A 56836-nucleotide genomic window follows, 5' to 3' on the forward strand; every position below is an offset into this window, starting at 1 on the left:
ACACAGCAGCCCGGCGTTGATACTGAAGAACAGCGCCAGCGGCAACTTCGCCGAGCCGCGCAGGATCACCCAGGCCAGACCGACCAGCAGCACCAGCGCCGTGGCGCCACCGGCCAGCACCGCGTCATGCCCGGCCGGACCTGCCTGCAGCCACAGGGTTTCGTAGAACAGGATCACTTCGAACAGCTCGCGATACACCGAGAAAAACGCGAGGATCGCGAAACCGAAACGCCCGCCACCGCCCACCAGACTTTGCTTGATGTAGTCTTGCCAGGCCGCCGCGTGACGCCGGTCGTGCATCCACACCCCGAGCCACAGCACCATGACACTGGCGAACAGCGCCGTCGCGCCTTCGAGCAATTCACGCTGCGAGCCGCTGACGTCGATCACGTACGCCGCCAGCGCCCAGGTGCCGAGACCGGCCAATAGCGCAAGACCCCAACCGATGTTGACGCTGCGCACCGCCGACTGCTGACCGGTGTTACGCAGAAAGGCGAGGATCGCCGCCAACACCAGAATCGCTTCCAGACCTTCGCGCAACAGGATCAGCAGCCCGGAAATGAAGCTCAGCGACCAGCTCAGGCCATCGCTGCCGAGCAGTTCGGCAGACGCTTTCAGTTTTTCCTTTGCCGCATCCAGACGCTGCTCGGCCTGCGCCACTGGCAGACCGTCCTGCAGCGATTGACGGTAGGCCATCAGCGATTTTTCAGTGTCCTTGCGCACGTTGGCGTCAACGTTGTCCAGCGAGCTTTCGACCAGTTCAAAGCCTTCCAGATAAGCCGCCACCGACAGGTCATAGGCCTGATCACGATCACCGGCGCGGTACGCGGCCAGGCTCTTGTCCAGCGTGGCAGCGGTGTAATCGAGCAACTGCGCCGGGCCACGCTTGACCTGCGGCGGCTGCGCGCGCTGGGCGCGGAAGGTCGCGGCGGCTTGTGGACCTTCGGCGGCCTGCACTTCGGCCGGGGTCTGGCGGGCCAGATCGGCAATGTTGTAGACCTTGTCGGACCTGGCCGCTGCCGGGTCGGCACTGAAGCCGGCGATGTAGGTCGCCAGGTCCCAGCGCTGACGGTCATCCAATTGATCGGCAAACGCCGGCATGTCGGTGCCTTCGACACCCTGGCCGAGGGTGCTGTAGATCGCGTACAGACTCAGGTGGTCCATCCGTGCGGCAGCGCGCAGGTTGGCCGGCGCCGGGTTCATGCCGAGGCCCGCCGGACCATCGCCAACACCTGTGTCGCCATGACAGACCGAGCAGTTCTGCGCATAGAGCGGCGCGCCCCGGGTCGGATCCGGCGTGATGATCGGTGCCTGGCTGACTTCATACGCCACCGCCAGCTTCGCGCCCAGTTGCCGGGCCTGCCGGGCGACTTCAGCGCCGTCCTGCTTCGCGCTGATGGCGACGCGCAAAGCCTCGACGCCCTGCTCCAGTGCGGCCTTCTCTGGCTTGGCCGGCATGCCGGCGATCAAACCTTGCAGCACCTGGGTGAATTCCAGTTGTTCGCGGTACTCGCCGTCGTCGACGACCTTGCCCGCCGCGACCGTCGGCGGGTAGTCGGCGCTGATGTAATCGAGCAGGTGCAGCGCCTGCGGGGCGCCTTCCACGGTGTCGGCCAGCAGGTTGAAACTGCTCAGGGCAAACAAAGGGAACACCAGCCAGGCCAGGAATCGGGACGAGGCAGTCATGAATGAGTCTCAAATGGAAATGCGAAGTTACATATTGTTCACTTCGAAGGCCTTTCCCTCAAGCTTTGTCGACGACTCGTGGCGTTTTAGCGCAGCGCTGCGGGGGTGTTGCGGTAATGCTCGCGCATGAACTCGACGAAAACCTGCACCTTCAGCGCGACATGCCGGGCATGCGGATAGAGCGCGTAATAGTGGCGCTGACCGAGGCTGCAATGGGGCAGGATGTGCACCAGCCGGCCACTGAGCAGATCGTCCTGCACCGTGGCGCGGGTGAACGCGGCAATGCCGACCCCGGCCAGCGCTGCGGCGTGCAACGAGCTGATCGAGTCGGCCTTGAACCGGCCTTGCGCACGCACGCCGCTGGTAACCCCGCGCGCGTCAGTCAGCACCCAGTCGCTGGCACCGGCGAACGCCAGCAACTGCTGCCCGGCGAGCTCGCGCACCTGACGCACCAGACCGTGGCGGGCAACGTAGGCCGGCGACGCCACCAGCAGCATGTCCGAGACGGTCAGCAGGCGCGCCACCAGTGACGAGTCGGCCAATGGCCCGCAGATGCGCAGCGTCACGTCGAAGCCCTCGGCAATCAGATCGACGAAACGATCATCGCAGGACAGCTCCACGTCGATGTCGGGATAGCGCTGTTGAAACGCTGGCAGCCAGCTCGCCAGTTCCAGCGTACCGATCACCATCGGCGCGCTGATGCGCAACACACCGCTGGGGCTTTCATGGGCCTGCCCCACCGCCAGCGCGGCTTGATCGAGGCGTTCGAGGATGTCCACGCACGCGGCGTAATACTGCTGCCCCGCCGTGGTCAGGTTGAAACGCCGGGTGTTGCGGTTGATCAGGCGCGTGCCGAGTTCATTTTCCAGCTGCTGCAACTGCCGGGAAATGGTCGAGTGCGTGGTGTCGAGCCGCTCGGCGGCGGCGCTGAAGCCGCGACATTCGACGATGCAACGAAATGCGCGCATGGCTTGCAGTTGATTCATTAAAGTCCCGCAATTCGTTTATGCGTCAGGCCAGCAAGGCTAGCTCAATCCCGTGCGCCATCCCACCGGAAAGTCCGCTGAGCGCCACACATGAGCGGTGCAATGGGCCACCAAAAACGACGGATCACTTAGCCACTATCGCCCCCTATAATGCGCCACTTCGTTGCATTTCCCGTCCAAGGATGACCCCTCCTCATGCGCCATCGCTTGCTCCTGCCCCTGTTGATCACCGCCGTTGTCCAACTGAGCGGCTGCGCGGCGTATCGCAATTACGATCTGGAACTGCAACAGACCACCGATCAGTTCAAGGCCGGCAACATCGACGGCGCTCTGTCCGTGATCGAAGCGCACAACCCGGACCCGGAAAAAGACCTGCTCTACTATTTCGAAAAGGGCGCCGTCCTCAGTGCCGGCGGCGAGTTCGCGCAGAGTCAGACAACCTGGCGCAGCGCCGAGCAGATGATCATCGAGCGTCAGGACACGATCGAAACCACTGGCGACAAGTTGCTCGCCGCGATGGGCGATCACTGGGGCAGCATCATCAACGACAAGCTGCGCCGCTACGATGGCTACGACTATGAAAAGGTCATGCTGACCACGCAAATGGCCCTCAATCAGTTAGCGCAAAATGACTTCGATGGCGCCCGCGCCGACATCAGGAAAACCCATGAACGCGAAGCGCTGATAGCGCGGCAACGGGAGCTGGAATACGAAAAAATCGAGGAAACCGCCAAGGCCCAGGGCGCACGCGTGCATTACAAGGATTTGCAGGGTTATCCGGTGGTGATGCTCGAATCGCCTGCGGTGATTGCCCTGAAAAACGGTTACCAAAGTGCGTTCAGTCACTATCTCGCCGGCTTCACGTATGAAGCACTGGGTGAAAAGGACCTCGCCGCGCCCGGCTATCGGCAAGCCATTGAATTGCGCCCGGACATGGCGTTTTTCCAACAGGCATTGCGTGACCTCGACAGCCCCGGGCTCAAGGCCGACGAAAGCGATGTGCTGATCATTGTGCAAAGTGGCCTGGCGCCCGCCCGCAGTTCGGTACGCGTGCCTTACCCGGTGAAACTGGCGGACGGGCAAGTCATCGTCGCCAACATCTCGTTTCCGGTGATGGTGCCGGACACCTCAACCCCGCCGATCAGTCAGGTCAGTATCGATGGTCGACAAAAACAGCTGATCGCGGTCAACAGCATCACCGACATGTCCTTGCGCACGCTGCGCGACGACATGCCCGGGATTATCCAGCGCACGACCTACCGGGCATTTCTTGCAGCGGACGTGCAAGGCACGGACAACCGACGTAACCCGAGCAAAGCGTCCTACGTGACCCACTGGGACGGTTTCGAGCAGGCGGACACCCGCACGTGGCGCACCCTGCCCAACCTGACGCAGGTTGTGCGCCTGCGCCTGAAAAAGGGCGAACATCTGATTAGCCTGCCGAATGCGGGTGCACCGCTGAAAATCCGTATCGACCAGAACCGTCAGATGATCGGTCTGCGTGTGCTGGGCGAGCGGATTTACGCGAATGGCAGCGCTTTTCAGGCCATCCCTGCGCTGGAAACCCGCGTATCCGGCCTGAAATAAGTAATGGCACCAAACTAACAAGTGCGATTAAAAAGCTATTACATGGCCAGCATCGCCTGCTTATAATGCCGCGCCCGCGCTATCGCGATGCGGCATAAAAGCTCCTCTGGTTATGAGGAATTGGCAGGAGGCCAGCGCCACTGTCGATGGGTCACATCAGCCCGACCAGCACAGGTGGCTGCTGCAGTTTCAAGCTCAGGGAAGAAGTACCCCCATGGCATTCCGCGCTCCCACCTTGATCGCGCTCAGCGCTGTCACTCTGCTGTCCGGCTGTTCGGCGTTTCGCAACTACGATTCGGAACTGGCCCAGACCAACCAGCAACTGGCCACCGGCAACGTCGACGCCGCATTGACCCTGCTGGAAAAGAACAACACCGGCCCGGACAAAGACCTGCTCTATTACTTCGAGAAGGGGGAGTTGCTGCGCGCCAAGGGCGACCTGTCCGGCAGCCAGAACGCCTGGACCAGCGCCGATCAGGTGGTCGGTCAGTGGGAAGACGCGGTCAAGCTTGATTCCGGCAAATACCTGGCTCAGTTCGGTAGCTTCATCGTCAACGACAAGGTTCGTCGCTACGAAGGCTACGACTACGAAAAAGTCATGCTGACCACGCAGATGGCCCTCAACCTGCTGGCGGTCAATGACTTCGACGGCGCCCGCACCGCGATCAAGAAGACTCACGAACGTGAAGCCGTGATCGCCGACCTGCGTGACAAGGAATACCTCAAGAGCGAGGAAGAGGCCGAGAAAGAAGGGATCAAGACCCAATACAAGGATCTGCAGGGTTACCCGGTCGCCAGCCTTGATGCGCCGGAAGTGGTCAGCCTGAAAAACAGCTACCAGAGTGCGTTCAGCCATTACCTGGCCGGTTTCGTCTACGAAGCCCTGGGCGAGAAAGACCTGGCTGCACCGGGCTACCGCAAGGCTGCCGAACTGCGTCCGAACACCCCACTGCTGGAACAGGCGCTGGTCAATCTCGACAAGCCAAGCAAATCCGACGACAGCGACATCCTGATCGTGGTGCAAAGCGGTCTGGCGCCATCACGCGACTCGATCCGCGTACCGCTGCCATTGCCGATCTCCAACAACGTGGTGATCACCCCGCTGTCGTTCCCGATCATCAAGCCTGACACCTCCACCGCGCCGTTTGCGCAGATTGGCGTCGATGGCCAGCAGGTCAACCTGACTGCCCTCAACAGCACCACTGCCATGTCGCGCCGCGCCCTGCGCGATGACATGCCGGGGATTATCGTGCGCACCACCGTGCGCGCAATCACCAAAGGCGTGGCGCAGAAGAAGATCAACGAAACCAATCCGCTGGCCGGTCTGGCCGTCGGTATCTCTTCAGCTGTGCTCGAAGGTGCCGATACCCGTACGTGGCGCACCCTGCCGGACAACACCCAGGTGGTACGTCTGCGCTTGAAGAAAGGCGAGCACCAAGTCAGTTTGCCGAGCGCCATCGGTGGCTCGGTGGTCAAGGTCACCGTCGATCAGCGTTATCAGGTGATCAGCCTGCGCGCCGTGGGCAATCAGGTGTTCGCTGCGGGCCTCGCCGCCCACGTCATTCCGAGCGCCGGTGCGACCAACGTCGCCAGCCTCAAACAACCTTAAGAACGGAGTCTTTGCATGCGCTTCAAACTCATCGCCGTTGCCGCCCTCGCCGTCCTGGCGAGCGGCTGCGCCACCCCGCCACCACCTGAGCCGGGCAGCGCCGCGAGCAAGGTCGTGGCCATGGGCCCGCAGAAACACATCGCAGTCGGCGCCATGCGCGTGGCACGCGAGAACGGCTTCATGACCGTCAATGTGCAGTTGACCAACACCCTCAACAGCAACAAGACGTTCTACTACCGCTTCGCCTGGCTCGGCCCGGAAGGTTTCCCGATTGCCGAGGAAGAAGTCTGGAAAAGCCAAATGATGTACGGCGCCCAGACCAGCATCATTCAGGGCATCGCCCCGACCCCCAAAGCCGTGGATTTCCGTCTGGAACTCAAGACGCCTTAAGTCCGCCACCCTATTCCTGTTTTAGAGAGCACTCCCATGTTTGCACGCTTTTCCTTGATCGCTGTCCTCGCCCTGCTGGCTTCCGGTTGCGCCAACACTTCGCCGACCCTGGGCAGCAAGAACATCAGCTACGGCGACACCAAAGCGGTTGAAACCGTGACCAATGAATTCGGTTCGACCGATCTGCAAATGATCGCCGAGTCGATGACCCGCTCGCTGGCCCAGTCCGGCATTCTGCAGGGCCGTCCGGTGGTGCAGGTCTACGACGTGAAGAACAAGACCAGCGAGTACATCGATACCCGCGAAATCACCACCAGCATCAAGACCCAACTGATGAAGTCCGGCACCGCCCGCTTCGCCAGCGACAACACCGCGATGCAGAGCCAGGTTGATCAGCTCAAGCTGCAAAACCAGAGCGGCCTGTACAAGAAGAGCAGCGTGGCCAAGACCGGCAACATGATCGCCGCCAAGTACCGCCTGGAAGGTTCGATCAGCTCGATCGTCAAGCGCAGCAGCGACTACAAGGACGTCTTCTACAAATTCAGCCTGCAACTGATCGACGTTGAAAGCGGTCTGGCCGAGTGGATGGACGAAAAAGAGATCCGCAAAACCACGGAGCGTTAAGCAATGCGCGCATGGATTGGCATGATGGCCCTGGCTTGCGCGTTCAGCGTGCAAGCGGCCCCCAAAGTCGCGGTGACGGATCTGGCGTATCAGGAGCGTGTGGAGCAATACATCCACATCGTTTCGGCGCAGAACAATTACCGCGAGGGTTACTACAGCTCCAGTGGCTCATCGAGCTATAACGAGCTGGAAGCGACCACCAGCTATATCGAGCAGGGTGAGCTGCGTAAATTCACCGGCGACATCAAGGGTGAAATCCTGCGTACCGGCATGTTCCAGCTGGTGCAGGGCACGCCGTACACCGCGTCGTCCAAGGGTGACGTCTATGACGTTATCAAACGCATCAAGGCCGGCAGCTTCAAAGGCGCCGACTATGTGCTGTTCGGCACGGTGTCCGACATCGACTTCACCCAGGACATGAACGAGCTGGCGCACACCGACAGCTATTCGGCGGTACTGGGCCTGACGCTGGTGGCGGATTTCAGTCTGATCAACACCAAGACCTACGAGATCACTTCAGCCTTCACGGCGATGGGTGAAGCGCAGGACACCAAACTGGTGAACGGGCGCGACATCAAGATCTCGCTGAACCGCCCTCGGGTGGTGCGTGAGGTGTCCAAGGCACTGGGCGAGGACGTCGCCGGGCAATTGAGCCAACAGCTCGGTGGCGGCGGTTACGAGCAGCCGCGTGAGCCGCAGCAACGCAACAACCTGCCGCGCGATACGGCGCCGGTGATTCTTCACTGATTCGACAGCCGTAAACGAAAAAGGCGACCTGAGAGGGTCGCCTTTTTTGTGCCTGTTGCTTCACGCGACGGCTTTGCGCAACGTCGCCATAAACGCCGCCGCGCCGATGAACAGCCCGGCAAACGTGCGGTTCATGCGCTTCTGCTGTTTCGGCGTGCGCAACAGGCGCAGCACCTTCGATGCCAGCCCGGTGTAGCCGGCCATGACGATCAGATCAACGCAGATCATGGTCACGCCGATCACCAGGTACTGCATCAGCAGCGGAGCATGCGGATTGATGAACTGCGGCAGCACCGCCAGCATGAACACCAGCGCCTTGGGGTTGCTGATGTTCACCAGAAAACCGCGGAACACCAGCGCCAACGGTTTGCCGATCGGCCGTACCGCCGCGTCATCGCTCATGTCCATGGGCAGCGCACGCCATTGCTTGACCGCCAGATAGACCAGATAGGCCACACCGAACCATTTGATCGCATAGAACGCGGTGGCCGAAGCGGTGAGGATCGCGCCCACACCGGCGCCGACGATCGCAATCTGTACCGCGAGGCCGATCTGCAGACCGAGGGCGTTCCAGTAACCACGCCAGAAACCGTATTGCAGACCGCTGGACATCGACGCAATGGCGCCGGCGCCCGGGGACAGACTGATCACCCAGCAGGCGGCGAAAAACGCCAGCCATGTTTGTAGCTCCATCGCACACCTCGGCTCATGTTCGTGACAAATGCCTAAGCTAATCCGGGTTTGAATGGATGACTACCGATTTTTTGCTGAATGTTGTGGGGCTACCGGGGGCACCTTCGCGAGCAAGCCCGCTCCCACAAGGATCTTTGGTGTTCACACATTGTGTGTTCCACTCAGGACACTGTGGGAGCGGGCCTGCTCGCGAAGGCGTCAGATCAGACGCCCGGGCAATCTACTTTTCGAAACCGCCGGAAGGAAACACATCGCTGCCGCGCCAGCGCCGCACCGAGCGCTGGAAGAACAGACTGTTCGGCACTTGCACCATGGCGCTGCCGGTGCCCAGTTCCTCAGCCTCGATCAACGTGGTGTAGAGCAGATTGATCGCCACCACCCGGCCTTTGACACCCGGCTTGTCGGTGGTGTCGACCAGTTCGACCACATCACCCAGACGGAACGGGCCGACGGTGAAGATCAGGATCGCGCAGAGCAGGTTCGACAGCACACTCCACATGGCGAAGAACGCCACCGCCGCCACCGCGACGAAACCCGACAGCGCCGTCCACAGCACCGTGGCCGACACGCCGAGGCGTTCCAGCACAAAGATCAGCGCACTGCCCATGATCAGCCAGCGCAGCCCGCCGCGCAGCGGCATCAGCAACTGCGGCGGGAACGGGTAGCGCTCCCCCAGACGAGTCAGGCCTTTGGCAACGAAACGCTGAGCCAGATAACCGGCCAGCAGGATCAGCAGAATCTGCACGCCGAGCCAGATCGGCTCGACCCACACTGCCGGCAAAGGAAGCTTGAACGCGTCCATCAGGACAGCGCCTCCAGCTCCGCCTGCATGCTTTCCAGGGTTTCGAGCGCTGCCATCCAGGCTTCTTCCAGCTCGCCTTCGCGAACCTTCAGTCTGGCCTGTTCGGCCAGCAGATCACGCAGCTCATTCTTGCGCGCAGGCTCGTAAATGTCGCTGTCACCGAGACTGGCATCGACCTTGGCGAGTTTCTCGTGGAGCTTGCCCAGCTCAGCTTCGAGCTTGTCGGCTTCACGCTTGTGCGGCGCCAATTGCTGACGCAACGCAGCGGCAGCCTGACGCTGAGCTTTCTTGTCGGTCTTGTCCGGATTGACCGGCGTGTTGCTGACCGGGGCGTTGCGCTGACGGTATTCCACCAGCCAGCGCGCGTAGTCTTCGAGATCGCCATCGAACTCTTCGACCTTGCCATCAGCGACCAGGTAGAAGTTGTCGGTGGTGCTCTTGAGCAAGTGACGATCGTGAGACACCACCAACACCGCGCCGCTGAATTCCTGCAGCGCCATGGTCAGCGCCAGGCGCATTTCCAGATCGAGGTGGTTGGTCGGTTCGTCGAGCAGCAGCAGGTTCGGCCGTTCCCAGGCGATCAACGCCAGGGCCAGACGCGCCTTTTCGCCACCGGAGAAATTCAGCACCGGTTCGTCGATGCGCGCGCCACGGAAGTCGAAACCGCCGAGGAAGTCACGCAGGGTCTGCTCGCGCTCGGTCGGCGCCAGTCGCTGCAAGTGCAGCAACGGGCTGGCCTTGGCATCCAGCGAGTCGAGCTGATGCTGGGCAAAGTAGCCGACGACGGTGTTTTCGCCACGGGTCAGACGCCCGCCCAGCGGCTCGAGCTCACCGGCGAGGTTCTTGATCAGGGTCGATTTACCGGCACCGTTCGGCCCGAGAAGGCCGATCCGCGCCCCTGGGGTCAGTTGCAGCTTGACCTTCTCCAGGATGGTTTTATCGCCATAACCCAGACGTGCATCGGACAGGTCGATCAGCGGGCTGGAGATCTTGGTCGACTCGCGGAACACGAAATCGAACGGCGAATCGACGTGGGCCGCCGACAGCTCTTCCATGCGCTCCAGGGCCTTGATTCGGCTCTGCGCCTGACGGGCCTTGGTGGCCTGGGCCTTGAAGCGAGCGATGTAGCTTTCCATGTGCGCACGTTGCGCCTGCTGCTTCTCGTAAGCCTGCTGTTGCTGGGCCAGACGTTCGGCACGGGCACGTTCAAACGCGGTATAGCCGCCCCGGTACAGGGTCAGTTTGCGCTGATCGACATGGGCCACGTGATCGACCACTTCATCGAGGAAGTCGCGGTCGTGGGAAATCAGCAGCAAAGTGCCCGGGTAGCTTTTCAGCCACTCTTCGAGCCAGATGATTGCGTCGAGGTCCAGGTGGTTGGTCGGTTCGTCGAGCAGCAACAGGTCCGATGGACACATCAAGGCCTGCGCCAGGTTCAGACGCATCCGCCAGCCACCGGAGAAATCTCCTACCTGACGATCCATCTGCTCGTTGGTGAAACCAAGACCGGCCAGCAATTTGCGCGCACGTGCATCGGCGGTATAGCCGTCAGCGCTGTCGAGTTCGGCGTGCAAACGGGCCAGTGCCGTGCCATCGTGGGCCGCTTCGGCGGCGGCGAGGTCACGCTGCACTTCGCGTAGACGCAGGTCGCCATCGAGCACATAGTCGACCGCCAGGCGCTCGAGGGTGTCGACCTCCTGGCGCATGTGCGCGATGCGCCAGTCGGCCGGCAACAGGCAATCGCCCGAGTCCGGATGCAACTCGCCGCGTAACAGGGCGAACAGGCTCGATTTGCCGGCGCCGTTGGCACCGATGAGGCCGGCTTTGTGGCCGGCGTGCAGGGTCAGCTCGGCGTCTTCTAGCAGACGTTGCGGGCCACGCTGTAAAGTCAGGTTCTGAAGTCGGATCATAATGGCGGCGGAGTCTACCAGCTTCGCTCACAACTGGCGCGAGTAGCACGATGTCCTCTGACCTGTGGAGCTTTTCCCTTGCCACCTACGCCCGACCGGGCGTGGAACATGCCTGCCTGCAACTGCAAACGGCGGGGGCCAATGTGTGCCTGTTGCTGTGCGGTCTGTGGCTGGAACAACGTGGCGTGGCCTGCGACGAACAGCGCGTACAACAGCTGAAAATGCTGGTGGGGCCTTGGGATGTGGAGGTGGTGCAGCCGCTGCGTGCATTACGCACTCAATGGAAAACCCTGGCCGAGGAAGACCCGGTGCTCAAGGCCCTGCGTGAACAGATGAAGGCGCTGGAACTGGAAGCCGAACGGCATCTGCTGTGGCAACTGGAACAGGTCGCTCAGGACTGGCCGTTGCAGGCTGCATCCGCGTCGGAAGAATGGCTTGAGCGTCTGGCGGCAATGGCCGCCAGCCCGAACCGCGACGCGCTGCAAGTGCTGCGCATCGCGGCAACCGGCACTTAGGAAGCGCTGGTCGGGTTGCTGGTGGCGCTCGACGCAGCGGCCGGCGTTGGCGCAGTCGTGGTGGTCGAGGTAGAAGCGGCGGCAGGTGCAGCGGCCGGCGCTGGAGCGGCTGGCTTGGCGGCAGGTGCGGTCGCCGGTTTCGCGGCGGCTGGTTTGGCGGCGGCCGGTTTTTTCGCGGCAGGTTTGGCGGCTGGTTTTGCTGCTGGCTTGGCAACTGCTGGTTTGGCAGCAGGCTTGGCTACTGGCTTGGCAGCAGCGGTTGCCGGTTTGGCCGCAGCAGGTTTGGCAGCGGTTTTCGCGGCAGGCTTGGCAACGGCTTTGGCAGCTGGTTTTGCAGCGACCGGTTTGGTCGCAGGCTTGGCCGCTGCAGTTTTGGCGGCTGGCTTGGCAGCCGGTTTTACTGCAACTTTGGCAGCGGGTTTGGCCGCTGGTTTAGCCGCGGCGGTTTTTGCCGGAGTCGCTTTGCGAGCAGCTGGTTTTGCAGCTGGTTTTGCAGCAGCCGGCTTGGCGGCGGCAGTGCGTGCGGCAGGTTTTGCAGCGCTGGCCGCAGCAGGTTTTTTCACCGCGGTTTTTGCAGCAGGCTTGGCCGCTGCTTTAGCTGGCGCCTTGGCCGCTGGTTTGGCCGCGGGCTTGGCAGCAGCGGTTTTCGCAGGGGCTTTCGCCGCAGCAGGTTTGCCTGCCGCTTTCTTCGCAGGTGCTGCTGCAGGTTTGGCTGCGCGGGAGGTCAGCGCCTTGCCGGCGGCTTCCTGCACGCGACCGACACCCTGGGCCAGTTTCAGGCTTTCCTGGGCATCGCGCTTGAGTTGCAGAATGTAGCTGCGGGTGTCGGACTGACGATCCTTCAGCGCATCGAGCAGGTCTTCAAGCTCCTTCACGGCAGCCTTGGCCTTGTTCTGTGCCTTGGCTTTACCGGCAGTGGCTGCGTCCTGCAATTTGGTGCGGGACTTGTGCAGTTTTTCTTGCGCCTTGCCGCGTTGCTTTTCCAGTTTGGCGAGCAGTTTTTCAGCATCAGCCAAGGCTTGGGAGCAAGCGTTTTCCAAATGCTCGAGCAGGCTGCCCGAGAGTTGTTGGAGTAAGTGCAACGGAGTGTTTACAGGCTTCTTGGTGGCCGACATGGTTTACCTCCTGGCTGACGTGAGTGCGGCTCATACTAGACCTCTGCAGTTACCGCCGCTAGGTCATCTTGACAGTAACGAAACCATTGCGTTGCAACGAAGTGAAAATGTTCTGCACAAAGACAAAAGCAGTTCACCGTTGCAGACGTTCGCGCTGGCATAATCGCCCGCATCTCAGGACGGAGAGTGCCCATGTCGCGCTACTTTTTTTTATCCCTCTGCATGATTTTTTCCGCCGCCCACGCCGACGAAAAAACCACCACGAGCGACGCCCATGATCTGGCCTACAGTCTCGGCGCCAGTCTCGGTGAACGGCTGCGCCAAGAGGTGCCGCAATTGCAGATCCAGGCACTGGTCGACGGTTTGCAGCAGGCCTATCAAGGCAAGCCACTGGCCCTGAGCGAAGCGCGGATCGAGCAGATCCTGGCCGATCATGAAGCGCAAAACGCCGAACATTCGGCGCTGCCTTCAAGCGATGCCGCGATGGAAAACGAGCAACGTTTTCTCACCGCAGAAAAAGCCAAACCAAGTGTCAAGGAACTGGCCGACGGCATCCTGCTGACCGAGCTGACACCGGGCAATGGCGCCAAGGCCGGGCCGGATGGAAAAGTGCAGGTGCTTTACGTTGGTCGACTGCCCGATGGCACGGTGTTCGATCAGAACACTCAGCCGCAATGGTTCAGCCTCGACAGCGTGATTGCCGGCTGGCGTACCGCGTTGCAGAACATGCCGGTGGGCGCCAAGTGGCGACTGGTGATTCCATCTGATCAAGCCTATGGCGCCGACGGTGCGGGCGATCTGATTGCGCCGTTTACGCCGCTGGTGTTTGAAGTCGAGTTGCGCGGCGCAACAAGCTGACCGCCCCCGATGCACAGGCATAAAAAAACGCGGTGCGCGCTCGGCGTACCGCGTTTTTTGTGCCTGCAAAAAACCAGTCAGGCTTGAGCTGTGTCTACTTCCTTGTGTGCCGTGTGCAGCACCTCAATCAGACAGTCTTCCAGCTCGAAGCGCTCGTGAAGCAGGCCGCCCAGCTCCTTGAACTTCTCGGCGACGCATTTGCCCTCATCGCACAGATCGTTGAACGCCAGCAGCTTCTCAGTGATGACGTCGATGCGTGGATAGATTGTTTCGGCCAGTTCCAGGCCGCGCGTGTCACCGAACGCCTTGGCTTCGCCCGTCAGCTGTTCGTAGATCTCGAAATGCCCGGCCGAGACATAATCGACCAGCACACCGCAGAATTCCTGCAAGGGCTTGCGGTTCTCGGACAGCGCCTCAGGTTGCGCACCGAGCTTGTCGTAGGCACCGATCAGTTCTTCACGCTCTTGCAACCAGCGGTCGATCAGCAGATGAACTCCACCCCAGCGTTCCTGAGCATTCTGACAACTTTCGAGCATGGCGATCTCTCTTCCCTTGTGGGTCATGCTGCTCTACACCCGCGCCCCTCTTCTGGCTTTTATCGCTTGGAGGCCGACCGGGCAGAGCGTCATCGAGCAACATAAATCCAATGACACGTGCGGGCCAGATTATGCCCGCACGCCTATGGCTTCAAGGTACGCAGGAGATAAAGTTCATACAAGTGTTTAATCCCTGATCAGCATACGGTGCGACGCTTCGCCGCTGAGCGGTCGTTGCAGAGCGCTCCAGACCAGCCGCAGCAATTGGTACACCGCCAGGATCGACATTGCCACAAAGAACAGCAGGCTCCATTCCGGGATACTCAAATCGAACAGCGTCCAGGAAATATCTGCGCAATCGACACCGCCTTTAAACATCCGCACCGTTGCGCACAACCACGGCAGGTTGCTGAACAGCGCTTCGGAATCGGGCGCGCAGCTCGTCATTTGCACCAGCGGATCGCTCTGCAACAACACCTGCCGCCAGGCGGCGGTCGTCCCGCCCAGACTGACGCAAAACATGATCATCCAGTACAGCGACAAGCCGACACGCCGCGGGCCATGGACCGCCGCCAGCCCGCAACAGACCGTCAGCAATGCCATGAAGAATCGTTGCGCCAGGCACAGGCTGCAGGGCGTCAGCCCGACCGCGTATTCGAGGTAATAGGAAGCTCCCAGGGCCAGAGCCCCTGCAGTGAAAGCCGTGAAAAACAAGGAGCGTGAACAGGCCAACGACATGGCTTTTCCGTAACAGTAGAGACAGGCAGTTACGGTAGAGGAAAGCTTGTCAGCCTTTCAAGGCGGGTCCCTGCCGACAGTTCAACAGGAGTGTAGGGAAAACCCGACAGGGGCGAGAGGAATAGGCGTAGCCGACTGTAGGACTTTGCCTAAGACGTCGGTCAGAGGTAATTATTCGTTCGCAGAACGTTAACGAGGGAGCATCCTCCCTCGTGATTTCAAGCGTGAACCGGCACCGGCAATGGCGCGGCCAGGAGGCGCTCATCCAGCAGTCCGAGACCTTCCTGGAACAACTGATTGCTGCGCTCGGTGTCACCCAGCTGCGCGAGCAGGCGCGCCAATTCTGCGCAGGCTTCCGGATTGCGCTGCACCCGCAGGCTGCTCTCCAGATAATCCCGTGCCTTGCCCCACAAACTGGCTTGCAGACAGAGCCGTCCCAAGGTCAGCAACAGGCTCGGATCGGCCGGATGATCCTTGAGCCAGCCTTCGGCGGTCTGCAACTGACGCGCCGGATCGCTACCGCGCACCAAGCCATACAGTCGCGCCAGATGGCTGTCGTACTTGCGCTTGAGGGCGCCACGCAGCACTTCCTCGGCTTCGACCTGAGCGCCCAGCTGACGCAGTTGCTCGGCATACGCCAGCACCAGCGCCGGCTCCTGGCGCTGGGCCGAACTCAGTTGCTCCCAGGCACGATTGAGTGACTGCAGACCGACTTTGCCGTCCTCGTCGCGGTGCGCCGCCAGCGAAAGGTTGTTACCCCAGGCACGACGTTCGAGCTCTGCCAGCTCAGCCGGTGGCAGCGCCTTGTCCTTGCGCAGCTCCGGCAACAGACGGATGACAGCCGACCAGTCGCCGCGCTGTTGATGCAAACGCTGCAACTGACGCAAGGTCTGCACGTTGTGCGGATGCCGCTCGTGCATCGCCTGCAGGGTCACCAGTGCGCCGTCGGTGTCACCGCGATCGGTCTGCAGTTGCGCGTGACTCAAGGCAATTGCCAGTTCGGCCTGCGGCTGGCGCTCCAGCGCACGCTCGAGCAAGTGATCGCACTCCTCGTACTTGCCCTGTTCGTTGGCCGCGCGTGCGGCGCCGAGGTAATACAGCAGCGGCTGGCGCTCGGCTTCTGCAGCGCGAGAAAGATGCCGTTGCGCACTGGCCCAACGTCCTTCTGCCAGATCCAGCTGACCGTGTTCGATCGCCACCTGAACCCGACGGCTGCGGTTACGCCGCGACCACGGATTGACCACGCCGCTGGAAGCCATGACCAGTTCGACCAGCGCCTTGATGCCCCAGATCAGCAGCCACAGCACCGCGATCAGCCCCAGCGTGGCCCATAGGCTCGCCTCGTAACGGAAGCTCTTGTAGGCAACCAGCACGTACCCGGAGTGTTCGGCAATCGCCAGGCCCAGCGCTGCCGTCGAGGCAATCACCAGAAACACGATCACGTACAGGCGTTTCATGGCGTGGTCTCCTGCGCAGTGTTGGCGGCAGGTTTGGCGAACGGTTTGACCGATTCTTCAGCGTTGACGTTACGTCGCTCCAGATAACCCTGCACCGCGCTCAGCGTGCCGGTCAGGTCGGGCGTCTTGACCGTGACCGGTTGCTGGCTCAGCTCGGCGACCTGTTCGAGCATGATTTTGCTCTGCGGATTATCCGGATTGAAATTGCCCTTGAGCACGTCTCGTGCTTCAGTCAGCGCCTGGGTGTAAACCGGCGCCTGACCATTGAGCGCGGCCCACTGCGCCTGCTCCAGCGCCAGGCTCAGGGCCAGGCGCACCTGGCTCAGACTTTGCCCGGCCAGCAGTGGCTTCACATTCTTGTCAGCGTTGAAGTCGATGCGGATGTAACGCGAAACCTGATCCCACCACTGTGCCCAGCGACTGGCACCATCGCCGTCGGCGGTCAGGCCCAGCAGCGATTCGCCGCGATCCTTGTACTCCGGCGCCAGCTCGGTCAGCTCGATGACCTGATCACGCAAGGCGCCAATGCGCAGGAACAAGCCGGTGCGATCCGGCTGCTCGGTGCTGCGCAGGGCAACAAGGGTTTTTGCCACTTGCTCGCGAGCAGCGAACGAGCCCGGGTCGTTCTGTTCACGGAGGATTTCGTCGGCGCCCTGCACCAGCGCCTGGGCGCTGCTGATGTCCTGCAAGGCTGACAGACGCAAGCTGGCCAGGCGCAGCAGGTGCTCGGCCTCGGCCAGACGCCAGTCCTTGCGGCTGGCGCCGAGGACGGTTTCCAGACGCTGGTTGAGGCGCTGCTGATCACCCTGCAATTGCGTCACCAGACGCTGGCGATCAGCAAGCTCGTCGGCACCCGGCAACTGCGCGAGGCGCTCGGTCAGGCGCTGCTCATTGAGCTTGAGGCTCTGCGCCTGATCGTTCAGCGCCTGCACCTGGCCCGACTGCTGTGCGGTGTTGGTCTGCAGGTGACGCACCTGCCAGACACCCCAGCCACCGATCGCCACGCCGGCAGCGCCGAGCAACAGGGCGACAATGGCCAGTCCGTTGCCTCGGCGCGGCTCTTTGGCCGGCGGTGGAGTTTCAACCTGGGCATCGATCACAGGTTGGACGTCATCTTTGGGCAAGGCTGTTTCGCTCACGTATCCATCCTTTGCATTAGAGAACGGGCACGGGATGCTCCCGTAACGCCGTCAGCAAAGCCGCGGCACTCGCGCCGCGGCAATCCACAACTGTTTGAGCCCCGGCGGCACGTGCCAGCTCGGCGACCCTTGGGCTTGGAACAAACAACGGCAACTGCGCAATCGCAGGCCAGGCAGCGCCGGCCATGCGGCGCAAGTGCTCGAAACCCTGTCCACTGCTGACCACCAGCCCGTTCAAGCGTTCCGCTGCAATCCGCCGCGTCAGTTCGTGCGGCGGATAGGCCGGCAGGTCGCGCCGATACAACTCCAGATACTCGACACTAGCACCTAGCGCGCGCAGACGCTCGGCGAGCAGCTCACGACCACCCTCCCCGCGCAGGATCAACACCTGCGCATCAGGCTGCGCAACGGCTTCGCGCAGACGCGGCAATTGCAGCAAGGCTTCGCTGTCATCGCCGGTGGCCGGGAAGTGCACGTCCAGGCCACGATCGCGAAGAATCTGCGCCGTCGCCGCACCGACGCTGAACCACGGCATCGATACCGGGTTCAGGTCAAAAGTATCGAGCAGGTCGACAGCAATTCGCGCCGCCGGTTTGCTGACCACGATGACTGCGCTGCAGTTCGGCAACTGGCTCATCGCCTGACGTATTTTCTCAGAGACCGGCAGCGGTGCGATGTCCAGAAGCGGCAGGCAACTGCTGAAAAAACCGGCTTGGGCCAACACCTCGGCCAGCGCCGTGCAGTCGTCCGCAGGGCGCGTCAGCAGCAGGCGCCAGCCGGTCACTCGTGACCTGCCTCGCCATAGACCGCTTTGAGAATGTCGTCGGCACCCTGGCTGAGCAGGTCTTCAGCGACCTTCACACCCAGCGCTTCGGCATCGGTACGCGGTGCGCGCGCTTCGGCGCTGAGCAGCTTGCCACCGCTCGGCTCGCCCACCAGGCCACGCAACCACAACTGCTCACCTTCGAGCACGGCGTAGCAGGCGATCGGCACCTGGCAGCCGCCATTCAGATGTTTGTTGAGGGCCCGTTCGGCGGTCACACGCGAAGAGGTATCGGCGTGATGCAGTGGCGCGAGCAAGGCATGGATTTGCCTGTCGGCGCTGCGGCATTCGATACCAACGGCGCCTTGGCCACCGGCGGGCAGGCTGTCGTCGACACTGATCGCGCAGGTAATCCGGTCTTCGAAACCGAGACGGATCAGACCGGCCGCCGCGAGGATGATCGCGTCGTACTCGCCGGCATCGAGCTTGGCCAGGCGAGTGTTGACGTTACCGCGCAGGAAGCGGATCTCGAGATCGGGGCGGCGGGTCAGCAGCTGTGCCTGACGACGCAGGCTGGAGGTACCGACGATGGCACCGGCAGGCAACGCGTCGAGGCTGGCGTAAGTATTGGAAACGAAGGCATCACGCGGGTCTTCGCGTTCGCAGATGCAGAACAGACCCAAACCTTCGGGGAAGTCCATCGGCACGTCTTTCATCGAGTGCACGGCGATGTCGGCTTCATTCTCCAGCAGCGCGGTTTCCAGTTCCTTGACGAACAGGCCCTTGCCGCCGATTTTCGACAGCGGTGAGTCGAGCAGCTTGTCGCCGCGACTGACCATGGGCACCAGCGTCACCAGCAGACCCGGATGGGCCGCTTCCAGACGGGCTTTGACGTATTCGGCCTGCCAGAGGGCCAGCGCACTTTTACGGGTGGCGATGCGGATTTCGCGAGAGGACATGGATCAATCCGTACTGAATAGATACGGCGGATAATAACAGCTCAGCCAAATCCACTTTGACTTGAATCAGATACGGCGTGGCCTCCCTGGCCGGCAATGCCTGGTAAAAAGACTCCGGAACCGCCCGGAATGACCGGGTTACAGGCCCTGCATCATTTTGCGCACACCGGCCACATGCCGGCGGCTGACGATCAATGCATCGCCGTTCAGACCCTTGAGGAACAACTGGAAATGCCCCAGTGGCGTGCGTTGCAGACGCTCGATGCGGTCACGGGCGACCAGCGCGTTGCGGTGGATACGCACGAAGCGTTCACCAAATTCGTCTTCGAGGGCCTTGAGGGGTTCGTCCAGCAGCACTTCGCCGCTCTCATGGCGCAACGTCACGTACTTGTGATCGGCAATGAAGTAGACCACCTGATCCAGCGGGATCAGCTCGATGCCTTTGCGGGTGCGGGCGCTGATATGACTGCGCGGGCCGTTGCCGCTTTCGGCAGCAGGGCGGGTCAGGGCCGAGAGTTGGGCCCGGTTGGGACGTTCAGCCCGTTTCAGGGCGTCATGCAGATGTTCGGTTCGCACGGGTTTCACCACATAGCCCACGGCGCTGGCCTGCAGGGCTTCCACGGCAAATTCATCGGGGCCGGTGCAAAACACCACGGCGGGCGGCGTTTCGCGTTCGCACAGACGGGCAGCCACTTGCAGGCCATCGAGGCCCGGCATGCGGATATCGAGCAGCACGATATCCGGCTTGTGGCTGTCGATCAGCGCCAACGCCTCTTCGCCATTCGTGGCGCTGGGCTCCAGGACTGTGTAACCCTCGAGCTCGCTTACCATACGGCTTAGGCGCTCGCGAGCCAGTGGTTCGTCATCAACGATCAGGACATTCATATTGCGCTGGATTCCTGCGTGAGTCTCGCACAAGGATAGCGTAGACAGGTGAAGTGACGTCCGTCACCGCGATCCACGCTAAGACTAGCCCGAGCGCCAAAAAGTGCCGTACGTCGGCCAGCAATATTTGCCAGTGCCCGGGTCGTACTGCTCAAAGCCCGCTGTTTCCTGCGTTTCTCACGGGGTTTGCCAAAGGACAAATCCACCCACCCCCTCTTCTTATAGTCGGCGTCCGGACGTTTGCGCGATCCGCAGTCGCGCCGACCCTTATGTCCTACTGTAGACGCTTGCCGGGCTGATATTGCTCAATCGAAAAATATCCTTGCGCAAATCCCCCGGTTAGAGCGCCGACTATGAACCAGCAGATGAGAAAAAAACGTATCGACCGGTGTCAGCGACAGGATTGGCAACCCTGTTATTATCCGCGCCAGCGTTTCACGCCTTCTTTCTCCAAGCCGATACGAGCGAATTCATGAGCACTGACAAGACCAATCAGTCCTGGGGCGGCCGCTTCAGTGAACCCGTCGACGCCTTCGTCGCCCGCTTCACCGCCTCCGTCACTTTCGACCAGCGCCTGTATCGCCACGACATCATGGGCTCGATCGCCCACGCCACCATGCTGGCCAAGGTCGGCGTGCTGACGGATGCCGAGCGCGACAGCATCATCGATGGCCTGAAGACCATCCAGACCGAAATCGAGGCTGGCCAGTTCGACTGGCGCGTCGACCTCGAAGACGTGCACATGAACATCGAAGCGCGCCTGACCGACCGCATCGGCATCACCGGCAAGAAACTGCACACCGGGCGCAGCCGCAATGACCAGGTCGCCACCGACATCCGCCTGTGGTTGCGTGACGAGATCGACCTGATCCTGGCCGAGATCACCCGCCTGCAAAAAGGCCTGCTGGAGCAAGCCGAGCGCGAAGCCGCGACCATCATGCCGGGCTTCACCCACCTGCAGACTGCGCAGCCAGTGACCTTCGGGCACCACATGCTGGCCTGGTTCGAAATGCTCAGCCGCGACTACGAACGCCTGGTCGACTGCCGCAAGCGCACCAACCGCATGCCACTGGGCAGCGCTGCACTGGCCGGCACCACCTACCCGATCGACCGCGAATACACCGCGCAACTGCTGGGCTTCGACGCCGTGGGCGGCAACTCGCTGGACAACGTTTCCGATCGCGACTTCGCCATCGAGTTCTGCTCGGCGGCAAGCATCGCGATGATGCACCTGTCGCGCTTTTCCGAAGAGCTGGTGCTGTGGACCAGCGCGCAGTTCCAGTTCATCGATCTGCCGGACCGCTTCTGCACTGGCAGCTCGATCATGCCGCAAAAGAAAAACCCCGACGTACCGGAGCTGGTGCGTGGCAAGACCGGCCGGGTGTTCGGTGCACTGATGGGTCTGCTGACCCTGATGAAAGGCCAGCCGCTGGCCTACAACAAGGACAACCAGGAAGACAAGGAACCGCTGTTCGACGCCGCCGACACGCTGCGCGACTCGCTGCGGGCCTTTGCCGACATGATCCCGGCGATCAAGCCGAAACACGCGATCATGCGTGAGGCGGCCCTGCGCGGTTTCTCCACCGCGACCGACCTGGCGGACTACCTGGTACGCCGTGGCCTGCCGTTCCGTGACTGCCACGAAATCGTCGGTCACGCCGTGAAGTACGGCGTGGACACCGGCAAGGATCTGGCGGAAATGAGCCTGGAAGAACTGCGTCAGTTCAGCGATCAGATCGAGCAGGACGTGTTCGCCGTGCTGACTCTGGAAGGCTCGGTGAATGCCCGTGACCACATCGGCGGGACCGCGCCGGCGCAGGTCAAGGCTGCGGTGGTGCGCGGCCAGGCGCTGATCGCCAGCCGCTAAAAAGCCAGAAGCTTCGCGAGCAAGCCCGCTCCCACAGGGGATTGGTGATGTTCACAGATTTTGTGTTCAGCACAGATCCAATGTGGGAGCGGGCTTGCTCGCGAATGCTGACTTCAGAACGCTACAAATCTCATTTTTTCGCCGCGATCATCGCCAAAAACGTCGGCATCGCCGCCTCTTTGTCCGCCGCAATCTTCTGCACATGCGGATTCTGCTCAAGCCGCTCCAGCAGCGCCTTGGCCTTCGGCATCTCAGCCAGCAAATCCAGATCGAACAGCTTTTTCCCGACCGCACACGCCGGCGGCACGCTGTAAAGGAAATACAAATCCGCAATGCTCAGGCTGTCGCCCGCCACGTAAGGGGCGAACTTGCCGTGACGTCCCAGCGCAGCAAAACCCAGCAACAGCTCGGCTTTGGTTTTTTCCTTGATCGCCTCCGGCACCGATGCGCCAAAGAATGCTTCGCCATAACAGGCGCGGCCCGGCAGCTCGATGTACAGCTCGATTTCCTTGGCTATCGCCAACACCTGCGCGCGCTCGAACGGATCGCTCGGCAGCAGTGGCGTACCTTTTTGGGTCTGTTCGAGGTATTCGAGGATGACCGCGGTTTCATTGATGAAACCCGCCTCGACACCCAGCACCGGGACTTTGCCGCGCGGACTGATGGCCAGTGACTCCGGGGTCGGCGTCGGGTAGAACGTCACCTCTTCGTACGCCAGGCCTTTTTCCAGCAGCGCCAGTTTGACCATGTTGTAGTAGTTGCTGACAGCGAATCCATAAAGCTTGAACATCACATAGCCTCCAGGCCGTGCGGGGTGGGCAGTCACTGTTTATAGATCGCCGGACTCGATCCTGCCAGCAGCATCACGCCGCTGAATGCGGGTAAACTGGCGCCTTTCCTTGAGGAGCCTGCCATGAGCGAGCCGACAGACATCGACAACGACGAAGAAGAGTTCACCGAGGCGACGTTGATCGAAGCCATCGAGAACCAGATCGAAAGCGACAACCCGCCAGCGGCCAAGGCGACTTTCAACAAGCTGACGCTGGTGGGCGTCGAGCGCGAAGAGATCCTCAATCTGATGGCGCACGTGCTGGCCTATGAAATTGACGCGATGCTCGATGAAGACCGCGCGTTCGACACCCAATGGTACGAAGCGGCACTGCGTGCACTGCCAGAGCTGCCACCGGAAAAGCAGTAAACCCCTATATCCCTGTGGGAGCGGGCTTGCTCGCGAAGGGGCCGGCACATCCAATGTTTTCGTCGATGGCCCCACCGCTTTCGCGAGCAAGCCCGCTCCCACAATGTTTGTTACGTATCCGTCCAGCCATCTCACGAGCCCCGACTACACTGGAATTCGCCTCAAGACAAAAACCCTGATCTGAGCACTGGACATGCCGCAAAAGCGGGTTCACCTTAGGGGCGCTGTCGTCCAATTCCTAGAAAGTCTGGAGTCCTTATGTCGCTTACCCCTGAGCTGGTTGCCGAACTGGAAGTCCTCGCACTCTTCAACCTGGACAGTTCCCAGGAAGGTTTGAAAATTCATCAGACCGCTGCCCCGAAACACATCGCCGCCGCCAAACGCCTCTTCGAAAAAGAACTCACCGACCAGCCCGATGGCGGGTATCTGACCAGTCTGGGTCGTGATGCCGCGCAAAATGTGCAAACCGTGCTGACCATTCTGAGAGAGCAGGAAACCGCCTGATTCCCCCCGTCTTTGCCCACGGGAACTCCTGCCACGGGATTTCCGCGGGCCCACTTGATCGCCTCGCGTTAAAAATCTGACGTCAAAAACAAATTCAGCTTAAAAGTCCCGCTGCGCAGAGGCTAAACTGCCTCCCATTCCGAGACCCTCTTCGTCCGAGCCTGCGAGCCGGTTTGAGCTGACATGACGCGCACCCATGAAATCCGCCCCGACCTGGACGAAGGCATCGACCGAAAGGTACTCAGCCAGTTGCGTGCGCGTTTTCTCAAACTCAATGAAGGCCGGCTCGGCCGCGCACTTGAAGGCTTGTCGACCCGCCAGCAAGGCGTGCTGACCCTGCTGCCGCTGTTCTTCCACGTCAATCACCCGCTGCTGCCAGGTTATGTCTCGGGCAGCACGCCAGCCGGACTGTCCAACTACGAGCCGGATGCCAACGCGCTCGCCGAAGCCCAACGCCTGACTCGCTCGTTCTCCTACAAACCGCGCCACGGCAGCAATCCGCCACGACCGATTCACGGGCTGTTCCTGATGGGCAGCCTCGGCACTCTGGCCCAGGCCGATCAGAGCGACATGGACGTGTGGGTCTGCCATGCGCCGGACCTGAGCGATAGCGAACTGGCCGAGCTGCGCAAGAAATGCCAGCTGCTCGAAACCTGGGCCGCCAGCCAGGGCGCCGAGGCACATTTCTTCCTGATCGATCCGGTACGCTTTGTCAAAGGCGAGCGCGACACCCAGCTCAGTTCCGAAGACTGCGGCACCACCCAGCATTACCTGTTGCTCGACGAGTTTTACCGCACGGCGATCTGGCTGGCCGGGCGCACGCCGATCTGGTGGCTGGTGCCGGTCTACGAAGAAACCGCTTACGACCTGTACACCCACACCTTGCTGTCCAAGCGTTTCATTCGCGCCGACGAGACCCTCGACCTCGGGCATCTGGCGACGATTCCACCGGGAGAGTTCGTTGGCGCCGGGCTGTGGCAGCTGTTCAAAGGCATCGAGTCGCCCTACAAGTCGGTGCTCAAGCTGTTGCTGACCGAGGTCTACGCCAGCGAACACCCGCAGGTACAGTGCCTGAGCCTGCGCTTCAAAAAAGCGGTATTCGCCAATCAGCTGGATCTGGATGAGCTGGATCCGTACATGGTCGTGTACCGGCGCATCGAGGAATACCTCACCGCCCGTAACGAACCGGAGCGTCTGGAGCTGGTGCGCCGCGCGCTGTACCTGAAGGTCAACCGCAAGCTCACCGGCAACAGCCGCAGCCAGGGCTGGCAGCGCTCGCTGCTTGAGCGTCTGGCCAGCGAATGGCATTGGGATCAGCGCCAACTGGCACTGCTCGACAGCCGCAGCCAGTGGAAAGTCCGCCAGGTCAGCGCCGAACGCCGCGCGCTGGTCAACGAGCTCAACTACAGCTATCGCTTCCTGACCCAGTTCGCCCGCACCGAACAGACCGTCAGCCTGATCAACAAGCGCGATCTGAATGTGCTCGGCCGACGGCTGTATGCCGCGTTCGAGCGCAAGGCCGACAAGGTCGAGTTCATCAACCCCGGGATCGCCCCGGATCTGGCCGAAGACACCCTGACGCTGGTGCAGTCGCCGAACAAAAAGGAACCGGGGCAAACTCACTGGGGCCTGTATAACGGCAGCCTCACGGCGCTGGAGTGGGAGCACTTCGCGCCGATCAAGCGCAGCCGTCATCTGCTGGAGCTACTGACCTGGTGCCACCGCAACGGCGTGATCGACAGTAGCACCCGCCTGGCTCTGCACCCGGGCACCAGCGACCTGAGCGAGTTCGAACTGTTCAACCTGCTTGGCAGCCTGCAGCAGTGCATCGCCCTGCCCTTGCCCACCGTCGCCGAAGAGCCGCTGTTGCGTGCGGCCGTACCGAGCGAAGTACTGATGCTGGTCAACGTCGGCGTCGACCCGCTCAAGCATCACCGCGATCTGAACATTCTGATGACCACCGAGCGCACCGACTCGCTGAGCTACGCCGGGGTCCGTGAAAACCTCGTGCTGACGCTGGATCAGGTCACGCTCAACAGCTGGAACGAAGTGCTGGTCAACCGCTTTGACGGCCCCCACGCGCTGCTCGACTGCCTGCGCGATTACCTCAACAACCTGCCACGCGGCCCGCAGCAACCCTCATTGAAAGTGCGCTGCTTCTGCCACAACCGCGCACAGTTCATTGCCCGCCGTGTTGAAGAGATCGTTGATACCGCGCAAAACCTGCTGCTCAGCGAGCTGAACCATCGCTACCTCATTCAGGTGCAACAGCACTATCACGTGCTGGAGCTGGTACCGGGACAGGTCAATCATGTCGCCCTCGCGACATTGCCGGCGCTGCTGGATTACCTCGGCGAAGAACAGGCACGTTACAGCCCGCTGCACCTGGACCCGATGGCGCTGGAAGAACACGACCTGGCGCTGATCCTGCCGATGGGGCAGCCGGAATCGATCCAGGTGTTCTACCGGATCACCGAGCAACAGGCCGAGTTGTACGTGCTGGATGAGTTCAACGCACTGTGGCAGCAACGTTTGCCGTATCACGATGAGCAGAGTCTGCTGGTGCCGCTGCAACGCTTCCTGCAATCGATCCAGTACCGGCGTGAAGCGCTGCTGCCGATGGACGGCAGTCCGGCGATCAGTCTCGAGACTTTGTATTACCAGTTATTGCCTTCGGGCCCGGGACGCGCGCGGCGGGTCGAAGCACGGCCGGCGCCGCAGACCCCGGTCAACAAACCGTTCTACGACGTACAGGCAATCATCGGCAAAGCGGCACCGGCAGAGGTGCAGGTCACCCTGTATTGCAATCAACGGGAATTCAGCGAGCTGGAACATGGCGACCAGTTGTTTCATGTGGTCGCCCGGGAGATCGTCGAGCAGCGCCGCGAGACCGAGCGCTATCGCTGCTACATCACCGACCTGGATCTGTCGGGCCTGCTCGGTGATGCTCAGAGTTCCAGCAATTTGTATCTACGCTACAAGGCCGACCTGGAGCGCGCCCTGAACGAGGCGCTCGAACAGGTCTGAGGCGGGGTTACTCGCGGAACTCTCCGCCGTTGGCCGGCTGCGATTCGACTTCCAGCAAGGTCAGTTTCAGGGTCTTGCCACCCGGTGCCGGCCAGTCGATATGCTGACCGACCTTCAGGCCCAGCAGCGCGCTGCCGACCGGGGCCAGAATCGAGATCTTGCCTTCATCGGCGTTGGCGTCCTTGGGATAGACCAGCGTCAGGTGATAGTCCTTGCCACTGCCCTCTTCGCGGCAATGCACACGGGAATTCATCGTCACGACATCGGCGGGTACTTCATCGTGGCCGACCACGGTGTCGGCGCGATCCAGTTCAGTTTGCAGCGCGATCACGCCCGGCGCAGCCTGGTCTTTCTCGTTCAGGTTGTCGATCAGGCGCTCCAGACGTTGCACGTCCAGACGGGTAAGGGTGATGGAAGGTGCGGTCATGATCCGGGCAGACTCCTTTCTTCTGCACACAAAAAAAGCAAAACCCCGCCAAAAAAGACGGGGTTTTCACCAGGCCTCGATGGGTTGAGGCGTGTTCGGACACTATCACAGCTCAAAAAATATACAAGCCACGCACTTTTGATCGGGCAAGTACCCCTGCGGCGAGGGCGCTTGCTCCTCGCCACAGGTTCGTATCAGGCTTGAGTGCGGCGTTGCAGCGCTTGTGCGCAGATTACCCGGCGGCGCTGATCGTCCGCCGAGCGCCATTCGCGAATGTCCTCGACATGGCGGAAGCAGCCGAGGCACACCTTCTGTTCATCCAGACGACACACGCCGCTGCACGGCGAGGGCACCGCCGGGCTGACGTTGCTGTAAAGCGGCTTGGGTGGGCGCGGGGCAACCTCGGTCACGATCAGATCTCTTCGAAATCCAGCTCAAGACCGGCCTGGTCCTGAACACAGCGGGCCAACACTTCGCCGAGCAGTTCTTCGGACTTCTCGCAGCTCCACTTGCCCGACTCTTCGTCGTAGTCAAAATGGAAACCACCGGAACGCGCCGCCAGCCACAGCTGACGCAGCGGCTCCTGGCGGCTGATGATCAGCTGGCTGCCGTTATCGAACTTGATGGTCATCATGCCGGCCGTGATCTCGATATCGTCGGCATGATCCTCCAGCAACTCTTCCAACGCCTGCTGGGTGGCATCGACCAGATCGTGGAAACGCGCTTCGGACAAACTCATTGTGGCAACCTCAAAAAATGTCTGCTCAGGCTCAAGCGCCGCAAGATACGGACGCTGTCGGCCGATTGCAAAGGATAACGACCAAGGGCCTCAATGGGCACTGTAAACACCGTACCTGTGGGAGCGGGCTTGCTCGCGAAGGGGCCGGCACATCCAACTTTTTTGACTGCTGAACCACCGCTTTCGCGAGCAAGCCCGCCCCCACAGGGTTTGGTGTGCATCCGGACAAGCCCCGCCGGACGGGAACTCCCTCGCATAGGCAAGCTGTCGGGTGGCCGGTATACTCCGGCGCAATTAACGCATTTTCAAGGATTTCGCCATGAAGCGCCTGATCTCTTCCCTTGCTGCGCTCGTCGCGGTTGCCTGCCTCGTTTCGGCCTGTGGTCAAAAAGGCCCGCTGTACCTGCCGGATGACGATCAGGACCCGGCCGAGCAAGCCCAGTCTTCGCAAAAGCAGCCGTCCAAAGCTCACAAGCACGACGTTTACCAATAAGGGATCGCCATGGACGCTTTTAACTACCGTGGCGGGGAACTGTTCGCGGAAGGTGTGGCGTTGTCCGCCATCGCCGACCGCTTCGGCACGCCCACCTACGTTTACTCGCGCGCACACATCGAAGCCCAGTATCTGGCTTACGCCGATGCCCTGGCCGGCATGCCGCACCTGGTCTGCTACGCGGTCAAGGCCAACTCCAACCTCGGCGTGTTGAATGTCCTGGCCCGTCTCGGTGCCGGTTTCGACATCGTGTCCCGTGGCGAGCTGGAACGCGTGCTGGCCGCTGGCGGCAGCGCCGACAAGATCGTGTTCTCCGGTGTCGGCAAGACCCGTGACGACATGCGTCGCGCCCTGGAAGTCGGCGTGCACTGCTTCAACGTTGAATCCACCGACGAGCTGGAGCGCCTGCAAGTCGTCGCCGCCGAGCTGGGTGTTCGCGCACCGATTTCGCTGCGCGTGAACCCGGACGTCGATGCCGGCACCCACCCGTACATTTCCACCGGTCTCAAAGAGAACAAGTTCGGCATCGCCATTGCCGACGCCGAAGACGTGTACGTGCGTGCCGCACACCTGCCGAACCTGGAAGTGGTCGGCGTCGACTGCCACATCGGCTCGCAACTGACCACCCTGCCACCGTTCCTCGATGCGCTCGACCGCCTGCTGGATCTGGTCGATCGCCTCGGCGATTGCGGCATCCATCTGCGCCACATCGATCTCGGTGGCGGGCTGGGCGTGCGTTATCGCGATGAAGAGCCGCCATTGGCCGGCGACTACATCAAGGCTGTGCGCGAGCGTCTGGACGGTCGTGATCTGGCACTGGTGTTCGAGCCGGGCCGTTTCATCGTCGCCAACGCCGGCGTGCTGTTGACCCAGGTCGAGTACCTCAAGCACACCGAGCACAAGGATTTCGCCATCGTCGACGCGGCGATGAACGACCTGATCCGCCCGGCGCTGTATCAGGCCTGGATGGACGTCACCGCGGTCAAACCGCGTGACACCGCTGCACGCCCGTACGACGTGGTCGGCCCGATCTGCGAAACCGGTGATTTCCTGGCCAAGGACCGTGAACTGGCCCTGGAAGAAGGCGATCTGTTGGCCGTGCATTCGGCTGGTGCCTACGGCTTCGTGATGAGCTCCAACTACAACACCCGTGGCCGTGCCGCTGAAGTGTTGGTAGACGGTGATCAGGTATTTGAAGTGCGCCGCCGCGAAACCGTGGCCGAGCTGTTTGCCGGCGAAAGCCTGCTGCCGGAGTAACCCATGCTGCTGCGTTTTACCAAAATGCACGGCCTGGGCAATGACTTCATGGTTCTCGACCTGGTCAGCCAGCACGCGCATATTCAGCCCAAGCACGCCAAGCAATGGGGCGACCGGCACACCGGTATCGGTTTCGATCAGTTGCTGATCGTCGAAGCGCCAAGTAATCCGGACGTGGATTTCCGTTACCGGATCTTCAACTCCGATGGCTCGGAAGTAGAACAGTGCGGCAACGGTGCGCGCTGCTTTGCCCGCTTCGTGCTCGACAAGCGCCTGACTGCCAAACGGCAGATTCGCGTCGAGACCAAAGGCGGCATCATTGAGCTGGACGTGCGTAACGACGGCCAGATCGGCGTCAACATGGGCGCGCCGCGTCTGGTGCCGGCGGACATTCCGTTCGACGCGCCGGCGCAGGCTTCCAGCTACCAGCTGGAAGTCGACGGCACCACAGTCGAACTGGCCGCCGTGTCGATGGGTAACCCGCACGCCGTGTTGCGCGTGCAAGACATCAATAACGCACCGGTGCATGAACTGGGGCCGAAAATCGAACACCATCCGCGCTTCCCGGCACGGGTCAATGTCGGTTTCATCCAGGTCATTGATCGTAACCGCGCGCAACTGCGCGTCTGGGAACGCGGCGCCGGGGAAACCCAGGCCTGCGGCACCGGCGCCTGCGCTGCGGCTGTCGCGGCAATCAGCCAGGGGTGGATGGATTCGCCGCTGTTGATCGACCTGCCCGGCGGGCGTCTGTCCATTGAGTGGGCGGGGCCAGGCCAACCGGTGCTGATGACCGGTCCGGCAGTGCGTGTATACGAAGGACAAGTGCGTCTTTGAGTGAGCAGAAACCATGACCGATAAGCCTCAGGTACCCGCCCGACAGTCCGACGAATCAGCGTCCGAGAGCCTGGAGGCGGCAGCGGTTGCCGCGTACCTGGAGGCTCACCCGGACTTCTTCGTCGAACACGAAGAACTGCTGCCCGCCCTGCGCATTCCCCATCAGCGCGGTGACACCGTGTCGCTGGTCGAACGACAGATGACCATCCTGCGCGACCGCAATATCGAGATGCGCCACCGCCTCTCGCAGTTGATGGACGTGGCCCGCGATAACGATCGTCTGTTCGACAAGACCCGCCGCCTGATCCTGTCCCTGATGGACGCTGCAAGCCTCGAAGACGTGGTGATCAGCGTTGAAGACAGTCTGCGCCAGGACTTCCAGGTGCCTTTCGTCAGTCTGATCCTGCTCGGCGACAACCCGGCCCCGGTCGGCCGCTGGGTGACTCACGCCGACGCGCAAACCGCGATCGGCGGCCTGCTCACCGAAGGCAAGAGCGTCAGCGGCAGCCTGCGTGAACATGAACTGGACTTCCTGTTCGGCGAAGAACAGCGCAAGCAGATCGGCTCAACCGCGGTGGTCGCCGTCAGCCATCAAGGCATTCACGGCATTCTGGCGATCGCCAGCCGTGATCCGCAGCACTACAAGAGCTCGGTCGGCACGCTGTTCCTGAGCTACATCGCCGAAGTCATGGGCCGTGTGCTGCCACGGGTCAACAGCTCCCTGCGCTCGGTACGCTGAGCATGGAACGACAACTGGACGCTTACTGCGAACATTTGCGCAGTGAGCGACAGGTGTCGCCGCACACCCTGTCGGCCTACCGCCGCGACCTTGATAAAGTCCTCGGCTGGTGCGTCAAACAGAACATCGGTAGTTGGGCCGCGCTGGACATCCAGCGCCTGCGCAGCCTGATCGCCCGCCTGCATGCGCAGGGTCAGTCTTCGCGCAGCCTTGCCCGATTGCTCTCGGCAGTGCGCGGGCTCTACCACTATCTCAATCGCGAAGGCCTTTGCGACCATGACCCGGCCACGGGCCTGGCGCCGCCAAAAGGCGAACGGCGCTTGCCGAAAACCCTCGACACCGACCGCGCATTGCAACTGCTTGAAGGTGCGGTCGAGGATGATTTTCTAGCGCGGCGCGATCAGGCGATTCTGGAGTTGTTCTATTCCTCCGGCCTGCGCCTTTCCGAACTGACCGGGCTCAATCTTGATCAACTCGACCTTGCCGATGGCATGGTTCAGGTATTGGGCAAGGGCAGCAAAACCCGCTTGCTGCCGGTGGGCAAAAAGGCCCGCGAAGCGATCGAGCAATGGCTGCCGCTGCGGGCCATGACCAATCCGGCGGACGACGCGGTGTTCGTCAGCCAGCAAGGCCGGCGCCTCGGTCCACGAGCGATTCAGGTCCGGGTCAAACTGGCCGGCGAGCGCGAGCTGGGGCAGAACCTGCACCCGCACATGCTGCGGCACTCCTTCGCCAGCCACTTGCTGGAATCCTCGCAAGACCTGCGCGCGGTGCAAGAGTTGCTCGGCCACTCGGACATCAAGACCACGCAGATCTACACCCACCTGGACTTCCAGCACCTGGCGGCGGTCTACGACAGTGCCCACCCAAGGGCCAAACGCAGCAAAGGCGACGATTCATGAACATCCAGTTGATTACCTTCGACCTCGACGACACCCTGTGGGATACCGCCCCGGTGATCGTCAGCGCCGAAGCGGTATTGCGCGAATGGCTCAGCGAACATGCACCGAACCTCGGGGCAGTGCCAGTGGAGCATTTGTGGGCGATTCGCGAGCGGGTGCTGGCCAGCGAGCCGGGCCTCAAGCACCGCATCAGCGCATTGCGCCGGCGCGTGTTGTTTCACGCACTGGAGGAAGCCGGGTACGCCCACGGCGAAGCCTCGGATCTGGCCGACAAGAGCTTTGAAGTGTTCTTGCATGCGCGGCATCAGATCCAAGTGTTCCCTGAAGTCGAGCCGGTGCTGGAAACCCTCGCCAACCACTACGCCCTCGGCGTGGTCACCAATGGCAATGCCGATGTGCGTCGGCTGGGGCTGGCGGATTACTTCAAGTTTGCGTTGTGTGCTGAAGACATCGGCATCGCCAAACCGGACGCACGACTGTTTCACGAAGCGTTGCAACGCGGTGGCGTGAGCGCTGATGTGGCGGTGCACATTGGCGATCATCCGGGCGATGACATTGCCGGTGCGCAGCAGGCGGGCATGCGCGCGATCTGGTTCAACCCGGCCGGCAAGGTCTGGGAGGCAGAGCGCTTGCCGGATGCCGAAATCCGCAGCCTGACCGATTTGCCGGCGCTGCTGGCGCGCTGGAATGCCAGCTCGAACTGATCGACTCCCCCCGTGGGAGCGAGCCTGCTCGCGAAGGCAATCTCTCATTCAATACTGATGTTGACCGACCCACCGCTTTCGCGAGCAGGCTCGCTCCCACAAGGGACCTGCGTTCGCTTCAGTTCTTTATTTCAGGCATGAAAAAGCCCGCAGCGACGGCGGGCTTTTTCAGCAAGCAAGTGGCACGCCTCAGATAGGGCGGCTACCGTACTTGTTGTCCGGCTTCTTCGGCGGATCGGCGACCACATTGGCCTCCACTTCCTGAACCTTGCCGCCACGCGACAGGAACTCTTCCATGGCCTTGGCCAGGGCGTCGCGCTCCTTGTTCTTGGCTTCGATGCTCGGCAACTCATCAACCGACACCGCAGCCTTGGCCTTGCCTTTGGCAGCCGGGGCCGGCGTATCGTCACCGCCATCGTCGTCAGCAACGTCTTCCGCTGCTGCTTCCAGGCCTTCCTCGGCCTCGTCTTCGTCGCCTACTTCGAGGTCGTCGTTTTCCAGATCATCGTCGCTCATGTTCTACCTCATGACTTGCGAAAAGCAGATTAGTTATAGACCAGCTTTGGCAACTGTCGAAAGTCGCCGTTAAAAAATCGTTAACCGCTGCTGACCAGCGGTTATGCCCCTTCACCGTGCAAGGTGGCGAGGACTTTTCGGGCACCGCCATGATCACGGTGCTCGCCCAGATAAACGCCTTGCCAGGTTCCCAGTGCCAGGCGACCTGCCGAAACCGGCAGACTGATCTGGCAACCAAGCACGCTGGCCTTGAAGTGCGCCGGGAGGTCGTCCAGGCCTTCGTCGTTATGCTCATAGCCGTCTGTTCCTTGTGGGATCAGACGATTGAAAAATCGTTCGAAGTCGCGACGGACCGCCGGATCGGCGTTCTCGTTGATGGTCAACGACGCCGAGGTATGCTGCAGCCACAAATGCAACAGACCGACCCGGCACGCCTTGAGTTCAGGCAGGCCGGCGAGTAACTCGTCCGTTACCAGATGAAAGCCCCGGGGCCGTGCCCGCAGGGTTATCAGAGTCTGTTGCCACATACAGTTCTCCGCACGTTCGGGGCGCATTCTAGCGCGCTCTGGGAAAAAACAAAGGCCCTAATATTCCTGCAATGATGTAAGCGATTGACCGCAGAAAAACGTCCGTCGTAAACACGACCAAAGCCGTACGAAAAATCCTTTCAGCCTTCCCTTCAATGACAAATTCCAGACAAAAAAATGCCCGGCAAGCCGGGCAAGTTTTTTCGATGCGCGTACTTACAGGTTGTAGCCGCGTTCGTTGTGTTGTGCCAGGTCCAGACCCACGGCTTCTTCTTCCTCGGTGGCACGCAGGCCCATGACCACGTCCAGTACCTTGAGGATGATGAAGGTGACGATCGCGGTGTAGATCACCGTGAAGCCGACACCTTTGCACTGAATCCACACTTGTGAAGCGATGTCGGTCACGGTGCCAAAGCCGCCCATGGCCGGTGCGGCGAACACACCAGTGAGGATCGCGCCGAGGATACCGCCGATACCGTGCACGCCGAAGGCATCCAGGGAATCGTCGTAACCGAGTTTGCGTTTGAGCGTGGTGGCGCAGAAGAAGCACACCACACCGGCCGCCAGACCGATGATCAGCGAACCCATCGGGCCCACGGTACCGGCTGCCGGAGTGATTGCCACCAGACCTGCAACCACGCCCGAGGCGATGCCCAGTGCGCTAGGTTTGCCGTGGGTGATCCACTCGGCGAACATCCAGCCCAGTGCCGCGGCAGCGGTAGCGATCTGGGTGACCAGCATCGCCATGCCGGCGGTGCCGTTGGCCGCTGCGGCGGAGCCTGCGTTGAAGCCGAACCAGCCGACCCACAGCATCGCTGCGCCCATCAGGGTGTAACCGAGATTGTGCGGAGCCATCGGTGTGGTCGGGAAGCCTTTGCGCTTGCCCAATACCAGGCACGCCACCAGACCGGCGATACCGGCGTTGATGTGAACCACGGTGCCGCCCGCGAAATCGAGCACGCCCCAGTCGCCCAGCAACGAACCCGGACCGCTCCAGACCATGTGCGCAATCGGCGCATAGACCAGGGTGAACCAGACGCCCATGAACACCAGCATCGCGGAGAACTTCATACGCTCGGCGAAGGCACCGACGATCAGCGCCGGAGTGATAATGGCGAAGGTCATTTGATAAGTGACGAACACCGCTTCAGGGAACAGCGCTGCCGGGCCGGTGATGCTGGCAGGCGTGACACCCGCGAGGAAGGCCTTGGCAAAGCTGCCGACGAAGGAGTTCAGGTTGACGACGTTGGCTTCCATCCCGGTGGTGTCGAACGCCATGCTGTAGCCATAAAGGAACCACAGGATGGTGACCAGGCCGGTAATGGCGAAGCACTGCATCATCACCGAAAGAATGTTTTTCGACCGCACCATGCCGCCGTAGAACAGCGCGAGGCCAGGAATGGTCATGAACAGCACGAGGGCTGTGGAGGTCAGCATCCAGGCGGTATCGCCGGAATTGAGGACTGGAGGTGCCACCGGATCTGCCGCCATAGCCAGGCCGGGCATTACGATGGACAACAGGGCGCCTAGCCCTGCGAATTTACGCAGAGTCATATTGTTTTCTCCTGGGGCGTTGGGTTTGTGGCGGCGTTTAGATCGCGTCGGTATCGGTTTCGCCGGTACGGATGCGAATCGCCTGTTCCAGATTGACCACGAAGATCTTGCCGTCACCGATCTTGCCGGTGTTGGCAGCCTTGGTTATCGCCTCGATAACCCGATCCAGATCCTTGTCGTCGATAGCAACGTCGATTTTCACCTTGGGCAGAAAATCGACCACATACTCCGCGCCGCGATACAGCTCGGTGTGACCCTTCTGCCGGCCGAAGCCTTTGACTTCAGTAACGGTAATGCCCTGCACGCCGATTTCGGACAGCGACTCGCGCACGTCGTCCAACTTGAACGGCTTGATGATGGCAGTGACTAGCTTCATGAAACTCTCTCCCGAATTGGTGGACTTGCCCCAGGAAAACAAACCCGACTCAAGTCTAAGCGCAGTGCCTGGCTTTGTAACGCATCGTCGGCCTTACCTGCCCGACTGACGCCAGCTAACCGCTGCTGACGAAACTCCCCGCTCCGCCTGCCGCACTGCATTCGTCACAGCGACTGCATCAGTGCATGGGTCACTACCGACTAAGCAGAAAGCTTGCCATCTCGCCAAATTCCTCTGATTTCAATCCCTTGGCCGCTGCCGCAGGCGCTTGCGCAAAAAAGCCCCGACGGTTACGCACAACAACGGTGCGCTGCCGTCCGTCCGCTTGCGCGAAAAGCGTGCATCCGTGCCTGCGCCAATGACTATAGACACTGCGTGATACACTGCCCGCCACTGTTTACAGGACACATTCCATGCTCGCGCCCAAAGACTTCCTCGACGCCCTGAGCGGCACCGCCTCCCGCCTTTTCAGCGGCGACACCCCGCTGCCGAAAGCCGAAATCGAAAGCCAGTTCAAGATGCTGCTGCAAAGCGCCTTCAGCAAACTGGACCTGGTGAGCCGCGAAGAATTCGATAGCCAGATGGTCGTCCTGGCGCGGACTCGCGCTCGCCTTGAAAGCCTTGAAGCCAAAGTCGCAGAGCTGGAAGCCAAGCTGACGCCGCCGGCCGCCACTCCAGACCGGCAATGACGGGTGAGAGCTGGCTCGGATGTTTGCCTCAACGAGGCAAACATCCATAGTCTCAGCGGACGTGATTGCGTCCACCAACGATGCACAGGCCTTGGCCTCACCAAAGCCTGCACAGTAAAAACCGCCTCCTCGAGGCGGTTTTTTTTCGCCTCGAAATGGGTTGGCGACTACCCGCAACATCCAGTGAAAGTTCGCCTCCGCCAGATCCCCCTTCCCCAACTACCCTTAAAAAACCCGCAGGAAGCGGCCCCCGATTCAGCTCAAGGAACGACCATGTCCCTCTCCATCGTCCACAGTCGCGCCCAGATTGGCGTGGATGCTCCCGCTGTTACTGTCGAAGTTCATCTGGCCAATGGTCTGCCGTCACTGACCATGGTCGGCCTGCCCGAAGCCGCAGTGAAGGAGAGCAAGGATCGGGTGCGCAGCGCGATCATCAATTCCGGGCTGCAGTTTCCGGCGCGGCGGATCACTTTGAATCTGGCGCCGGCGGATCTGCCCAAGGATGGCGGGCGGTTTGATCTGGCGATCGCCCTCGGGATTCTGTCGGCGAGTGTGCAGGTGCCGTGCCTGACATTGGATGATGTGGAGTGTCTGGGTGAGTTGGCGTTGTCCGGCGCAGTGCGGCCGGTGCGCGGGGTGTTGCCGGCAGCACTGGCGGCGCGCAAGGCCGGTCGTGCACTGGTGGTGCCGCGGGCGAATGCTGAGGAGGCTTGCCTGGCCTCGGGATTGAAGGTGTTTGCAGTGGATCACTTGCTGGAGGCGGTGGCGCATTTCAACGGGCATACGCCGGTGGAACCCTATGTGTCGAACGGGCTGATCCATGCGGCGAAACCCTACCCCGACCTGAATGAAGTGCAAGGTCAGATGGCAGCGAAACGGGCGCTGCTGATTGCTGCGGCGGGCGCGCATAACCTGTTGTTCAGTGGGCCACCGGGGACCGGCAAGACCTTGTTGGCGAGTCGCTTGCCGGGGCTGCTGCCGCCGCTGTCCGAATGCGAGGCCCTGGAGGTGGCGGCGATTCAATCGGTCGCCAGTGGCGTGCCGCTGACGCATTGGCCACAACGCCCGTTTCGTCAGCCGCACCACTCGGCATCCGGTCCGGCGCTGGTCGGCGGCAGCTCAAAACCGCAACCTGGAGAAATCACCCTCGCCCATCACGGAGTGTTGTTCCTTGATGAATTGCCAGAGTTTGATCGCAAGGTGCTTGAGGTGCTGCGCGAGCCACTGGAGTCCGGGAACATCGTGATTGCCCGGGCCAAGGAGCGTGTACGCTTTCCGGCACGGTTTCAGTTGGTGGCGGCAATGAATCCTTGCCCCTGTGGATATCTTGGCGAACCCAGTGGCAAGTGTTCATGTACGCCGGACATGGTCCAGCGCTATCGCAACAAGCTGTCGGGCCCTCTATTGGACCGGATCGATTTGCACCTGACGGTAGCGCGAGAGGCGACGGCGTTGAACCCTGCGGTAAAGCCTGGGGAGGACAGCGCCAGCGCCGCCGCGTTGGTGGCCGAGGCCCGCGAACGTCAACAGAAACGCCAAGGATGTGCCAATGCGTTTCTTGATCTGCCGGGGCTGCGCCGACACTGCAAGTTATCCACAGCCGATGAGACCTGGCTGGAATCAGCCTGTGAACGGCTGACCTTGTCACTGCGCTCGGCGCATCGGCTGCTCAAGGTCGCCAGGACGTTGGCGGATCTGGGCCAGGAACAAGACATCAGGCGCGAACATCTGGCAGAGGCGTTGCAATACCGACCGGCAACACAATAAGGACGGCAGGGCTTGTCGCAAACAGATTCGCGCCGAAAAATAAACCTCCGGGCACTGATGGCCATTAGCCGAGATGTGATATAACGGCGGCGCTCTTTTTTACTAGTTATCCGTCTATCGACAAGACATAGAGCATTTTGCAGCGTGGAAATGGAGGCGGGACATCATGGACAAGATTTCTATTGCTCACCGGGCAAAACCGTTAAATAAACCAGTGTAGTCACGACTCAAGCCATCTCTGGCTTGCATGCGTATGCCTGGTCGTTAACTTTAATATATATAACTACAAAGTCCTTGTCCGGCGTTATTGGTCAGCTTGATATTGACTTCAATTAAACAAATTTTAAAAGCACAACCTCATCATGAAAAATGTTTTTTTGATCAGTAACGTGGCTGATGGCGGCAAAACCTATCTTGAGTATCTGATTCCGGCGCTCAACTCGCTTCGGGGCAAGTATAACTGTGTCGTGCTGAATACTGACCGTACCGGTTTAAGCAAAGAGGACGTCGAAGCCATCCTCGACTTCCCGGTCAAGCAGGTGGGCAATGATTACATTGCTGGCCTGAAATCGCAGATTGTCATCTCAAATGATGCCTATGCCGGACGCTTGCTGGATGATTCAAACTTTGCCATCTTCATCAGTCACGGCAATGTCGGAATGCCGACCAAAGACAAGTATTACTATGCAGAACTGACCTCGTACTGGGATGCGATCATCTCTTCATCCCGGTCGGGCTTTGATTTGCTTACGGCGGGATTGCAGGCATACCGTCGCGACCGAAAGGCCCTGAAAACGATGCTGACCGATGGGTTGGCCTTGCGTTCGGATATGCGTAACACCAGCCCAGTGGCTACGCTGCCGGTGAAAATTCCCGGCATCTTCGAATCCGCACCGCCATCGCACAAAACCTCGGACGATTATGTTGTCGGGCTTCTGCCGACCCAGCTGGGTATCTGCCCGAACGGAGCGACACTGTATGAAAACCTGCAAACGGTGATCAATGCGGTCAAGTCGCAGATCCCCTACGCAAAATTCATCTTGCGCCCGTACATGGCCGAGCTTTCCCATCCCACAGTGAAAGCGCTGTGCCAGGAACTCGCCGCCTATGAATGGATAACCGTCGACGTGGCCGGCACCAGCAGCACGGTGTTCTACAAACAATGCGACACCATCATTACCGATGCATCCACCGGCGGTGTCTCGTTCATGCTTAATACCTGCAAGTTGCCGATTTACTACGTGCCTTTTACCGACGAAAGCAACCTCACGGTCGACGCCTGGTTAGCGCAAATGGAAAACATGTTGCCCATCGCCAGAAGCAGCGAGGAACTAAGAGATATGGCACTCGGGTTCAGCCTGCTAGGAAAAGAAGAGAGCCACTACATATACAATAAATTCTACCAGGCACAGTACAGTGACTTGCCCCAGTCTCAGGAAGTGTTCCATGACTTGATTGAGTACCGGCACGAGTCGAAGTTCTGTTCGTTCTCGATTGACTCTTTCGGGGACATTAACCAGCGCGACAAACATTAAAATAACGCACGCCTGACCTCATGCGAGGAAACAGCCTGCCGATACACTCGAATCGAACACAAGTCAGAACGCTATGAAATGTGAAGCTGGTGGACAGGTAATCTGGATTACGGGCCTTTCGGGAGCAGGCAAGTCAACGCTGGCCCGTGAGTTCGTCGCCAGACTGCGCACAGCAGGACAATCGGTGGTCATGCTCGATGGCGATGAATTGCGCGAGGTATTCGGCGCAGCCGCCGCCAACTCGCAAAACCATGGCCGTGAAGGGCGACTGGCACTGGCAATGCAATATGCCCACTTGTGCCGGATGATCGCCGCGCAAGGCCAGACCGTGGTGATCGCAACGATTTCGCTGTTTCGCGAAGTCCATGCATGGAATCGCGCTCACCTGCCCGGCTATTTCGAAGTTTATTTGAAGGTCCCGGTCGAGGAGTTGCGGCGCCGCGATCCGAAAGGAATCTACCGTCGATTCGATGCGGGCGAACTGCACAACGTTGCCGGGCTTGATCTGACCATCGACGAGCCGCAAGCGGCAGACTGGCTTGTGGAGTTCGACCCTCAGCGCTCCAGGCAAAGCCTGGCAGAAGATTTGATCAACAAAATTTATAGAAGGAACTGAGTATGAAAACCGAATGGGACTACACCACCCTGGCTGATGCTTACCTGAAACGCCCTGACTACGCCGATGCTGCCATTGACGCCATGCTGTCGATCGCGGGTGCCGAGCAAGGCGACAAGTTCTGTGATGTCGGCGCCGGTGTTGCGCACTTGACCCTGATGCTGGCCGCCCGCGGTCTGGACGTCACGGCAGTGGAACCCAACGATGCGATGCGTGCCAATGGCATCAAGCGCACCGCCGAGCTGGCCAATGTCAAATGGCACGAAGGCACCGGTGAAGTGACCGGGCAAGCAGCGCAAGCATTCGACATGGTCACTTTCGGCAGCTCCTTCAATGTCTGCGACCGTCAGCAGGCGCTCAAGGAAACCGCGCGCATTCTCAAGCCACGTGGCTGGTTTGCCTGCATGTGGAACCACCGCAACCTGGAAGATCCGATTCAGGCGCGCATCGAAGCCATCATCAAAGAACGCGTAGCCGATTATGGCTACGGTACCCGCCGTGAAGACCAGACCGCCGTGATCGACGCCAGTGAGCTGTTTGGCCCGGTCGTGCATCTGGATGCGCGGGTCATCCACGAGCAATCCATCGCAGAGTGCCTGGAAGCCTGGCGCTCCCACGCCACGCTGGAGCGTCAGGCGGGCGCGAAGTTTCACGAAGTCATCAGCGCCATCGACGATTACCTGCAAAGCCTGCAGACGCCGTCGATCCAGATTCCGTACTCGACAAATATCTGGGTCGCTCAGCTGAGATAACGCCTGATGGCCCTGCATTTCTCTACCAAGGCCGGCACCCTGTCGCGCCTGCAAGGGCGGCTCGCGTCGGCACGTATTGCGCCACTGCTCGCGTTCACCGTGGCGCAGTGGCAAGCGGACCGGCGCGCCTGCATTCAGGATCTCCAGGGACGGCTGCCCGCCACCTCCTGGATCGTGCGCTCCAGCTGTGGCCGCGAAGACAGCGCCCAGGCTTCTTTCGCCGGTGCGTTTCTCTCGGTGCCGAATGTCGAGGAAGCAGGGCTTGAGTCGGCGGTTGAACAGGTTATCGCCAGTTATGGCGAGGCGCACCTGAGCGACGAGGTGCTGATTCAGCCCATGCTCGGTAACGTGATTCGCTCCGGCGTGGCATTTTCCCACGACCCGAATACCTGCGCGCCTTATCGAGTGATTAACTGGTCGGAAGGTGACGACACCGCATCGGTCACCGGCGGCATGGGCGGACGGCTCTGGCAGCAGGCGGCGCACAGTCCGGCTTCAGCGCCTGCGTCCCTCTCACCGATCATTGCCTTGCTCGAGGATCTGCTGGACCTGTTCGGCAGTGGTCCCGTCGATTGCGAGTTCGCGGTGACGCGTGAAGCCGACGGCGAGATCTTGTGGCTATTGCAGGCGCGGCCGTTGATTCTGCCGGCACCGGCAGAGTCCGACGCAACGCAGGCTGCACGCCTGCAAAGCATCGAGCGCAAAGTCGCGCGTGGTATGCGCCCGCATCCGTTCCTGATCGGCCAGCGCACCGTCTACGGCGTAATGCCCGACTGGAACCCGGCAGAGATCATCGGTATCCGTCCCAAACCGCTGGCGCTGTCGCTGTATCGCGATCTGGTGACCGACTCCATCTGGGCTTACCAGCGTCACAACTATGGCTACCGCAACTTGCGCAGCTTCCCGCTGATGCCGCATTTTTTCGGTTTGCCGTATATCGATGTGCGTCTGTCATTCAACTCCTTCATCCCGGCCGACCTTGATGAAGGGCTGGCCGGACGGCTGGTCGATTACTACATCGATCGCCTGCTGGCGGAGCCGACCCTGCACGACAAGGTGGAGTTCGAGATCGTTTTCTCCTGCTACACACTGGACCTGTCGCAACAGCTCGAGCGTCTGGCCGATGCGGGCTTTAGCGACCTCGAACTGGAAGCCATCAGCTCCAGTCTGCGCAAGCTGACCAACCGCATCGTGCATCCCAAGGATGGTTTGTGGCGCAGTGACGCCAACAAACTCGACGTGCTCAATGCCCGCCGCGAGGAGCTGCTGGCCTCCAACGCCGACCCGCTCGAACGCATCTACTGGCTGCTGGAAGACGCAAAACGCTACGGCACCCTGCCCTTCGCCGGGCTCGCCCGTGCGGGCTTCGTTGCGGTGCAGATGCTCAGATCGCTGGTCAGCGTCGGGGTCTTCTCGCAGGCCGATTACGATGCGTTCATGGCTGGGGTCTCGACCGTCAGCGGTCAGTTGGCCCGTGATCGGGCGACGCTCGACAAGTCCGCTTTCCTGGCGCGCTATGGACATTTGCGTCCGGGCACCTACGACATTCTGTCGCCGCGCTACGATGAAGCACCGGAGCTCTATTTCGATTGGGACCAGCGGCCAGCCGCCCCCGAACCTCTGCAGCCGTTTTCGCTGACGCTGCCGCAGATGCGCGAGATCGTGAAACTGCTCGAGACCCATGGCCTGCAACCGGACCCGGTGGGACTGCTGGACTTCCTGCAAAACGGCATCGAGCTGCGTGAGCTGGCCAAGTTTCATTTCACCCGCAACCTCTCGGACGCCCTGGCGCTGATCGCGCAGGTCGGCGCCGAGTACGGCATCGACCGTGAAGAGCTGGCCTATTGCGATATCAGCGCCTTCCAGGAGCTGCACGTTGCCGCCGCCGATCCGCAAGACGTGCTGCTGCGCAGTATCGAACAGGGCAAGGCGCGCTACGCCGAAACGCTGAAGGTTTCGCTGCCGCCCGTGATCACCCGCCCGGAAGATGTCTGGAGCTTCGAGTGGCCGGAAACGGCCCCCAACTTCATCACGCAAAAACGTGTGACCGCGCCCGTGGTGCAATGCGATGACCGGGAAAAACTGGCCGGGGCGATTGTCTGCATCCCCAACGCGGATCCCGGGTTCGACTGGTTGTTCGCGTACCCGATTGCCGGGCTGATCACCGCGTGGGGCGGAGCCAATTCGCACATGGCGATTCGTGCCGGTGAACTTGGCCTGCCGGCAGTCATTGGCGCAGGAGAAGTGCTTTACCGGCGCTGGTCGACGGCGGATATCCTGCACCTGGATTGCCCGGGACGCCGGGTGGAGATGATGACATGACGCTTGTCGCTGTCAGTCAGCGCGTGGACCTGCACCCTGAGCGAGGCGAAACGCGCGATGCCCTGGATCAGCGTCTGGTCGGTTTCCTGCTGGCGGCGGGCTTCACTCCCGTGCCGGTACCGAACGGATTGGTCGGCGCCAGCCTCGATCATTGGCTGGCAGCCATAGCACCCCAGGCGTTGGTGTTGTCCGGCGGCAACGACATCGGCCAGTGCCCGGCTCGCGATCACACGGAGGCGTGCCTGCTCGATCACGCCCGCGCACGCAACCTGCCAGTGCTGGGTATCTGCCGCGGCATGCAGATGTTGGGGCATTGGTCTGGCAGCGAACTGAAAGCGGTCAGCGGGCATGTGCGTACCCGGCATCGGCTGTCTGGCCGGATCGTCGCTGACGTAAACAGTTATCACAGCCAGTCTCTCGCCGGTTGCCCGCAAGGCTTTGAAGTCCTGGCGCGCAGTGATGACGGCGAAATCGAAGCGATCCGGCATCTGTTTCTGCCTTGGGAGGGCTGGATGTGGCACCCGGAGCGCGAGGCACAATTTGCATCGCACGACGTTCAGCGAATAAAGCTGTTGTTCGGCGAGGCCGACACCATTCAACAACCGTTGGGATAGCACTGCTGTGAAAGCCATTATTCTGGCTGCCGGACGTGGCAGCCGCATGAAAAGCCTCACCGATGAACGACCAAAGTGTCTGGTCGAATTGCGCGGCAAACCCTTGCTCGAATGGCAACTGCAATCGTTGCGCGCAGCGGGCATCAGTGAAATCGCCGTGGTAACCGGCTACAAGCGCGAATTGTTGGCCGACCGGGGCCTGAGCGAATTTCACAACCCTCGCTGGGCCGACACCAACATGGTGTCGTCGCTGGCCTGCGCCGAGTCCTGGCTTGAGGGCCAGCCATGCATCGTCAGTTATTCGGACATTTTTTACAGCCCGGACGCCGTCCGGTCGCTGATGGCCAGCGAAGCGTCGCTGGCCGTCACCTACGACCCCCATTGGCTGGCGTTGTGGACTCAGCGTTTTGGCGATCCACTGCTGGATGCCGAGACGTTCCGGCTCAATAGCGACAACACGCTGGCCGAAATCGGCAACAAACCGCATTCGGTGGAGGAAGTCGAAGGCCAGTACATGGGGCTGCTGCGCTTCACGCCCGCAGGTTGGGCAGAGGTCGTGCGGCTGCGGGGCGAATTAACCTCGGACCAGTGCGACAAGATGCACATGACCAATACCCTGCAGCGTGTCATCGACGCCGGTCGAGTCGCGATCGAGGCCGTTGCCTATTCAGGAGAATGGGGAGAGGTCGACTCCAGCGAAGACCTCTCCGCGTACCAGTAACCGGCACGCCGCATCAGCGGAAACGATCAACCTCGGAGCGCAGATCGGCGGCCAGCTTCTCCAGTTCCTTGGCGGTGACCGCCAGATTGGAAACCACTTCGCGCTGCTCACTGTTGGCCAGTGCGATGCTCTGCAAATTACTGCTGAGCAACGTCGCCGTGCTGCTCTGCTCCTGCGTCGCCGTAGTGATCGCCGCAAACTGCTGCCCTGCCGAACGGCTCTGCTCATCAATCCGCGCCAGCGCCGAGGCCACGTTGGCATTGCGCGACAGGCCTTCCTGCATCAGCAGATTGCCCTGCTCCATGGTGCTGATGGCGTTGCCGGTTTCCTGCTGGATGCTGTGGATCATCCCGGAGATTTCGTCGGTCGCCTGACGGGTACGCGACGCCAGGTTGCGCACCTCGTCAGCCACCACGGCAAAACCACGGCCCTGCTCACCGGCGCGGGCCGCTTCAATGGCCGCATTGAGGGCCAGCAGGTTGGTCTGTTCGGCAATCGAGGTGATCACACTGACGATGCCGCCGATTTCCTGGGAACGCTGACCGAGGGTGTTGATCACGCTAGCGGTGGTGTTCAGCGCACCAGCGATTTGCTCCAGCGAGGAAGAGGCTTCTTCCATCGAGGTGCGCCCGATCTGGGTCTGCTGGGCATTTTCCTGCGCCAGACGCTGGGTGTTGCCCATGTTGTCGGCGATGTTCAGCGAGGTGGCGCTGAACTCTTCCACCGCACCGGCCATGCTGGTGATCTCGCCCGACTGCTGCTCCATGCCCTCGTACGCGCCACCGGACAACCCGGACAGCGCCTGGGCACGGCTGTTGACCTCTTCCGAGGAGCGGCGAATATGCTCGACCATGGTCGACAGCGCCTGGCTCATCTGGTTGAACGCGCGGGACAACTGGCCGATTTCGTCGTTGCTCGACACATTCAGGCGCACGCTCAGTTCGCCGGCGCCCAAGGCTTCGGCCTGACGTACCAGATCGCCCAGCGGTTGCAGCTTGCTACGCAGCAGCCACATCGCCGCGCCCACCGCGATCAGCATCGCCAGCAGACTGCCGATGGCCAGTTGCGTGCCGACACTCCAGGTCACGGCGCGAATCTCGGATTTCGGCATGCTAGCCACCACCGACCACGGCCCGCCGTCGAACGGTACGGCGATGCTGTAGAAGTCTTCGGCGGTGTCGCTCCAGAACTCGCCTTTACCCGGTTTCCTGGCCAGACCGTTGATCACCGGCACTGCCTGATCCGGTGCCTGCACACCCGCTGGCGCAACCAGCCATTTGTTTTGCTCATCCAACAGCGCCAGCGAGCCGCTCTGACCGATGCGGAAACGCTTGAGGTTGTCGAACTGGGCGTTCTGCGCATCGGTGTAGTCGAAACCGACGAACAACACCGCAATCACCTTGCCGCTGCCGTCGCGCACCGGGGTGTATTGGGTCATGTAGGAACGATCGAACAGCAAGGCGCGACCGACATAGCCCTGTCCCGCCATCAACTTCGCATAGGCCGGGTGCGCATGGTCGAGCAAGGTGCCGATGGCGCGCGTGCCATCCTGTTTGGTCAGCGAGGTGCTGACCCGCACGAAGTCTTCGCCGCTGCGCACAAACAGCGTGGCGACACCGGCGGTCATTTGCTTGAACTCGTCGACTTCCTTGAAGTTGTTGTTCAGCACTTCGCTGCCCAGATGCAGGCCCGGCGTCTGGGTACCGGCAACCGTCACCGGCTCATCCGCGTGAATGCTCAGGCCCGCGCTGAAGCGTTTCTCGAACAATCCGCTCAGGCGCTGCGTACTTTCGCGCAGCGTGCCGTGGAAGGTACTCAACTGATCGGCCAGCAGCCGCGCCTCACTGGCGAGGTGTTCTTCACGGGTGGCGAGGTTGGCGGTATCCAGCGAACGCAGGGCGAACACCGTACTGCCACTGATGACGATCGCAAGGATCACAGCGAGCGCGAGGCCCAGCTGCGAGGCGATCCGGGCGCGAGGTTGAGACATGGACAGCTCCTGGCCGAGCCACCGGATCCTCCCTGATCGCAGCATCTGCTCGGAAATTTTCTAATATGGGGGGTGAAATCGTGGAAACCGGCACGACGGTCCCACCTGCTCATTTTCGGCGGTAAAAGCGAATACTTGAGTAAACAGCGGGGTTATGGCGCAAGGCCGGCATTGTGGCGGCTCGAACGTTTCAGCTCAAGCGCTCGACCACCGGCAGCGCCATCGCGCGCACTTCGCCTTGCAGGAAGTCGCTGAGGCGGCGCAAACGCTCACCTCCCGGCCGGGTCTTCGGCCACACCAGGTAATAATTCAGCCCGCTGGCGACGGCGGTCGGCCACGGCAGGCTCAAGCGCCCTTGCGCCACATCCTCGGCAACCATCAGCAGATCGCCCATCGACACACCGTAACCGCGCGCCGCCGCGATCATCCCCAGTTCAAGGGTATCGAACACCTGTCCGCCCTTGAGCGAGACCTGATCGGACAGCCCCATGTGCTCCAGCCAACTGCGCCAGTCACGCCGATCCGGGGTCGGGTGCAGCAACTCGGTGGCGGCCAGGCGCGCGACATCCCAGGGTTGATCGTTCAGCAGGTTCGGTGCACCGACCGGAATCAGCTCTTCGGGAAACAGCAGGCTGGCCTCCCAATCCGGCGGGAAATGCCCGTCACTGAGCAGCACCGCGCAGTCGAAAGGCTCGTTGTTGAAGTCGACCGAGTCCACGTCCATCCAGGCACTGGTCAGTTGCACCTCGTTGCCCGGTTGCAGATGACGGAAGCGGCTGAGCCGCGCCAGCAGCCAGCGCATGGTCAGGGTCGACGGTGCTTTCATGCGCAGGATGTCGTCTTCGGCGCGCAAGGTGTTGCAGGCGCGCTCAAGCGCAGCAAAGCCGTCGCGAATCCCCGGCAACAGCATCCGGGCGGACTCGGTGAGTTGCAGGTTGCGTCCGCTGCGATGAAACAGCTTGCAGGCAAAATGCTCTTCAAGCGTACGAATGTGCCGACTCACCGCGCTCTGGGTGATCGACAGTTCCTCAGCGGCGCGGGTGAACGAACTGTGCCGCGCTGCCGCTTCGAATGCGCGCAGGGCATACAAGGGAGGAAGACGACGAGACATATACCAAGCTCCAGTAGCGGGATGCAGCCAACCTGGCAGAATCCGTTCATGATGAGTTTTAATCATGCCACCCATCCTTTTTATCCCTTTGTGCAAACGCTGCCAAGCGCCGAGAATCGACGGTCCCCTGTTCCCTCTTTCAATGAGTGGTGATGACCATGCAGCATCCTGTGCGTACCGAACTCTGGGCCATCCTGCGGCTGGCGGGGCCGTTGATTGCTTCACAGTTGGCGCACATGCTGATGGTGCTGACCGACACCTTGATGATGGCGCGATTGAGCCCTGAAGCGTTGGCCGGTGGCGGGCTAGGGGCTGCGAGCTATTCGTTCGTGTCGATTTTCTGCATCGGCGTGATCGCGGCGGTCGGCACCCTGGTGGCGATTCGCAAGGGGGCCGGCGACATTATCGGCGCCGCACGCCTGACTCAGGCCGGGTTGTGGCTGGCGTGGCTGATGGCGCTCGGCGCTGCGCTGCTGCTGTGGAACCTCAAACCGGTGTTGCTGCTGTTCGGCCAGACCGAAACCAACGTCAACGCCGCCGGGCAGTTCCTGATTGCCCTGCCGTTCGCCCTGCCCGGCTACCTGAGCTTCATGGCCCTGCGCGGCTTCACCAGCGCGATTGGTCGGGCGACGCCGGTGATGGTCATCAGCCTTGGCGGCACCGTCGCCAACTTCCTGCTGAATTACGCGCTGATCACCGGCATGTTCGGCCTGCCGAAATTGGGCCTGACGGGCATCGGCCTGGTCACGGCGATTGTCGCCAACTGCATGGCGCTGGCGCTGGCCTGGCACATCCGTCGGCATCCGGCCTACGACGCTTATCCGTTGCGCGCGGGCCTGTCGCGGCCGAATCGCCAGTACCTCAAAGAGCTGTGGCGTCTCGGTCTGCCAATCGGCGGCACCTATGCAGTAGAAGTCGGCTTGTTCGCCTTCGCCGCGCTGTGCATGGGCACCATGGGCAGCACGCAACTGGGCGCACACCAGATCGCCCTGCAGATCGTTTCGGTGGCGTTCATGGTGCCGGCGGGGATGTCCTACGCGATCACCATGCGCGTTGGCCAGCATTACGGCGCCGGGCAACTGGGCGATGCGCGGATGTCCGGGCGGGTCGGCATCGTATTCGGCGCGGTAGTGATGTTGGGTTTTGCAATGGTGTTCTGGTTGCTGCCGAACCAGTTGGTCGGCCTGTTTCTGGACCATGACGACCCGGCGTTTGCCGAGGTGATTCGTCTGGCCGTGAGCCTGCTGGCCGTGGCGGCGTGGTTCGAGTTGTTTGACGGCACGCAGACCATCGCCATGGGTTGCATTCGCGGGCTCAAGGATGCCAAGACCACGTTCCTGGTCGGCCTTGGTTGCTATTGGCTGATCGGCGCGCCAGCGGCGTGGTGGATGGCGTTCCACTTGAACTGGGGGCCGACCGGCGTGTGGTGGGGGCTGGCGCTGGGCCTGGCGTGTGCGGCGGTGAGCCTGACGCTGGCGTTTGAATGGAAGATGAAGCGGATGATTCGGCTGGAGCCGGCGCCATCAAATCAATACACCGTCGCCCAGCCTGACTGAGTACCCTTGTAGGAGTGAGCCTGCTCGCGATGGCGGTGTATCAGACCAATCATCATTGCCTGACACACCGCCATCGCGAGCAGGCTCACTCCTACAAGGGATAGGTGTTTAGCTGACGATTTCCAGGGCTGGTTGCTGGCTTGAGCCGAACGTCAGGTACTCCACCAACTCCGCCAACGGCAACGGCCGGCTGATCAGATAGCCCTGCACCTGATCACAGCCAAAGCCGCGCAGTAGTTCCAGTTGCTCCGGCGTCTCGACCCCTTCCGCCACCACTTCCAGGTGCAGGTTGTGCGCGAGGTTGATCATCGCGTGCACCAGTTTGCGGTTCTCTTCGCGCTGTTCCATGCCACCAACGAAGCTCTTGTCGATCTTCAGCAAGGTGATCGGCAGGCTGTTGAGGTGCACGAACGATGAAAACCCGGTGCCGAAGTCGTCCAGCGAGAAACGCACGCCGAGGCGGCCGAGGGCGTCCATGGTCTGCTTGACCAGATCGCTGCGGCGCATCACGGCGGTCTCGGTCAGCTCGAACTCCAGCCACTGCGCCTCGACCCCTCGCTCAGCGATCAACCGGCTCAATGTCGGTAACAGCTGACTGTCCTGAAACTGGCGGAACGACAGGTTGATCGCCATGTGCAGCGCTGGCAGGCCTCGCTCGCGCAAGGCCTGCATGTCACGCAGGGCCCGGGAAATCACCCAGTAACCCAGTGGCACGATCAACCCGCTCTGTTCGGCCAGCGGCACGAATTCGCTCGGCGGCAGCAGACCCCGCTCGCCATGACGCCAGCGCACCAGCGCTTCGAGGCCGACAATCTGGCCGTCCTCAAGATTAAGCCGTGGCTGGTAATGCAACTCCAGCTCATCGCGACGCAAAGCCCTGCGCAGCTCGCTTTCGAGGTCGGCCATGCTCCGCGCATTGCGGTTGATGCGTTCGTTGAAGATGTGGAAGGTGCAGCCCTGGGTGCTCTTGGCCTGCTGCATGGCGATGTGCGCATGCCACATCAGCGGGTCGGCGCCACCTTGTGCGCGGGCGTGGGCGATGCCAAGGCTGGAGCCGATCAACAGGCTTTCGCCATCGACCCAATACGGTTCGGACAAGGCTTCAGTGATGCGTTCGGCCATCCACTCGGCGCGTTGCGGCGCACGCCGGGTGTCGATCAGCAGGGCAAACTCGTCGCTGCCCAGGCGCGCCAGTTGATCACCGGCCTCCAGCTGGCTTTTCAGCCGCGCAACGACCTGCAGGATCAGGCGATCGCCGGCCTGATGGCCAAGGGCATCGTTGGCATGCCGAAAGTTGTCGAGATCGAGATGCCCGAGGGCCAGGCCACGTCCGTCATTCTCTGCGAGGCGCGCTGTGAGCAAGGTCTGGAACCCCTGGCGATTGGCGATGCCGGTCAGCGGATCCTGTTCAGCGAGGCGTTGCAGGGTGTTTTCCAGCACGCCGCGCTCACGCACATGGCGCAGGCAACGACGCAGCATGCCGGCGTCGAGGGCGTCGAACACCAGCCAGTCGCTGACGCCATCGGGCGCGGTGGCCGGTTCGTGATCCAGCAGCAACACTGTCGGCAGGCTGCAACGGCCCGGGGCCGGCTGCAACGCGGCAACGGTCAACAACACCGCATGGCGGTTGTCTTCGAACAGACTGCTGACCGACTCCCAGCTCGGCGCGCTGATCAGCACCGCCGCGCTCCCCATCGGAGCCAGACACTCGCGCAATAACGCTGTCCACGCTGGCTCTTCGGCCAGTAGCAGCAAACGCAAGGGTTCGACAGGCGTAGACAAGCTAGCTCCCTAGACTCTGCAATGATGTGGGCGGGGCATTATGCCGTTGCGATGTTCAATGACAACGATTATCAGAACGTTATTTTGTGTCACGAATGAGAACATTAGCCGCAAAATCACCGTGCATCCTCCGCGAAAGTAACAAAACCGGCAAATTTGAATCGCGCGGTGCGTCACAAGTCGGAGAGAGCAGCACAAATCGCTGAGCCTGTTAAAATGCCGGCCCATTTCGTCAACGACTCCCGAATTTTCGTATGTCCCGACTCAATCCCCGGCAGCAAGAAGCCGTGAACTACGTCGGCGGCCCTCTATTGGTGCTCGCCGGCGCTGGCTCCGGCAAGACCAGCGTGATCACGCGCAAAATCGCGCATCTGATCCAGAACTGCGGCATCCGCGCCCAGTACATCGTCGCCATGACCTTTACCAACAAGGCCGCGCGCGAGATGAAGGAGCGGGTCGGGACGCTGCTGCGCGCCGGCGAAGGTCGCGGCCTGACAGTCTGCACCTTCCACAACCTGGGCCTGAACATCATCCGCAAGGAACACGTGCGGCTGGGCTACAAACCCGGTTTCTCGATCTTTGACGAGACCGACGTCAAAGCGCTGATGACCGACATCATGCAGAAGGAATACGCGGGCGACGACGGTGTCGACGAGATCAAGAACATGATCGGCGCCTGGAAAAACGACCTGATCCTGCCGCCGCAGGCGCTGGAGAACGCGCGTAATCCGAAAGAGCAGACCGCCGCCATCGTCTACACCCACTACCAGCGCACGCTCAAGGCGTTCAACGCAGTGGACTTCGACGACCTGATCCTGCTGCCGGTAAAGCTCTTCGAAGAGCATGCCGACATTCTTGAAAAGTGGCAGAACAAGGTGCGTTACCTGCTGGTCGACGAATACCAGGACACCAACGCCAGCCAGTACCTGCTGGTGAAAATGCTCATCGGCAAACGCAACCAGTTCACCGTGGTGGGCGACGACGACCAGTCGATCTACGCCTGGCGCGGCGCGCGGCCGGAAAACCTGATGCTGCTCAAGGACGATTATCCGTCCCTGAAAGTGGTGATGCTGGAGCAGAACTACCGCTCCACCAGCCGCATCCTGCGTTGCGCCAACGTGCTGATCTCGAACAACCCGCACGAATTCGAAAAACAGCTGTGGAGTGAGATGGGCCACGGTGACGAGATCCGCGTGATCCGCTGCCGCAACGAGGACGCCGAAGCCGAGCGCGTGGCCATGGAAATCCTCAGCCTGCACTTGCGCACCGATCGCCCGTACAGCGATTTCGCGATCCTCTATCGCGGCAACTACCAGGCCAAGCTGATCGAGCTGAAACTGCAGCACCATCAGGTGCCGTACCGTCTGAGCGGCGGTAACAGCTTCTTCGGCCGTCAGGAAGTGAAGGACTTGATGGCCTACTTCCGCCTGATCGTGAACCCGGACGACGACAACGCCTTCCTGCGGGTGATCAACGTGCCGCGCCGGGAAATCGGCTCCACGACTCTGGAAAAGCTCGGCAACTACGCCACCGAGCGCAAGATCTCGATGTACGCCGCCACCGACGAAATCGGTCTGGGCGAGCATCTGGACAGCCGCTTCACCGATCGCCTGTCGCGCTTCAAGCGCTTCATGGACAAGGTCCGTGAGCAGTGCGCCGGCGAAGACCCGATCTCGGCGCTGCGCAGCATGGTCATGGACATCGACTACGAGAACTGGCTGCGCACCAACAGCTCCAGCGACAAGGCTGCGGACTACCGGATGAGCAACGTCTGGTTCCTCATCGAAGCCTTGAAGAACACCCTGGAAAAAGACGAAGACGGCGAGATGACCGTCGAGGACGCCATCGGCAAACTGGTCCTGCGCGACATGCTGGAACGTCAGCAGGAAGAGGAAGACGGCGCCGAAGGCGTGCAGATGATGACCCTGCATGCGTCCAAGGGCCTGGAATTCCCCTACGTGTTCATCATGGGCATGGAAGAGGAAATTCTCCCGCACCGCTCCAGCATCGAAGCCGACACCATCGAAGAGGAGCGCCGCCTGGCCTACGTGGGCATCACCCGCGCGCGTCAGACCCTGGCGTTCACCTTCGCCGCCAAGCGCAAACAGTACGGCGAGATCATCGATTGCGCGCCAAGCCGCTTCCTCGATGAGCTGCCGCCGGACGATCTGGCGTGGGAAGGCAACGACGACACACCGACCGAAGTCAAAGCCGTGCGAGGCAATAGCGCACTGGCTGATATACGCGCGATGTTAAAGCGCTAGAATTGACCACTTTTTTAAAGCTTAGGGCGCACAAGCGCTGAACGAGGACAGCTTCATGGAAGCATTGCACCAGAAAATCCGCGAACAAGGCATCGTGCTTTCCGATCAGGTCCTGAAAGTCGACGCCTTTCTGAACCACCAGATCGACCCGGCCCTGATGAAGCTGATCGGCGACGAATTCGCCACGCTGTTCAAGGACTCCGGCATCACCAAGATCGTTACCATCGAGGCCTCGGGCATTGCTCCGGCGATCATGACCGGTCTGAACCTCGGCGTGCCGGTGATCTTCGCCCGCAAACACCAGTCCCTGACCCTGACGGAAAACCTGCTGTCGGCGACCGTTTACTCGTTCACCAAGCAGACCGAAAGCACCGTGGCCATCTCCCCGCGTCACCTGACCAGCAGCGATCGCGTGCTGATCATCGACGACTTCCTGGCCAACGGTAAGGCATCGCAGGCGCTGATCTCGATCATCAAGCAGGCTGGCGCCACCGTGGCCGGCCTGGGCATCGTGATCGAGAAGTCGTTCCAGGGCGGCCGTGCCGAGCTGGATTCGCAGGGCTATCGCGTTGAATCGCTGGCTCGCGTCAAATCGCTGAAGGATGGCGTTGTCACCTTCATCGAATAACGCCACAGCGCATTCCCCCTGTGGGAGCAGGCTTGCTCGCGAAGGCGTCGTGCCAGTCGACAAATTCTTTGACTGATCGGGCGCTTTCGCGAGCAAGCCCGCTCCTACAGTTGTTTTGGGTCAGGCCGTTAGTTCGCGGTGGTGTTCGGGGCGGATGGCTTCGATACCGTCACCGTTAACCCGCAACAGCGCATTCCCCCTGTGGGAGCGGGCTTGCTCGCGAAGGCGTCGTGCCAGTCGACAAATTCTTTGACTGATCAGGCGCTTTCGCGAGCAAGCCCGCTCCCACAGTTGGTTTGGGTCAGGCCGTTAGTTCGCGGTGGTGTTCGGGGCGGATGGCTTCGATACCGTCACCGTTAACCCGCAACATCGCATTCCCCTTGTGGGAGCGGGCTTGCTCGCGAAGGCGTCGTGTCAGTCGACATATTCTTTGACTGATCGGGCGCTTTCGCGAGCAAGCCCGCTCCCACAGTTGTTTTTGGGTCAGGCCGTTAGTTCGCGCGGGTCTTCGGGGCGGATAGCTTCGATACCGTCACCGTTAACCCGCAACATCGCATTCCCCCTGTGGGAGCGGGCTTGCTCGCGAAGGCGTCGTGCCAGTCGACAAATTCTTTGACTGATCGGGCGCTTTCGCGAGCAAGCCCGCTCCCACAGTTGTTTTGGGTCAGGCCGTTAGTTCGCGGTGGTGTTCGGGGCGGATGGCTTCGATACCGTCACCGTTAACCCGCAACAGCGCATTCCCCCTGTGGGAGCGGGCTTGCTCGCGAAGGCGTCGTGTCAGTCGACAAATTCTTTGACTGATCGGGCGCTTTCGCGAGCAAGCCCGCTCCCACAGTTGGTTTGGGTCAGGCCGTTAGTTCGCGGTGGTGTTCGGGGTGGATGGCTTCGATACCGTCACCGTTAACCCGCAACATCGCATTCCCCCTGTGGGAGCAGGCTTGCTCGCGAAGGCGTCGTGCCAGTCGACAAATTCTTTGACTGATCGGGCGCTTTCGCGAGCAAGCCCGCTCCCACAGTTGGTTTTGCGGTGGGTGGTTATTGGGCGGTGGCTTTGAGGCCGGTGAGGAGCAGGCGCTGGAAGAGGTCTTCTTTCAGGCCTTCCGGGTGTGTCAGTTGCATGCGTTCCAGGTGGTCGGGGAATGTCGAGGCATCGGGTGCGTCGAGGGCTGCTTTGCCAAGTTCCAGAATCTCGGTCAGCTTGAACTTGCTCTTCAGCCAGTTCAGCGCCCGCAGCAGATCCCGCTCGATCGCCGTGAAATCACAGCCCAACGGATACTCCGGAAACAGGTTCGGATGCCTCGCGGCAATCGCCTGTAAACGCTGCGGCGTGTTCTCGGCAAAGCGTGGATCGAGATGGAAATCCTTCGGCAGCTTGCCGACCTTCTGCGCCTGTTCGATCAGCCCCGGTTGAAAGCGTGAATCGCTGATATTGAGCAACGCCTCGATCACCACCGCATCGGATTTGCCGCGCAGATCGGCGATGCCGTACTCGGTAACCACGATGTCACGCAGATGCCGCGGGATCGTGCAGTGGCCGTATTCCCAGACAATATTCGAACTGACTTCGCCACCGGATTCGCGCCAGCTGCGCAGGATCAGAATCGAGCGCGCATCGTGCAGCGCGTGGCCCTGGGCAACGAAGTTGTACTGCCCGCCAACGCCGCTGAGCACCCGCCCGTCTTCCAGCTGATCGGCTACACCCGCGCCCATCAGCGTCATGGTGAACACGGTGTTGATGAACCGTGCATCGAGGCGCTGCAATCGCTTGAGTTCCTCCTGCCCGTACAGCTCGTTGATGTAGCTGATGCGGGTCATGTTGAATTCGAGGCGCTTGCTCTGCGGTAACTCGCGCAGGCGCTCGTAGAAACTGCGCGGGCCGAGGAAGAAACCGCCGTGCACCGAGATGCCATCGGTTTGCGCCGCTTCATCGAGGGTGCCGGCGTTGGCCTGTTCCTGAGTCTGTACGTCGGGGTAAACCTTGCGCCGGATGATCCCGGCGTCCGCCAGCACCAGCAGACCGTTGACGAACATTTCACTGCAGCCATACAGGCCTTTGGCGAAGGGTGCGGTGCCGCCTTCGCGCTCGATCAACTGCGCCCACTGGCTGAGGTTGAGGTCGTTGAGCAGGGCCTGATAACCGGCGTTATCCGCTTGCCGCGCGAGCAGCGCCGCGGTCAGCGCATCGCCCATCGAGCCGATGCCGATCTGCAAGGTGCCGCCGTCACGCACCAGGGTGCTGGCGTGCAGGCCGATGAAATGATCCTGAAATCCCACCGGCATGTTCGGCGTGGAAAACAGCGTGCTGCTGTCCTTCGCGTCGATCAGCAGGTCGAAGGTGTCGATATCGACTTCGGCATCGCCGGGCATGTACGGCAGCTCGGTGTGTACCTGACCGACCAGCAGAATGGTCTCCCCCGCATCGCGGCGCTTGGCGATCATCGGCAACAGGTCGAGAGTGATGTCCGGGTTGCAGCTCAGGCTCAACCGGTCGGGGTGTTCGCTGCTGCTGGCGAGCAACTGCGCCACCAGGTTCAGGCCGGCAGCGTTGATGTCGCGGGCGGCGTGGCTGTAGTTGCTGCTGACGTAATCCTGCTGGGCCGGCGCGCTATTGAGCAGGCTGCCGGGCTGCATGAAGAACTGTTCGATGCGGATGTTGGTGGGGAGGCTGTCACGCTGCAGGTCGGCGAGGAAATCGAATTCGGGGTAGTCACCGAATACCCGCTCGACAAAGGGTTCGATGAAGCGCTTCTGCAAACCGTCGCCCAGCGTCGGCCGCCCCAGACACAGCGCGGTGTAGATCGTCAGTTGCCGTTCGGGCAGGTCCTT

General features: G+C 61.2%; 53 protein-coding genes and 1 pseudogene (2 of these 54 cut by a window edge). 28 read left to right on the forward strand and 26 right to left on the reverse strand.

Annotated elements, in window-relative coordinates; genetic code table 11:
• Positions 1-1686, reverse strand: the 5' portion of a protein-coding gene (locus tag AC1UK9_RS27270; protein ID WP_482578828.1) for an FTR1 family protein. The gene continues 210 nt to the left of window position 1, outside the view; 1686 of the gene's 1896 nt are visible here — the first part of the coding sequence; its start codon is at positions 1684-1686; its stop codon lies beyond the left edge, outside the window.
• A gap of 86 nt (positions 1687-1772) precedes the next feature.
• On the reverse strand, positions 1773-2672 hold the full coding sequence (locus tag AC1UK9_RS27275; protein WP_482578829.1) for a LysR family transcriptional regulator: 900 nt from the start codon (positions 2670-2672) through the stop codon (positions 1773-1775).
• Positions 2673-2867: 195 nt separating this feature from the next.
• On the opposite strand from AC1UK9_RS27275, the gene AC1UK9_RS27280 reads away from it, so the two are divergent.
• The 5 genes from AC1UK9_RS27280 (at position 2868) to AC1UK9_RS27300 (ending at position 7629) form a co-directional block, all read left to right on the forward strand.
• Positions 2868-4259, forward strand: coding sequence for a COG3014 family protein (locus AC1UK9_RS27280; protein WP_482578830.1), 1392 nt, complete (start codon positions 2868-2870; stop codon positions 4257-4259).
• Between the two features lie 214 nt (positions 4260-4473).
• The gene (locus tag AC1UK9_RS27285; protein WP_482578831.1) at positions 4474-5868 is read left to right on the forward strand and encodes a COG3014 family protein; all 1395 of its coding nucleotides are present in this window, start codon (positions 4474-4476) and stop codon (positions 5866-5868) included.
• A 15-nt stretch (positions 5869-5883) separates the two neighbouring features.
• Positions 5884-6258: a YcfL family putative periplasmic lipoprotein gene (locus tag AC1UK9_RS27290; protein WP_482578832.1), complete on the forward strand. Its 375-nt coding sequence runs from the start codon at positions 5884-5886 to the stop codon at positions 6256-6258.
• Between the two features lie 36 nt (positions 6259-6294).
• Positions 6295-6882: a penicillin-binding protein activator LpoB gene (gene lpoB / locus AC1UK9_RS27295; protein WP_025113269.1), complete on the forward strand. Its 588-nt coding sequence runs from the start codon at positions 6295-6297 to the stop codon at positions 6880-6882.
• A gap of 3 nt (positions 6883-6885) precedes the next feature.
• Positions 6886-7629, forward strand: a complete 744-nt coding sequence (locus AC1UK9_RS27300; RefSeq protein WP_025113268.1) for a hypothetical protein — start codon at positions 6886-6888, stop codon at positions 7627-7629.
• A 60-nt stretch (positions 7630-7689) separates the two neighbouring features.
• On the opposite strand, the gene rhtB is transcribed toward AC1UK9_RS27300, so the two are convergent.
• The 3 genes from rhtB to AC1UK9_RS27315 form a co-directional block, all read right to left on the reverse strand.
• The gene (gene rhtB / locus AC1UK9_RS27305; protein ID WP_473013892.1) at positions 7690-8322 is read right to left on the reverse strand and encodes a homoserine/homoserine lactone efflux protein; all 633 of its coding nucleotides are present in this window, start codon (positions 8320-8322) and stop codon (positions 7690-7692) included.
• 220 nt (positions 8323-8542) lie between these two features.
• A complete protein-coding gene (locus AC1UK9_RS27310) occupies positions 8543-9124 on the reverse strand; it encodes a mechanosensitive ion channel family protein (protein ID WP_025113266.1) in 582 nt (193 codons plus the stop codon).
• A complete protein-coding gene (locus AC1UK9_RS27315) occupies positions 9124-11034 on the reverse strand; it encodes an ATP-binding cassette domain-containing protein (protein WP_025113265.1) in 1911 nt (636 codons plus the stop codon). The genes AC1UK9_RS27310 and AC1UK9_RS27315 overlap by 1 nt, the downstream gene beginning before the upstream one ends.
• A gap of 50 nt (positions 11035-11084) precedes the next feature.
• On the opposite strand from AC1UK9_RS27315, the gene AC1UK9_RS27320 reads away from it, so the two are divergent.
• Positions 11085-11549: a TIGR02444 family protein gene (locus AC1UK9_RS27320; protein ID WP_482578833.1), complete on the forward strand. Its 465-nt coding sequence runs from the start codon at positions 11085-11087 to the stop codon at positions 11547-11549.
• Here AC1UK9_RS27320 and AC1UK9_RS27325 read toward each other — a convergent pair.
• A complete protein-coding gene (locus AC1UK9_RS27325; RefSeq protein ID WP_482578834.1) occupies positions 11546-12664 on the reverse strand; it encodes an AlgP family protein in 1119 nt (372 codons plus the stop codon). The genes AC1UK9_RS27320 and AC1UK9_RS27325 overlap by 4 nt on opposite strands.
• 192 nt (positions 12665-12856) lie before the next feature.
• Between AC1UK9_RS27325 and AC1UK9_RS27330 the strand changes: the two genes are divergently transcribed.
• Positions 12857-13522, forward strand: a complete 666-nt coding sequence (locus AC1UK9_RS27330; protein WP_482578835.1) for an FKBP-type peptidyl-prolyl cis-trans isomerase — start codon at positions 12857-12859, stop codon at positions 13520-13522.
• 77 nt (positions 13523-13599) lie between these two features.
• On the opposite strand, the gene AC1UK9_RS27335 is transcribed toward AC1UK9_RS27330, so the two are convergent.
• The 8 genes and pseudogenes from AC1UK9_RS27335 to AC1UK9_RS27370 form a co-directional block, all read right to left on the reverse strand.
• Complete coding sequence (locus tag AC1UK9_RS27335) at positions 13600-14058, reverse strand: Rsd/AlgQ family anti-sigma factor (RefSeq protein WP_025113261.1); 459 nt, start codon at positions 14056-14058, stop codon at positions 13600-13602.
• A 186-nt stretch (positions 14059-14244) separates the two neighbouring features.
• Positions 14245-14796, reverse strand: a complete 552-nt coding sequence (locus tag AC1UK9_RS27340) for a disulfide bond formation protein B (protein ID WP_473013894.1) — start codon at positions 14794-14796, stop codon at positions 14245-14247.
• A gap of 218 nt (positions 14797-15014) precedes the next feature.
• Entirely contained in the window at positions 15015-16253 is a 1239-nt protein-coding gene (locus tag AC1UK9_RS27345) for a heme biosynthesis HemY N-terminal domain-containing protein (protein WP_482578836.1), read from the reverse strand.
• Entirely contained in the window at positions 16250-17392 is a 1143-nt protein-coding gene (locus AC1UK9_RS27350; RefSeq protein WP_473013895.1) for a uroporphyrinogen-III C-methyltransferase, read from the reverse strand. Before AC1UK9_RS27350 ends, AC1UK9_RS27345 begins: the two co-directional genes overlap by 4 nt.
• 16 nt (positions 17393-17408) lie before the next feature.
• A complete protein-coding gene (locus tag AC1UK9_RS27355; protein ID WP_482578837.1) occupies positions 17409-18176 on the reverse strand; it encodes a uroporphyrinogen-III synthase in 768 nt (255 codons plus the stop codon).
• Positions 18173-19114 (reverse strand): hydroxymethylbilane synthase, encoded by a 942-nt coding sequence (gene hemC / locus AC1UK9_RS27360; protein WP_473013897.1) that lies wholly within the window; start codon positions 19112-19114, stop codon positions 18173-18175. The genes AC1UK9_RS27355 and hemC overlap by 4 nt, the downstream gene beginning before the upstream one ends.
• Positions 19115-19252: 138 nt before the next feature.
• A complete protein-coding gene (locus AC1UK9_RS27365) occupies positions 19253-19999 on the reverse strand; it encodes a LytR/AlgR family response regulator transcription factor (RefSeq protein WP_003229385.1) in 747 nt (248 codons plus the stop codon).
• Positions 19996-20145, reverse strand: a pseudogene (locus tag AC1UK9_RS27370) (sensor histidine kinase); the annotation flags it as partial. The pseudogene AC1UK9_RS27370 and the gene AC1UK9_RS27365, both read right to left, overlap by 4 nt.
• 326 nt (positions 20146-20471) lie before the next feature.
• Between AC1UK9_RS27370 and argH the strand changes: the two are divergent.
• Positions 20472-21866, forward strand: coding sequence for an argininosuccinate lyase (gene argH, locus AC1UK9_RS27375; RefSeq protein ID WP_473013898.1), 1395 nt, complete (start codon positions 20472-20474; stop codon positions 21864-21866).
• 130 nt (positions 21867-21996) lie between these two features.
• Here argH and AC1UK9_RS27380 read toward each other — a convergent pair whose 3' ends face one another.
• Complete coding sequence (locus AC1UK9_RS27380) at positions 21997-22656, reverse strand: glutathione S-transferase family protein (RefSeq protein WP_473013899.1); 660 nt, start codon at positions 22654-22656, stop codon at positions 21997-21999.
• 123 nt (positions 22657-22779) lie between these two features.
• Between AC1UK9_RS27380 and AC1UK9_RS27385 the strand changes: the two genes are divergently transcribed.
• The 3 genes from AC1UK9_RS27385 (at position 22780) to AC1UK9_RS27395 (ending at position 26595) form a co-directional block, all read left to right on the forward strand.
• Positions 22780-23064: a hypothetical protein gene (locus AC1UK9_RS27385; protein ID WP_025113253.1), complete on the forward strand. Its 285-nt coding sequence runs from the start codon at positions 22780-22782 to the stop codon at positions 23062-23064.
• A gap of 258 nt (positions 23065-23322) precedes the next feature.
• Entirely contained in the window at positions 23323-23568 is a 246-nt protein-coding gene (locus AC1UK9_RS27390) for a TIGR02647 family protein (protein WP_003229392.1), read from the forward strand.
• Between the two features lie 183 nt (positions 23569-23751).
• Positions 23752-26595 carry a class I adenylate cyclase gene (locus AC1UK9_RS27395; protein WP_473013900.1) on the forward strand — a complete coding sequence of 948 codons (2844 nt, stop codon included), beginning with the start codon at positions 23752-23754 and terminating at the stop codon, positions 26593-26595.
• Positions 26596-26602: 7 nt separating this feature from the next.
• Here AC1UK9_RS27395 and rnk read toward each other — a convergent pair whose 3' ends face one another.
• The 3 genes from rnk to cyaY form a co-directional block, all read right to left on the reverse strand.
• Positions 26603-27022 carry a nucleoside diphosphate kinase regulator gene (gene rnk / locus AC1UK9_RS27400; RefSeq protein WP_025113251.1) on the reverse strand — a complete coding sequence of 140 codons (420 nt, stop codon included), beginning with the start codon at positions 27020-27022 and terminating at the stop codon, positions 26603-26605.
• Positions 27023-27216: 194 nt separating this feature from the next.
• Positions 27217-27432, reverse strand: coding sequence for a DUF1289 domain-containing protein (locus AC1UK9_RS27405; RefSeq protein ID WP_025113250.1), 216 nt, complete (start codon positions 27430-27432; stop codon positions 27217-27219).
• A 2-nt stretch (positions 27433-27434) separates the two neighbouring features.
• Positions 27435-27761, reverse strand: a complete 327-nt coding sequence (gene cyaY / locus AC1UK9_RS27410; protein ID WP_007964535.1) for an iron donor protein CyaY — start codon at positions 27759-27761, stop codon at positions 27435-27437.
• 319 nt (positions 27762-28080) lie between these two features.
• On the opposite strand from cyaY, the gene lptM reads away from it, so the two are divergent.
• From lptM to AC1UK9_RS27440, 6 genes are read left to right on the forward strand one after another with little or no spacing between them, the layout of a single operon-like run.
• On the forward strand, positions 28081-28254 hold the full coding sequence (lptM, locus tag AC1UK9_RS27415; protein WP_007911098.1) for an LPS translocon maturation chaperone LptM: 174 nt from the start codon (positions 28081-28083) through the stop codon (positions 28252-28254).
• Between the two features lie 9 nt (positions 28255-28263).
• Positions 28264-29511: a diaminopimelate decarboxylase gene (gene lysA, locus AC1UK9_RS27420; protein ID WP_025113249.1), complete on the forward strand. Its 1248-nt coding sequence runs from the start codon at positions 28264-28266 to the stop codon at positions 29509-29511.
• Positions 29512-29514: 3 nt separating this feature from the next.
• Entirely contained in the window at positions 29515-30345 is an 831-nt protein-coding gene (gene dapF, locus AC1UK9_RS27425) for a diaminopimelate epimerase (RefSeq protein WP_007964539.1), read from the forward strand.
• 13 nt (positions 30346-30358) lie between these two features.
• On the forward strand, positions 30359-31084 hold the full coding sequence (locus AC1UK9_RS27430; RefSeq protein WP_473013903.1) for a DUF484 family protein: 726 nt from the start codon (positions 30359-30361) through the stop codon (positions 31082-31084).
• A gap of 2 nt (positions 31085-31086) precedes the next feature.
• Positions 31087-31986, forward strand: coding sequence for a tyrosine recombinase XerC (xerC, locus tag AC1UK9_RS27435; RefSeq protein WP_025113246.1), 900 nt, complete (start codon positions 31087-31089; stop codon positions 31984-31986).
• Entirely contained in the window at positions 31983-32690 is a 708-nt protein-coding gene (locus AC1UK9_RS27440) for an HAD family hydrolase (RefSeq protein ID WP_482578838.1), read from the forward strand. Before xerC ends, AC1UK9_RS27440 begins: the two co-directional genes overlap by 4 nt.
• Before the next feature lie 189 nt (positions 32691-32879).
• On the opposite strand, the gene sutA is transcribed toward AC1UK9_RS27440, so the two are convergent.
• From sutA to glnK, 4 genes are all read right to left on the reverse strand, one after another.
• Positions 32880-33206 (reverse strand): transcriptional regulator SutA, encoded by a 327-nt coding sequence (gene sutA, locus AC1UK9_RS27445; RefSeq protein WP_007920420.1) that lies wholly within the window; start codon positions 33204-33206, stop codon positions 32880-32882.
• A gap of 101 nt (positions 33207-33307) precedes the next feature.
• The gene (locus AC1UK9_RS27450) at positions 33308-33733 is read right to left on the reverse strand and encodes a secondary thiamine-phosphate synthase enzyme YjbQ (protein ID WP_003229414.1); all 426 of its coding nucleotides are present in this window, start codon (positions 33731-33733) and stop codon (positions 33308-33310) included.
• A 216-nt stretch (positions 33734-33949) separates the two neighbouring features.
• The gene (locus AC1UK9_RS27455) at positions 33950-35287 is read right to left on the reverse strand and encodes an ammonium transporter (protein ID WP_025113244.1); all 1338 of its coding nucleotides are present in this window, start codon (positions 35285-35287) and stop codon (positions 33950-33952) included.
• Positions 35288-35324: 37 nt separating this feature from the next.
• The gene (gene glnK / locus AC1UK9_RS27460) at positions 35325-35663 is read right to left on the reverse strand and encodes a P-II family nitrogen regulator (RefSeq protein WP_002555808.1); all 339 of its coding nucleotides are present in this window, start codon (positions 35661-35663) and stop codon (positions 35325-35327) included.
• Positions 35664-36076: 413 nt separating this feature from the next.
• Between glnK and AC1UK9_RS27465 the strand changes: the two genes are divergently transcribed.
• The 8 genes from AC1UK9_RS27465 (at position 36077) to AC1UK9_RS27500 (ending at position 44679) form a co-directional block, all read left to right on the forward strand.
• Positions 36077-36352 (forward strand): accessory factor UbiK family protein, encoded by a 276-nt coding sequence (locus tag AC1UK9_RS27465; protein WP_473013905.1) that lies wholly within the window; start codon positions 36077-36079, stop codon positions 36350-36352.
• 273 nt (positions 36353-36625) lie between these two features.
• Positions 36626-38119, forward strand: a complete 1494-nt coding sequence (locus tag AC1UK9_RS27470) for a YifB family Mg chelatase-like AAA ATPase (RefSeq protein WP_482578841.1) — start codon at positions 36626-36628, stop codon at positions 38117-38119.
• Positions 38120-38481: 362 nt separating this feature from the next.
• A complete protein-coding gene (locus tag AC1UK9_RS27475; protein WP_482578842.1) occupies positions 38482-39654 on the forward strand; it encodes a hypothetical protein in 1173 nt (390 codons plus the stop codon).
• 73 nt (positions 39655-39727) lie between these two features.
• Entirely contained in the window at positions 39728-40270 is a 543-nt protein-coding gene (locus AC1UK9_RS27480; protein WP_473013929.1) for an adenylyl-sulfate kinase, read from the forward strand.
• Positions 40271-40272: 2 nt separating this feature from the next.
• Positions 40273-41022 carry a class I SAM-dependent methyltransferase gene (locus AC1UK9_RS27485; RefSeq protein WP_025113239.1) on the forward strand — a complete coding sequence of 250 codons (750 nt, stop codon included), beginning with the start codon at positions 40273-40275 and terminating at the stop codon, positions 41020-41022.
• Positions 41023-41028: 6 nt separating this feature from the next.
• Positions 41029-43344 (forward strand): PEP-utilizing enzyme, encoded by a 2316-nt coding sequence (locus AC1UK9_RS27490; protein WP_482578843.1) that lies wholly within the window; start codon positions 41029-41031, stop codon positions 43342-43344.
• Positions 43341-43958 carry a gamma-glutamyl-gamma-aminobutyrate hydrolase family protein gene (locus tag AC1UK9_RS27495; RefSeq protein ID WP_482578844.1) on the forward strand — a complete coding sequence of 206 codons (618 nt, stop codon included), beginning with the start codon at positions 43341-43343 and terminating at the stop codon, positions 43956-43958. Before AC1UK9_RS27490 ends, AC1UK9_RS27495 begins: the two co-directional genes overlap by 4 nt.
• Positions 43959-43965: 7 nt before the next feature.
• On the forward strand, positions 43966-44679 hold the full coding sequence (locus AC1UK9_RS27500) for a phosphocholine cytidylyltransferase family protein (RefSeq protein ID WP_025113236.1): 714 nt from the start codon (positions 43966-43968) through the stop codon (positions 44677-44679).
• Positions 44680-44692: 13 nt separating this feature from the next.
• Here the strand turns inward: AC1UK9_RS27500 and AC1UK9_RS27505 are convergent, their stop codons facing one another.
• On the reverse strand, positions 44693-46669 hold the full coding sequence (locus AC1UK9_RS27505; protein WP_482578845.1) for a methyl-accepting chemotaxis protein: 1977 nt from the start codon (positions 46667-46669) through the stop codon (positions 44693-44695).
• Between the two features lie 190 nt (positions 46670-46859).
• Positions 46860-47780, reverse strand: a complete 921-nt coding sequence (locus tag AC1UK9_RS27510) for a LysR substrate-binding domain-containing protein (RefSeq protein ID WP_473013934.1) — start codon at positions 47778-47780, stop codon at positions 46860-46862.
• 158 nt (positions 47781-47938) lie between these two features.
• Here AC1UK9_RS27510 and AC1UK9_RS27515 point away from each other — a divergent pair, with 158 nt between their 5' ends.
• Positions 47939-49336: a NorM family multidrug efflux MATE transporter gene (locus AC1UK9_RS27515; RefSeq protein ID WP_482578846.1), complete on the forward strand. Its 1398-nt coding sequence runs from the start codon at positions 47939-47941 to the stop codon at positions 49334-49336.
• A 108-nt stretch (positions 49337-49444) separates the two neighbouring features.
• On the opposite strand, the gene AC1UK9_RS27520 is transcribed toward AC1UK9_RS27515, so the two are convergent.
• The gene (locus tag AC1UK9_RS27520; RefSeq protein WP_482578847.1) at positions 49445-51118 is read right to left on the reverse strand and encodes a putative bifunctional diguanylate cyclase/phosphodiesterase; all 1674 of its coding nucleotides are present in this window, start codon (positions 51116-51118) and stop codon (positions 49445-49447) included.
• Between the two features lie 254 nt (positions 51119-51372).
• Here AC1UK9_RS27520 and rep point away from each other — a divergent pair, with 254 nt between their 5' ends.
• Entirely contained in the window at positions 51373-53382 is a 2010-nt protein-coding gene (rep, locus tag AC1UK9_RS27525; protein WP_025113231.1) for a DNA helicase Rep, read from the forward strand.
• Positions 53383-53437: 55 nt separating this feature from the next.
• Complete coding sequence (locus AC1UK9_RS27530) at positions 53438-54010, forward strand: xanthine phosphoribosyltransferase (RefSeq protein ID WP_025113230.1); 573 nt, start codon at positions 53438-53440, stop codon at positions 54008-54010.
• Positions 54011-55045: 1035 nt separating this feature from the next.
• On the opposite strand, the gene AC1UK9_RS27535 is transcribed toward AC1UK9_RS27530, so the two are convergent.
• On the reverse strand, positions 55046-56836 hold the 3' portion of the coding sequence (locus AC1UK9_RS27535; protein WP_482578848.1) for an acetyl-CoA hydrolase/transferase C-terminal domain-containing protein. It continues 132 nt past the right edge of the window; 1791 of the gene's 1923 nt are visible here — the last part of the coding sequence; its start codon lies off the right edge, out of view — the gene reads right to left on this strand; it ends in the stop codon at positions 55046-55048.

It is taken from the genome of Pseudomonas sp. AK-TSAG1-1 (assembly GCF_056821665.1).

Coding starts and splice junctions, on each gene's coding strand:
- AC1UK9_RS27280 (WP_482578830.1), top strand. CDS start 2,868: ATGCGCCATCGCTTGCTCCTGCCCCTGTTGATCACCGCCGTTGTCCAA.
- AC1UK9_RS27345 (WP_482578836.1), bottom strand. CDS start 16,253: ATGAAACGCCTGTACGTGATCGTGTTTCTGGTGATTGCCTCGACGGCA.
- xerC (WP_025113246.1), top strand. CDS start 31,087: ATGGAACGACAACTGGACGCTTACTGCGAACATTTGCGCAGTGAGCGA.
- lptM (WP_007911098.1), top strand. CDS start 28,081: ATGAAGCGCCTGATCTCTTCCCTTGCTGCGCTCGTCGCGGTTGCCTGC.
- rnk (WP_025113251.1), bottom strand. CDS start 27,022: ATGACCGCACCTTCCATCACCCTTACCCGTCTGGACGTGCAACGTCTG.
- AC1UK9_RS27530 (WP_025113230.1), top strand. CDS start 53,438: ATGGAAGCATTGCACCAGAAAATCCGCGAACAAGGCATCGTGCTTTCC.
- rhtB (WP_473013892.1), bottom strand. CDS start 8,322: ATGGAGCTACAAACATGGCTGGCGTTTTTCGCCGCCTGCTGGGTGATC.
- AC1UK9_RS27505 (WP_482578845.1), bottom strand. CDS start 46,669: ATGTCTCAACCTCGCGCCCGGATCGCCTCGCAGCTGGGCCTCGCGCTC.
- AC1UK9_RS27495 (WP_482578844.1), top strand. CDS start 43,341: ATGACGCTTGTCGCTGTCAGTCAGCGCGTGGACCTGCACCCTGAGCGA.
- glnK (WP_002555808.1), bottom strand. CDS start 35,663: ATGAAGCTAGTCACTGCCATCATCAAGCCGTTCAAGTTGGACGACGTG.
- AC1UK9_RS27315 (WP_025113265.1), bottom strand. CDS start 11,034: ATGATCCGACTTCAGAACCTGACTTTACAGCGTGGCCCGCAACGTCTG.
- AC1UK9_RS27325 (WP_482578834.1), bottom strand. CDS start 12,664: ATGTCGGCCACCAAGAAGCCTGTAAACACTCCGTTGCACTTACTCCAA.
- rep (WP_025113231.1), top strand. CDS start 51,373: ATGTCCCGACTCAATCCCCGGCAGCAAGAAGCCGTGAACTACGTCGGC.
- AC1UK9_RS27395 (WP_473013900.1), top strand. CDS start 23,752: ATGACGCGCACCCATGAAATCCGCCCCGACCTGGACGAAGGCATCGAC.
- AC1UK9_RS27515 (WP_482578846.1), top strand. CDS start 47,939: ATGCAGCATCCTGTGCGTACCGAACTCTGGGCCATCCTGCGGCTGGCG.
- dapF (WP_007964539.1), top strand. CDS start 29,515: ATGCTGCTGCGTTTTACCAAAATGCACGGCCTGGGCAATGACTTCATG.
- AC1UK9_RS27440 (WP_482578838.1), top strand. CDS start 31,983: ATGAACATCCAGTTGATTACCTTCGACCTCGACGACACCCTGTGGGAT.
- cyaY (WP_007964535.1), bottom strand. CDS start 27,761: ATGAGTTTGTCCGAAGCGCGTTTCCACGATCTGGTCGATGCCACCCAG.
- AC1UK9_RS27485 (WP_025113239.1), top strand. CDS start 40,273: ATGAAAACCGAATGGGACTACACCACCCTGGCTGATGCTTACCTGAAA.
- hemC (WP_473013897.1), bottom strand. CDS start 19,114: ATGTCCTCTCGCGAAATCCGCATCGCCACCCGTAAAAGTGCGCTGGCC.
- AC1UK9_RS27365 (WP_003229385.1), bottom strand. CDS start 19,999: ATGAATGTCCTGATCGTTGATGACGAACCACTGGCTCGCGAGCGCCTA.
- AC1UK9_RS27430 (WP_473013903.1), top strand. CDS start 30,359: ATGACCGATAAGCCTCAGGTACCCGCCCGACAGTCCGACGAATCAGCG.
- AC1UK9_RS27465 (WP_473013905.1), top strand. CDS start 36,077: ATGCTCGCGCCCAAAGACTTCCTCGACGCCCTGAGCGGCACCGCCTCC.
- AC1UK9_RS27335 (WP_025113261.1), bottom strand. CDS start 14,058: ATGCTCGAAAGTTGTCAGAATGCTCAGGAACGCTGGGGTGGAGTTCAT.
- lpoB (WP_025113269.1), top strand. CDS start 6,295: ATGTTTGCACGCTTTTCCTTGATCGCTGTCCTCGCCCTGCTGGCTTCC.
- AC1UK9_RS27285 (WP_482578831.1), top strand. CDS start 4,474: ATGGCATTCCGCGCTCCCACCTTGATCGCGCTCAGCGCTGTCACTCTG.
- AC1UK9_RS27510 (WP_473013934.1), bottom strand. CDS start 47,780: ATGTCTCGTCGTCTTCCTCCCTTGTATGCCCTGCGCGCATTCGAAGCG.
- AC1UK9_RS27380 (WP_473013899.1), bottom strand. CDS start 22,656: ATGTTCAAGCTTTATGGATTCGCTGTCAGCAACTACTACAACATGGTC.
- lysA (WP_025113249.1), top strand. CDS start 28,264: ATGGACGCTTTTAACTACCGTGGCGGGGAACTGTTCGCGGAAGGTGTG.
- argH (WP_473013898.1), top strand. CDS start 20,472: ATGAGCACTGACAAGACCAATCAGTCCTGGGGCGGCCGCTTCAGTGAA.
- AC1UK9_RS27290 (WP_482578832.1), top strand. CDS start 5,884: ATGCGCTTCAAACTCATCGCCGTTGCCGCCCTCGCCGTCCTGGCGAGC.
- AC1UK9_RS27340 (WP_473013894.1), bottom strand. CDS start 14,796: ATGTCGTTGGCCTGTTCACGCTCCTTGTTTTTCACGGCTTTCACTGCA.
- sutA (WP_007920420.1), bottom strand. CDS start 33,206: ATGAGCGACGATGATCTGGAAAACGACGACCTCGAAGTAGGCGACGAA.
- AC1UK9_RS27275 (WP_482578829.1), bottom strand. CDS start 2,672: ATGAATCAACTGCAAGCCATGCGCGCATTTCGTTGCATCGTCGAATGT.
- AC1UK9_RS27475 (WP_482578842.1), top strand. CDS start 38,482: ATGAAAAATGTTTTTTTGATCAGTAACGTGGCTGATGGCGGCAAAACC.
- AC1UK9_RS27480 (WP_473013929.1), top strand. CDS start 39,728: ATGAAATGTGAAGCTGGTGGACAGGTAATCTGGATTACGGGCCTTTCG.
- AC1UK9_RS27390 (WP_003229392.1), top strand. CDS start 23,323: ATGTCGCTTACCCCTGAGCTGGTTGCCGAACTGGAAGTCCTCGCACTC.
- AC1UK9_RS27310 (WP_025113266.1), bottom strand. CDS start 9,124: ATGGACGCGTTCAAGCTTCCTTTGCCGGCAGTGTGGGTCGAGCCGATC.
- AC1UK9_RS27450 (WP_003229414.1), bottom strand. CDS start 33,733: ATGTGGCAACAGACTCTGATAACCCTGCGGGCACGGCCCCGGGGCTTT.
- AC1UK9_RS27300 (WP_025113268.1), top strand. CDS start 6,886: ATGCGCGCATGGATTGGCATGATGGCCCTGGCTTGCGCGTTCAGCGTG.
- AC1UK9_RS27455 (WP_025113244.1), bottom strand. CDS start 35,287: ATGACTCTGCGTAAATTCGCAGGGCTAGGCGCCCTGTTGTCCATCGTA.
- AC1UK9_RS27490 (WP_482578843.1), top strand. CDS start 41,029: ATGGCCCTGCATTTCTCTACCAAGGCCGGCACCCTGTCGCGCCTGCAA.
- AC1UK9_RS27470 (WP_482578841.1), top strand. CDS start 36,626: ATGTCCCTCTCCATCGTCCACAGTCGCGCCCAGATTGGCGTGGATGCT.
- AC1UK9_RS27385 (WP_025113253.1), top strand. CDS start 22,780: ATGAGCGAGCCGACAGACATCGACAACGACGAAGAAGAGTTCACCGAG.
- AC1UK9_RS27320 (WP_482578833.1), top strand. CDS start 11,085: ATGTCCTCTGACCTGTGGAGCTTTTCCCTTGCCACCTACGCCCGACCG.
- AC1UK9_RS27330 (WP_482578835.1), top strand. CDS start 12,857: ATGTCGCGCTACTTTTTTTTATCCCTCTGCATGATTTTTTCCGCCGCC.